The sequence below is a fragment of the Rothia sp. P7208 genome (genome assembly GCF_048512915.1).
In the GTDB taxonomy this organism is placed as follows: domain Bacteria; phylum Actinomycetota; class Actinomycetes; order Actinomycetales; family Micrococcaceae; genus Rothia.
The window spans coordinates 57,672-115,342 of sequence record NZ_JBLXXW010000004.1 but is presented as its reverse complement, the minus strand read 5'-3'; the positions used below and the strand labels follow the sequence as shown (position 1 = coordinate 115,342).

Below are 57,671 nucleotides of genomic sequence, written 5' to 3'. Positions count from 1 at the left end.
CACCTTCACGTTCTAGAAGTTGTTCATCTACACCTAAAAGTTTTGCCTTCAAATCTGTTGCGTATGAGACGATACCGCCACGATACGCCGAAGAAGCTCCCACAACAGAACACAAATGTTGCGAAATCATGCCACCTGTCAAAGACTCGGCAGTAGCAATAAAAACTTTTCGTTGGCGAGCGCAGAACACGACCTGTTCAGCAAGAGTCTGGGAAGACATCACAACCTTCTTCTACGAGCACTACGACGCAACTCTAAAGCATGACGCACGTATTCAACCCCGGTAGTAACCGTCAATATTGTTGCTGCCGCTAGCACCGCATATCCCGGTAGTAAGGCCCAGAAACCTAACAGTCCCAGAGGAAGAAGCATGAGAATCACAGCAACGGTTTGTAATACGGTCTTGAGTTTTCCGCCCTTGCCAGCGGCCATCACGCCATAACGAATCACGAAGAATCTCATCAGCGTAATGCCCCACTCGCGAAGAAGGATAACGCAGGTAACCCACCACCAAAGCTCACCTAAGAGCGAAAACCCAATAAAAGCAGCACCGGTCAATAATTTATCGGCAATAGGGTCTGCAATTTTTCCAAAATTTGTGATGAGGTTTCGCGAACGAGCAATATACCCATCAAGCCAATCGGTCAGCATTGCGATGACGAAAACAGCGACCGCCCACCAACGCGCAGCAGAAGAAGACTGGCCATAAGGGCCTGAAGCCAGTAACAGCACCATAAATAAAGGCACCATTGCAATTCTCAGCATGGTAAGAATATTAGGCACATTCCATAGTTCCTGCTGTTTTTTTCTGACCATAACAGTACCTTCCTCTGTCTGTGTCGACTTTATCGACCAGTTAAACTCCATGCGTCTTCGCTTGAATCATCATCCGATGAGGACTCACCAGCGCTGAGATATTCATCAGTATCGGCGCTGTGCGAACTTACAGATGGTTCTGGTACATCTTCACCGCGTAAGCGCGCAAGCACAGTCGGCAATTCCTCAGGAGGTACAAGAACATCACGTGCTTTAGACCCTTCGGAAGGACCAACAATCTCGCGAGATTCCAGTAAGTCCATTAGACGTCCTGCTTTAGCAAAGCCTACACGCAATTTACGTTGCAGCATTGAGGTAGAACCAAATTGCGTCGTTACGATTAGCTCAGCTGCACGCAGAAGGACGTCAAGATCGTCACCAATATCGTCATCAATATGTTTCTTTGGAGCCGATTGTAGAACATCTTCACGATAGTTCACTGGCATCTGCGTTTTAACATGCTCAACAATCTGGTGAATCTCTGATTCGCTGACCCAAGCACCTTGTACACGCATCGGTTTCGAGGCACCCATCGGCAAGAACAGAGCATCACCTTGACCGATAAGTTTCTCAGCACCCGGCTGATCCAATACCACTCGAGAGTCAGTAACAGAGGAGGTTGAAAAGGCCATACGAGATGGAACGTTTGCTTTAATCAAGCCGGTGACAACGTCAACAGAAGGACGCTGCGTAGCCAAAACAAGATGGATACCAGCGGCTCGTGCAAGCTGAGTGATACGAACGATAGCTTCTTCAACGTCGCGTGGAGCAACCATCATCAAATCCGCAAGCTCGTCAACAATCACCAAAAGATATGGGTATGTTTTGATAGTGCGCTTACTACCTGGATCCGGTTGAATCTTTCCAGCTTCGACCGCTTTGTTAAAGTCATCGATGTGTTTGTAACCGTAATGGGCCAAATCATCATAGCGTGCGTCCATCTCACGAACGACCCATTGCAAAGCTTCGGCAGCTTTCTTAGGGTTCGTAATAATGGGGGTAATCAAATGGGGAATGCCCTCATATGCGGTCAGTTCTACGCGTTTAGGGTCGACCATGACCAAACGTACCTGATCAGGAGTTGCTCTCATCAAAATAGAGGTAATCATCGAGTTCACAAACGATGATTTACCGGCACCAGTAGCACCAGCAACAAGCATATGCGGCATTTTTGCAAGGTTAGCTAGAACGAATCCGCCCTCAACATCTTTACCAACGCCCATAATCATGGGGTGGTCATTATGGTGTGCTTGGCTAGAACGTAGAACGTCACCGAGAGCGACCGTTTCTCGGTCGGTATTGGGAATTTCAATACCAATGGCAGATTTACCGGGGATAGGTGACAGGATACGCACGTCCGCAGAGGCCACAGCATAGGCGATGTTCTTTGATAGTGCGGTTACACGCTCAACTTTGGTGCCAGCACCTAACTCAATTTCGTAGCGAGTTACTGTTGGCCCCCGAGAGAATCCCGTAACTTCAGCATCAACATTGAATTGTTCGAGGACGTTGGTTAAGGATTCTACGACTTGAGCGTTAACTTCAGAGCTTTCTTTTGCAGGAGGTCCGGCAACGAGCATGGACTCTTCAGGTAGAGCGTATGTGCCGTTCGAGAGTGCTACCACTTGTTGAGGACGGGCCTCTTGTACTGCAGGTTTGAGCGTGTTATTTGTTAGCGGTGACTGCACCGTAGATTTTTCGGCTACCACGGGTTTTTCCGCTACGGCGGGTTTTGGTGGTGCGGGTTTTCCGATAGCAGGTGGTGCTACATCTGCTGTTTTAGCAGGAGACGGTTGTTCAACAGTAGCCGTCGGTGTTTCGGTAGAGGGTTCGACGGTAGAGGTTGGAGCCTCTTCAGGTGTTGAGAAGATATTTTCGTGTTGTTGAGGTTCTTCACGCCGTCCGCGGATCATGGCTGCTTGTTGAGCTTGTGCCAGACGTTGAGCAGGAGCGTCTAGGGTGTTTGTTTCTGGTGTCGCCCATTGGTCTTGGTCGAAGAGCTTTGGTGTGGTTTGAGAAACAACACGTGTTTTTCCGTTAAGTTTTTGGGTGGTAGAGAGTGTCTCTAGGTTGTGTGTGTCTGGTTCTGTTCTTGTAGCGCGTCGTTTAGTGCGGCCTTTTCTGGTGTTTTCGGCAGGCTCTGGGGTGAATTGTTCGTGTGGTTCTAGTTCTTCTGTTAGGAGTGCAGTTTCAAAGGCTTCGTCTCCGTCGTAGCGGTCTAAAGAGGTGTCTCGACGGGCGTTTTTGCCGAATCCAAGCCATGCTAAAAAGCCTCGTGAGGAGGATGGTTTTTCAGGTGTGGTTTCGTTCTCGTAGAGGTAGCTACGATCATGGTATACAGGGAGCTTTGATTCAACCTTATCTTCAGGTTCATGGTTTTCTGGCATTTTTGCGGGCGGCTCTCCTAAGAGAATCCCCATAATATGCACCAAACGAGGACCAATGTGACGAAGTGGCGTCTTCGTCGCAATCAATAGACCTACAGCAAAAACAAGCCCGCAAAGAACCCATTCAAGAATATTGATGCCGCCGACAAGACGCACTGCAGGAGCAGAAACAACCAGTCCAACAACCCCACCACCATTCCAGACACCTTCAAAACCTTGAGCAAAGGTTGGAAAATCGTCCAGTTTCGCGGCAACCATCGAAGCGGCAACGAGCATAATGGTTAGCCCAGCAGCAATACGGTTGTTCGAACGAACCTCTAGAGGGTGACGGAAAATACGTACAGCGAAGAACACAGCGAAGAAGGGAATCAATAGAGCGCCTTGTCCCCAGACTCCCCCAATGAATACATGCCACCAACGCAGAGGGCTTTCAACCCATGACGGCAAAGACAGTGTGCTCCAAGCCCACCATTCAACGCCGGCAGTCATAAGGCCCATGAGCAAAACAACTAATGCGCCTCCGTCGCGGCGCTCTTCTGGTGCAATGTCCGTGCGAAGTTCGCCCATACGTCGGATAGCTCCACCAATAAGGTGCGCAAAACCATTCCACGTACCAAGGACGGTACGAGAGAACCAAGAAGGACGCTCAACTCTCGCTGTTGAACGCGCTGATGAGCGTGTTGAGGTACTCTTCTTTCGAGTTTGCGTGCGTGTTGAAGGACGCTTTGTGTTCGTTTTATGAGCTGATGTTGTTCTGCGTGCCATACATCCCGTAAGTTTTCAGTGGACTCAAGCGGGCGAAACCTTCCCAAAGGTCGTTTCACCCGCTTGAATAATAACGAATAAAAACTAATAAGTTAAACCTTATCTTTAACTTATTCAGTAGTTGCAGTCTTTGCCGAAGGAGTGTCCAAAACCGTTGGCAAAATCATGGGCTTCCGTCGCAGACGACGAGCAACCCACGAACCAATAGTACGACGGACAATCTGCTGTAGTTGATGTGTAGTATGAACCTTCTCTGGAGCAAGATGCAAAGCGTCTTCAAGAGCAGCAGTAATCTTTGGTGCAATATCTTCAAAGACAGAATCGTCTTCAGCCACTCCTCGAGCGTGAATATCAGGACCAAAAACCACACGCTTTGTTTCACGGTCAATCACCGCAACCACAGAAACGAAGCCTTCTTCACTCAAGACCAAACGGTCTTTGAGGTCTTCCTCCGTAATCTCACCGACAGAACGACCATCAACATACACATAATCGCAACGAACTTGACCGACAATCTGAGCAACGCCATCTGCCAAGTCAACAACAGTTCCACCTTCACACAATAAGACGTTCTCTTCAGGGACACCCGTCTCAATTGCCAAATTACCATTTGCGATAAGATGTCGAACCTCACCGTGAACAGGCATAACATTCTTTGGTTTGAGAATGTTATAGCAGTACAACAGCTCTCCAGCAGCAGCGTGCCCAGAAACGTGGACTTTTGCGTTACCCTTATGGATCACTTCAGCACCAAGCTTCAACAATGAGTTAATAACGCGATAAACGCTCGTCTCGTTGCCAGGAATCAGAGAAGAAGCAAGAACGATAGTGTCACCTTGTTCAACCTGAATCTTATGATCCCCATTAGCCATACGAGATAAAGCTGCCATCGGCTCTCCCTGAGAACCGGTACACATCATGACGATTTCATCAGGACGGTATTGGTCAATTTTCTTCAAATCAACCAAAGTATTTGGAGGAACTTTCAAGTACCCCAATTTCTCGGCGATGGTCATATTACGTACCATAGAACGCCCCACCAACACTACTTTTCGGCCACGCTCATGGGCGGCTTCGAGAACCTGTTGAACGCGGTGCACGTGAGAGGAGAAAGACGCCACAATAATACGCTGGGTGGCATCTCGAAAGACCTGAGAAAGAACCTTACCAATATTTTTCTCGGTAGGAGTAAAACCAGGAACTTCTGCGTTCGTTGAATCAGGCAAGAAGAGGTCAATGCCTTCTTCTCCTAGACGGGCAAAATGACGGAGATCCGTTAGTCGACCGTCGAGCGGCAACTGATCCATTTTGAAGTCACCGGTATGAAGCACCTTACCGGCAGCTGTACGGATAAATACAGCTAAAGCGTCTGGAATAGAGTGGTTAACAGCCACAAATTCGCATTCAAAAGGACCAATTTTTTCGGTCTGCCCCTCAACAACAGTCAATGTGTAAGGTTTAATGCGGTGTTCAGCAAGCTTCGCTTCAACCAACGCTAAAGTCAGCTGAGAACCAATCAACGGAATATCAGGGCGACGGCGCAATAGATACGGTACCGCACCGATATGGTCTTCGTGTCCGTGAGTGAGGACAACTGCCGCGATGTCGTCAAGACGGTCTTTGATGTAGTTCAAATCGGGCAGAATGAGGTCGACACCAGGCTGAGATTCTTCAGGGAAGAGCACGCCACAGTCCACGATGAGAAGCTGACCGTTAATCTCGTATACGGTCATGTTACGTCCGACTTCGCCTAGTCCTCCAAGAGGAACAACACGTAGAGTGTCTTTCTTCAACTTTTTAGGTTGGCGAAGTTCTGTATCAAATACTGCCAATATTATGTCCTTCAATATATGTCATGGCAAAAGCGAGTCCACAAACTAGAAGAGTTCATGAACCCGCTTCATCCGAGTTTTTAGCGAATAAGAGTGGAAGCTATCGACGATTGCTCTAGATAAGAACGTATGAGAGTCTCCTCTGCTTGCGTCGGCTCCACGTGCGGCAAGCGAACCGTTGGAGAATCCAAAAGTCCTTGCCATGTAAGAATCTTTTTGGCAGCTACACATCCTGGAACACACGACATCGTTGCCGTAACAATAGGAGTGAGCTCTCGATGCAACTGTTGCGCTTGAGATAAGTCTTCAGCGACAACGGCATCAATCAATGTTCGGAATAATTGCGGTGCAATATGAGTTGTCACGCCGATAAGTCCGACAGCTCCCATAGCCAACCATGGCAAGGTGAGTCCGTCGTCGCCAGAATAAAACTGTAAATCGGTTGTTGCCATCACTTCTGTTGCCGCAGAAAAGTCAGCCTTAGCATCTTTGACAGCAACAATATTTTCGTGTTGAGCAAGCTTCTGGTAGGTAGCAGGAGCGATAGGGATACCCGCACGTCCAGGAATGTCGTAAAGCATCACCGGAGTATGTACAGCATCTGCAATAGCGGTAAAATGCCCGAGCAAACCAGACTGAGTCGGTTTATTGTAATACGGTGTCACCACTAAAAGACCGTCAACACCAACTGCTTCAGCACGCTGAGCCAAATGCAAGGTATGGGCAGTATCGTTAGAACCAACACCAGCAATAATCGTGGTACGCTGCCCCACCGCATCTTTGACGATACGGAAAACCCGCTCATTTTCTTCGTCTGTCATGGTGGAGTACTCGCCTGTTGTGCCACAAACAACTAGCCCATCGTGACCATTATCAACAAGGTATTGTGCCAGTTGGGCTGTTTTTTCTTCATCAACAGAGCCGTCAGCAGAAAAAGGAGTCACCATAGCGGTGAGCATTCTGCCAAAAATGGGCTCAACAAACGTACCTTTAGTGTGGTTTAAGGACTCAGACATATTCCTTAGACTACCCTCTTTTGCTCAGTTTTTGTATTTTGCCGACTCATCATCTCCGCTGACACCTCTACACCTCTAACGATGCGGGTGTTTTACCTTCAGATAAGGCGAGCGCTATACGTATAGATTTTCGGGCCCGTTTACGGTCTTTGAGCACCTCGTAGATGCGTCCAAGAACAAACCAGTTCTTCCAGCTGTGAGGTTCTTGTTCGATGAGTTTCTCCATGGTGTTAAAGAGTTCTTGTGCCTGTCCGTCATCTAGCTGTTGGAGCAGTTCACGATACGAGTTGGAGGTGTCCTCGAGGTGGAGTTGTTGTTCAAGTTTTTCGACACGTATACCAAAGAGTATTTCTCGTATCATGGCCCACCCCCCTAGTATTGGTAGACCTATCATGCCAGCGCCCATCAGATAACCGGTGGATGTTCCTGCTTGGAATAAAGCCAGAGCATATCTCATGCTCATCAGTAGGTAAAGAGTGAGCGCGATAATGATAGCCCATGCGAAGGCTTTGGTTCGTCCGGTTACCTCCCAGAAGAGGAATAGAGCACTACAGGCTAAAACCGCGATTAGAGAAAGTTTCGTGTGATTTTCTAAGGGCAGTATGAAGATGGTGAGGACTAAGAGCACGCATGCGCTCGCTGTGAAGTTTCGTAGCGAGTTCATGGTTTTTAGCTCAGTTCGAGGTAATGGTCAAGTCCGTGTGTTAAGCCAGGGTGAGAGCTGACTTTTCGGATGCCCAGTAATATCCCAGGCATGAACGAGGAACGATCAAAGGAGTCGTGGCGAATCGTTAATTGTTGCCCTTCGTCCCCGAGAAGTATCTCTTGGCTTGCAGTGAGCCCTCGCAAGCGTACGGCGTGTACTCTGACGTCGTCGATGAGTGCTCCACGAGAGTTTCCGGTGTCTGTGACGGTAGCGTCAGGAGATACTGGCAGATTTGCTGTTTTGCGTGCTTGAGCTATTTTATGTGCGGTGTGTACGGCCGTACCAGATGGTGCATCAACTTTTTGTGGGTGGTGAAGTTCAATAATTTCTACTGATTCAAAGTATTGGGCTGCCCGTGCTGCAAATTCTGTGGCGAGAATGGCTCCGATGGCGAAGTTCGGGGCAATGAGCACTCCGGTTATTGGATTCTGTGTCAGTTTTTCTGTAAGCCGGTTGAGTTTTTCTTCATCCCATCCGGTGGTTCCAACGACGGCGTGGATTCCGTGTTCAATAGCAAAATGGACGTTTTGTTCGGTGCTATTGGGTACGGTGAGATCTACTAGAATCTGTGCTTGCGCTTCAATCATCTTTTCTAGAGGATCGTGAGAGCCGAGTTGAGCGACGAGTTCCATGTCAGGTGCATTTTCTACGGCTCGGACGGCTTCTTGTCCCATTTTTCCGTAGGCTCCGGCGATAGCGACTTTCCAGGGGGTGCTCATACTCACGTTTTCTCCTTGAGGTGTGTTTCGATGCAGGTAGAGAGTCGTTATTCTCTTCAATGTCTGTATAACACTCTAAATGTAGCGCAGAAAAATTGCGGAGATATCCTCAGCTGTGCCATAAACTTATACAGTTACTTCGTTTCTCGTGAAGTAACTGATTAGGTAATTAGAGGTAACAGTTGAATCAAGAGCATGTCTTTTATTCCAGTGTTGACCCTGCAGAAGGCCAACGGAAGTATCGTCTACCTGGTTTAGACGGTTTACGAGCGTTAGCCGTATTGTGTGTGGTGGTCTATCACTTATGGCCGGGAGTGCTTCCAGGGGGCATGATTGGTGTCGATATTTTTTTCGTCATCTCCGGTTACCTCATTACTGCTTTGCTTTTGCGTGAAGGTGCCTACACCGGCAAGATGAACATCATTGATTTTTGGGTTCGTCGTGCTCGTCGACTCATTCCATCGATTGTTCTGCTCATCATTGTTATTGGTACGCTTACACTCATTATTGGCCATGACGCGCAGGTGAATCTGGGGCGTCAAATTTTTGGTGCGTTCACTTTTTCTTCTAACTGGCTCTATATTTTTTCTGGCAATGATTATTTCACACAGACTTCCCCTGAGTTGCTCACTAATTTCTGGTCTTTAGCAGTTGAAGAGCAGTTCTATATTCTATGGCCGGTAGTACTCGTCATTGTTTTCATGTTTGTTTCGCGGTGGAGTCGTCGTGCGCTTATCCCCGTTATTTTGGGGTTGCTATCGGTTCTATTATGTGTTGTTCTCAACGTTTTCGAGGTTTCTCCAAACCGCATCTACTATGGTACTGATACGCATCTTTTTCCTTTGATGTTGGGTGTTCTTCTAGCGCTAATGATTCCGTGGAGCATGTACCCGCCAGCCGATTCTCGCTTATATCAGCTGGTCGGTTATGGGGAGCGTTGGCAAGGTGCTTTACGTTCAGGTGCTGGTTGGTTAGCCCTTTTTGGGTTAGTACTTTATGCAATGCTTTTAGAACAGACCCAAATATTTTTTATGCCTGGTGGACTATTCTTTGCCGGTTTCTTAGCATTGTCGGTAATTCAGGCTCTCTTACCTGACGTGCATAATCCTGCTTCAGATGTTCTACGTCAGGTTCTTTCGTGGGCTCCTTTAGTGTGGATTGGGCGACGTTCTTACGGTATTTACCTCTGGCATTGGCCGCTCTATGTTCTTGCACACTACACTTTTGGTGTCCATCAGAAACTTTGGGTTGAATTCTTTGTTCTCTTTTTGACTTTAATCATTTCGGGCTTGTCATATATGTATGTTGAGGAGCCTATCCGCCAACGTGGTTTTGTGGCATGTGCATCGTCTGTTTGGAATACCTTCTCTGGCGAACAAAAACTACCCTCTTTTGTGGCCTTAGGTGCGGTTCTTCTATGTACTGCTGCTACCACAGCAGCAGTCATTACCGCACCCAAGACAACTTCTGCAGAAGATATTGTGGCAGCTGGCGAACAAGCGCAAAAGGCGCATGAAGAACATATCGTCGACCAAAAGCCCACGCCTACACCCGATGCTGATTCTGCGGCTGCTACAGAAAGAGAAAACTCCTCTAAACAAGCGACGAAACAGGAAGAGAATCCTTCGGTAACGGTTATTGGGGATTCGGTATCTTTAGCCTCGGCAGAGGCCCTTCACGAGGCGTTACCTGACGCGACAGTTGATGGAGAAGTCTCTCGTACTATCGTCAAGGCTTTCCCCGTGATTTCTCGTCTTAACGAGCATGGACAATTAGGTTCTGTTGTCGTACTTTCGGTAACAACCAATTCCACTTATTCGATAGAAGAGATTGACCAGCTGATTAAAGATATTTCAGATCATGGTCAACGAAAAATTGTTCTTGTCACGGGCGCTGCTCCGGCACATCTGACGTGGGTTCAAGATTCTAATAAGGTCATTAAAGAAGCTGCCGCAAAATACCCGAAGAGTATTGTCATCGCAGATTGGGCTAAGGCAGCGCAGAACCACCCCGAGTATTTTGTCTCGGATGGGGTGCATCCTCAAGCTATCGGTCAAAAGGTTTATGCCCAAACTATTGCTACAGCAGTAGCTCAGGCGGAAAAAGATTTAGACCGACAAGATACGGCGGAGGAAGAGCCGGCAGAACCTGTTCAGCCAGCAACTTCCCCCGCTTGGTAAAGAACCGTTTAGTTTCGTATCAACATTCTAATGTGGGGTGTTCTATCGGACGATTGTTGTTGTCATCTCTTGTTGGGCGAGGAATTGTGCTAGCTCTTGTACTTGCTCTAAAGTGACCTCACCTAGTTTCTGGCTACTTTCTTCTAGAGTTCGATAGATGCCCGAACCTAGCTCAATAACTCCTAGACGAGTCATACGTGATTCAGGACTTTCATAACCAAGCAACATAGAGCCTTGCATCTGCCCAATTACTTTTTTCAGCTCTTCTGGGTGTAGACCGTCTTGAGCTAGCTTATCGAATTCTGTTCGGAGGATTTCTTGTACCTGTTCAGCTTTATCGGGTAAACATCCTGCGTACATACCAAAAATTCCGGCGTCAGAGTATGAATTCGAAAAAGCAGAGGTGGAATATGCTAGTCCACGTTTTTCACGAACTTCTTGGAAAAGACGTGAGGACATCCCTCCCCCAAAAGCTGAGTTTAAAACGTTCAATGCATAGCGTCTATCGTCTTGAGAGATAATGCCGTGAACGCCCAATAAGATGTGTGTTTGTTCGCAACCTTTATCAATAATTTTGTGGTTTATTCCATCAGCGATGTGGCTGATTCCTTTAGCACGTCGTTCAATAGGAGCAGTATTCTCGGGTAGTTCCCACCCGTACCGAGAGAATGCTTCGAGAACCTGTTGGACGACCTCGCGGTGTTCTAACCCACCAGCGGCGGTAATAACTAGCTGTTCAGGGGTGTAGTAGTGGCGGTAGTGTTCCCACACAGATTGGCGCGGTACATCTTCAATTTCTGTTACCGTACCGCCCACGGGTCGCCCTAATGGGTGTGTGCCAAGGAGTTGTTCTGTGAAACTTTCGAATGCTACGTCTACAGGGTCGTCTTGGCCCATAGCGAGTTCTTCAAGAATCACTTGGCGTTCTTTTTCTAAAAGTTCTTCATCCAGTAAAGAGTGCGCCAGCATATCTGCCATGACGTCTATGGCGAGGGGCATATCTTTTGTCAGAACTCGAGCATAGTAGCAGGTCTGTTCTTTTGCGGTGAAGGCGTTGGAATCTCCGCCGACGCTGTCAAAGGCTTCGGCGATATCTAGAGCTGTTCGTTGAGCGGTTCCTTTGAAGAGGAGGTGTTCGAGGAAGTGGGTGGAACCGTACATTCCAGCTTGTTCATCTCGTGAGCCGACACCCACCCAAAAACCTAAAGAGACACTTTGTAATGCTGGCATTTTTTCGGTGATGACTCGAATACCACCAGGTAGAACAGAACGACGGACTTCGTGGCCGCCTTCTCCTTGTTCGATGATTTTTCCGTTTTCGTAGTCTAGTTCATCACGAAGTTCGTTCCATGAGGTTGGAAGCAATATAGCCATTATTCCCCTAAATGTGTGTTTTAAGTGTACTATTCGGCCCGCTCAGCTTTTACCGTTAGATGGGGGGCATGTTTTTGGGCGTTGTTCTAGAAAGGTTAAAAACTCATAAAAGAGTAGCCTGCACAAGTACACAAGACACTTATGCAGGCTACTGAAACAATACGCTACAGATGTAGCGTCTTTTCAGAGACAACCTACGAGATTATTCGTTGTCGTTTTCTTCTTCGTCGGTGTTTTCTTCGCCGGCGACGACAGGAGCAAGAGATAGCTTGCCACGATCATCGATTTTGGCGATTTCAACCTGAATCTTCTGTCCCACTGAGACAACGTCTTCAACGTCATTGACTCGTTTGCCGTCGTTGAGCTTACGAAGTTCAGAAATGTGCAACAGACCGTCTTTGCCGGGAGTCAAAGAGATAAACGCCCCGAAAGTTGTAGTTTTGACGACTGTTCCGAGGTAGCGTTCGCCGACTTCGGGAACCTGTGGGTTCGCGATAGCGTTCACTGCCGCACGAGCAGCTTCTGCTGAAGGCCCGTCCACTGCACCGATGTAGACGGTTCCGTCATCTTCGATGGAGATATCGGTTCCGGTATCTTCTTGAATCTGGTTAATCATCTTGCCCTTAGGACCAATGACTTCACCAATCTTTGAGACAGGAACTTGTACTGAAATCACGCGAGGAGCGTAGTCGCTCATCTCGTCGGGGGCGTCGATAGCTGCGTTGAGAACTTCGAGGATGTGAAGGCGTGCTTCACGAGCTTGAGTTAGTGCTGCGGCAAGAACAGATGCGGGGATGCCGTCGAGTTTGGTGTCGAGCTGAATTGCGGTGACGAACTCGCTGGTTCCGGCAACTTTGAAGTCCATATCGCCTAGAGCATCTTCTGCGCCAAGGATGTCGGTCAATGCTGCGTAGCGGGTCTCGCCGTCAACCTCATCGGAGACAAGTCCCATAGCAATACCTGCAACAGGTGCACGTAGAGGTACGCCAGCGTTGAGTAGCGAAAGGGTTGAAGCACAGACTGAGCCCATGGAGGTGGAGCCGTTGGATCCGAGAGCTTCAGAGACCTGACGAATTGCGTAGGGGAACTCTTCACGAGAAGGCAGCACTGGTGTAAGCGCACGTTCTGCTAGAGCACCGTGTCCGATTTCACGTCGTTTAGGTGAGCCAACACGACCGGTTTCGCCGGTGGAGTATGGAGGGAAGTTGTAGTGGTGGATGTAACGTTTTGCTTTGACGGGGTGTAGGGAGTCAAGCTGCTGTTCCATTTTGAGCATGTTCAACGTGGTGACACCCATAATCTGGGTTTCGCCACGTTCGAAGATTGCTGACCCGTGTACGCGAGGAAGAACTTCAACTTCAGCAGTTAGCTGGCGGATATCGGTGAGACCACGTCCATCAATACGTACCTGTTCGGTGAGGATACGCTGACGCACCGTGTGTTTTGTCAAAGCTGCAAAGGCTGCTTCTACTTCGTCTTCACGGCCTTCGAACTCTTGTCCTTCAGCGGTGAGCTGTTCAAGTAGTGCGCTCTGTAGTTCGGTAGCAGCTTGTTCGCGTTCTTGTTTACCGGCGATAGAGTACACTTCAACGAGTTTGTCCGCTGCAAAGTTTTTGACAGCGTTATCTACGTCTTCGTCGTGTGAACCAAAAGTTGGTAGATCAAGAGGCTCTTTACCTGCTTCATTCTTAAGGGCTAGCTGAGCTTCGCATAGCGCTTTGATGAAGGGTTTTGCGGCTTCGAGGCCTTGTGCAACAACTTCTTCGGTGGGTGCTTGCTGACCGTTATCTTTAATGAGTGTCCAAGAGTTGTCGGTTGCTTCTGCTTCAACCATCATGATGGCAACGTCTTCTGTTCCATCGGCTTTGGTGACGATACGACCAGCAACAGCCATATCGAAAACGGCGTTTTCAAGCTGTGAATGTTTCGGGAAGCATACCCATTGGCCGTCGATGAGGGCGATACGCACGCCACCGATAGGACCGCTAAATGGAGCGCCCGATAGAGTGGTGGAACATGATGCTGCGTTGATTGCTACGGTGTTGTAGATTTCGTCAGGATCAATGGTCAGAACGGTAACGACTACTTGAACTTCGTTGCGGATACCTTTGGTGAAGGCTGGACGAAGTGGGCGGTCAATGAGGCGTGCTGCAAGGATTGCTTCAGTGGTGGGGCGTCCTTCACGGCGGAAGAATGAGCCAGGAATCTTTCCTGCTGCGTACATACGTTCTTCGACGTCCACGGTGAGCGGAAAGAAGTCAAAGCCTTCGCGTGGAGACTTGCTAATAGCTGTAGCGGAAAGCAAGGTGGTGTCTTCGTCGATAGTGACGAGAGCTGAACCTGCTGCTTGTTTTGCGAGACGTCCAGTTTCAAAACGGACGGTACGAGTACCGAATTTTCCGTTGTCGATAATAGCTTCTGCAAATTTAATTTCGGGACCTTCCAAGGTTCCTCCATTTCTTCTCTGCCGATATCTCTCTCAGACAAGATCGATCTTCGATGGAAGTTTTCGGCACACGCACGAGTTGATGTGGTGCTCCGCAAACCGCAACCGAGGACCGGTCAATCCTCTGAGCGAGGTATCGGGTCTTATGGTGGTGTATTAGGTGGTGGCTTTGAGAGAGATGATGAGTCTCTGAAAGCCGAAAGAGGGCGTCACCAATGTTTCATCTCTCATCGCTGAGGCTATGAAAGATGTTGCACCGGTTTCGCCCTCCCAAAGTTTAATGTTTATCGGCGGATACCGAGGCGCTCGATAAGAGCACGGTAACGTTCGATGTCAACACTCTTGAGGTAGCCAAGCATGTTGCGGCGACGACCAACGAGGATCATCAAGCCACGACGAGAGTGGTGATCGTGTTTGTGGAACTTCAAGTGTTCAGTCAAGTCGGTGATACGACGAGTCAAAACTGCAATCTGTACCTCAGGTGAACCGGTGTCACCTTCGTGAGTTGCGTATTCCTTGATAATTTCCTGTTTAACTGCGGGATCTAGCGCCACTGTTATAACTCCTAGAGTTAGTGCCGTGTACGGCCCGAACAACATTTTTGTTGTCGGGGATTCGTTATATTACGCCTCAGATTTAGCAACGCTAAAAGCCGAGAAGCAATAAGAACACTATGAGACAACCACGGACTGCAGTCTCATATCTCTCTTACTCTACCTGAAAGAAAACGCTAGGAGAACTACAGGAGCGAACTTCCTTGATTCTTTTTGACAAAAGTTACATAAAAAGCGCCGAGGAACACACACCAGATAGCACCGACTATCAGCGCTAAACGAGTATCCGCAAAGAACGCAAACTGCAATACGATAAAGGCCATGAAAGCCAATGCCACATAGGAACCGAGAGGAGATGCACTGTGGTTGTTTTTTCGGACGAAGGCAATATGGGATAGAAGAATCATGACCCAGACCATGACCGTTGCAAAAGTTGCAAGAGAAGCAACCACTAAGAACGCATTTTCAAAGAAGACGTTCACGAAAACCCCCACAATCAGGACTAAGCCGGTACAGACAACAGTCATGTAGGGAACTCCATTTTTTGCGGTACGAGTAAATGCATCAGGTGCCATTTTCTGTTGTGCAAGACCATACAGCATACGCCCAGCACCATATACGTCAGCGTTAATAGCCGAAACCGCGGCGGTAAGAACCACAAAGTTCAGGATGTGAGCAGCTGCTGGGATACCTAAAGCGCTAAAGATTTGCACGAAGGGAGAGCTCTGTCCTTGAATCTGGTTCCAAGGGATAAGAGACATAATGACTGTCAACGCTAAAACGTAGAACAGTAGGATACGTACGGGTGTGGTGTTGACGGCTTTAGGAATAGATACTTTAGGATTTTCAGCTTCTCCAGCAGCAATACCGATAGTTTCGATACCGCCAAAAGCAAACATAACGACGGTAAAGCAGGCGATAAAACCAGATATACCGTGAGGGAAGAATCCGCCGTTGCTCCAAAGATTTGTGATGGAGGCGGTGTTTCCAGCAACAGATTGAGTTCCAATCAGCATAAGAATAATGCCGCCGATAATCATGGCAATGATTGCAGCGACTTTAATTGTGGTGAACCAAAATTCACTTTCGCCAAAAGCTTTAATCTGAACAAGATTAATAGCCATAATCAACAGTAAAACTACGCCGATCCAGACCCATGCCGGAGAGGAAGGAAACCAGAACTGCATATACACGGCGAAGGCTGTAACGTCAGCAATGGCAACGAGTGCCATTTCGAAGGCGTATGTCCATCCGGTGGTGAATCCTGCCCATGGTCCGAGGTATCGGGTGGCATATTCAGAAAAGGCACCTGAGACGGGGTGGGCTAGAGCCATTTGCCCCATGGCGCGCATGACCATGAAAACAGCCGCTCCACCGATGATGTATGCCAAGAGCACTGAAGGTCCAGCTAGAGAAATGGCGGATGCGGAACCATAGAAAAGTCCGGTTCCGATGGCTGAACCAAGAGCAATAAAAAGGATATGACGAAGAGATAAACCTCGTCTCAGGGTGGAGGGAGTATCCGAGGTGGAGGGAGAGACGGTAGTGTTCATGAGCTATTCCTGAATCATTGGGGAATCAATCTGACCCCTCATTGTTACATCAGTACACAAAATAACGCGTGCTTATTCCTATAGATGAGATATAAGAAACACTAAAACTCACAAAACTTTGACAACTACCGTCATAAACCCATCAACGGTTAACGAGATTCTCGACCAAACACTATAGAAGCAATAGCCGTAGCACCAGTCACCGCACACACCGAAGGCCACGCCCCAATCTTATGAGCAAGAACATGAGAATAACCAAAGCTCCCAAGATACACACCGGTCAAAGCAAGAGCCGTAGGAGTCCCCGCATTCTTCTTCCACCCCGAATACGCAACAGCGCCACCGGCAGCAAGCAAAACACCGCCAAGAGCACGAACACCAGTAACACGAGCGATCTTATAACCGCCCATCAAACCAGTAGCGCTAGCAATAGTAGGAATCATCACACTCATATTATTCTCCTTAGAAAATTACAATCAGCACAATTTTCTTGCACTAACCTGCAAAAGTAATCTCCTGTAGTCTATGGTTCACGCCTGAGAAACACCAGAGTAAAACCCGAAGAATCTCCCGTACCTCATCCACCACACAGATACTCCCCCTGCCAACACTCCGTTTTATTCTGCCCCAGTAGCTAAAAACATAGAGGTAAGAGAGAATAAGGAATATGGAACATACAACACCTGACCTACCAGAAGCATTCTCGCACGCTGTCATCGTCCAAGTAGCCATGGATGAAGAAGCCGCACCACTTCTCGAGAAGACAATAGAAGCAGCACCCAGCTACACCATCGGAGAAGCAAAATTCTTCCCCCGATACCATATGCACCAAGAAACAGCACATCCCATCTTGCTTGTGCGCTCAAAAATCGGGTTAGTCAATGCCGCCAGCGCGACCAGTTTCGCCCTCTCACAGATTAAACATCCCAGCGCCATCCTATGCGGTGGAACAGCCGGAGGACTCCACCAAAACGTTAACGTTGGGGACATCATCATCGGCACACAATACACCTACACCGATGCAGACGCTACCGCATTCGGATATGAACGCGGACAAGTACCCAGCATGCCAACATACTACGACAGCAACACCGAACTCCTAGAGAATACACGCACTATAGAAACAGAAAGCACCCACCCGGTCAAAATTGGATTAATGTTAGCTGGCGGTTCTTTCGTCACCACACATAACGTCAAAGACACACGAGAAGTCTTCCCCTCTGCTCTTTCTACGGATATGGAAACCACCGCAATCGCCCAAGTATGCTACAGCCATCGCGTACCATTTATCGCAATACGATGTGTCTCAGACCTTTGCGGGCCAGCAGCAGACCAAGATTTTCATCTTTCAATGGATATCGTTGCACCGCGTTCAGCGCAATACATCCTCCATATGATAGAAAAAATAAAGAAATAACTGTCAGGGGAAGGTTAAAATGCAAGACCACATTATGCGTGATGGAAACACCATTCCACCCATCGGCTTAGGCACCTACGGTATGGATGACGTCCAAGCAGAAGTCGCCGTAGCAGAAGCAATCCGACGAGGATACAGGCTCATCGACACCGCACAAAATTACCGCAACGAACACGGTGTAGGACAAGCCATTCAACGATGCGGAGTTGAGCGAGAAGAACTTTTCGTCACCACCAAAATACCAGGTCGTGACCATGGCTTTGACACCACTATCAATTCAGTTTACAAGTCTTTAGAACGTCTCAACGTCGATTATCTTGATTTGTGTCTCATCCACTGGCCTAACCCTTCTCAAAATCTCTACGTACCCACGTGGAAAGCACTGGTCCGTATGCAAGAAGAAGGAAAAATCCGTTCTATCGGAGTCTCAAACTTTCTCCCAGAACATATTGACCGTATCGTTGCAGACAGCGGTGTCACCCCCGCCGTCAACCAAATTGAGTTGAGCCCCTTCTACCGTCAAGAAGAACTCACACAATACAACGCACAAAATGCAATTATTACCCAATGCTGGTCACCATTAGGCCGTATGAAAACCCTCAAAAATGATGCAGTATTTGCCGATATTGCACAGCAACTTGGAGTCACCCCAGCACAGGTTGCGCTCCGTTGGGCAGTACAACAGCAAATGGTTCCCATTCCAAAGAGCGCTAACTTACAACGTATGGAAGAAAATATCGACGTCTTCACGTGGGAACTCAACCCTGAACAGATGAAACGTATTACCGAATACGATAAAGTCGCTCCATGCAAAGGGTACAACCCCCTAGAACACGAAGAAATGTAAAAGACTCTATCCCACAACAAGGTGGGGTGTGAACCGTTAACGGTTCACACCCCACCTTGTTATTTCTACGCCAATTCTAAGATGATACCTCTTCTTCAAATAACACGCGTTGAGCGTCAATAACATCTTGAGAAATCTGCTCAATCAGAGCGTCGACTCCAGTATAGGCAACCATATCCCGAAGATGCTCTGTAAATTCTAGAACAACGTGCTGTCCGTAAAGGTTAAAATCTTCAATAGGTTCTTCGGGGCGGCCCAAAACATGAGCCTCAACTTGACGACGAGTAATACCTTCAAAAGTAGGGTTCGTTCCAACCGACGTTGCCACAGGGTGACGTGTCCCCGCCTCATCGATTAACCATCCTGCATAGACACCATCAGCGGGGATGAAGCCCTCAGCATCAGCAGACATATTTGCGGTTGGAAAACCTAATAAACGGCCACGAGCAGCACCATGAACAATCTCTCCACGCATACGATGTGGACGGCCCAAAAGTTTGGCAGCCTGATGGACCTTACCGTGAGCTAACAGCTCACGAATACGAGTAGAAGAGACCCGCTCCCCATCATCTGTCTTAAGATCTGCGACAGTTACGACCTCAAAACCATAACGTTGCCCAAGCTGGCGCATCGTAGCCAAATCACCACTATTATTCCGGCCAAAACGCACGTCTTCACCGATCACCACATATTTAGCGTTGAGGGAATGAACAAAAGTAGACTCGACAAACTCTTCAGGACTTTGAAGAGAAAAATCATGAGTGTATTCCATCAGAAGATAATGCTCAATACCTACTTCTTCCAAGAAAACCTGGCGATCGTCTTGCCCCATAATCTCTTCCAAAGAAACCTCTGGACGATGAACCCGCGCAGGATGCGGATCAAAAGAAATCGCAACCGACCGTAAACCATGTTGCTGAGCATAATCAACAACAGTTTTCAGTACAGCAATATGACCGGTATGTACACCGTCAAAGTTCCCTAAAGTCACCACAGAGGGTGCCCCTTGTGCAGGCATATCGTTGAGATGACGGTAGACGTCCACAGTTCTCCTTGAGTTTGGTTCTCTTACTTCTATCCTACGCAATGAACCCCGTACCACAAGAACACATCAAGGTTCGGGACACACTCACAGAAAAGTTTCAGAGCTTACGAGCTGGTATAGCATGCACCATTAAGGTGTAGAAAGCTTCCGAGTACGCATCAGCCACCACAGCCCAACAATAGGCAACACCAAAGGAATGTACCCATACCCTTGACCAAAGTGAGACCACACACTCGCTAAAGGAAACAAATCAGGACGCAAATACGACAGCGCACTGACCGATATTACCCCTACTAGTTCAAAACTTACCGCACCAACAGCAAGCTTCCAAGAAGTCGCATCTTTTCGAGCAAGACAAATTGTTGCCACAATATAAACCACCGCAGAGATTGCAGAAAGCGTAATAGACACTGGAGCTTGGTCAAACTTACGAATCAGTTGATACCCAGCTCGAGCAGTCGCAGACAACGAAAACACCCAATAAATAACAATGAGCAGTCTGCCAAAACCACGAGACTTTGTTGCGGTGAGATTAGACATGTTCTCTTTTTCTCTTCTAACGTTTGGAAAATAACCCGCGCACCATGTCCAAGCGCATGATAATGCGGACTCTTATCCGTCCTACATCATAGACCGGAAAAGTTGAGCTCTAATAGTAATACCAGAGCATATTCATCCGATGCACCATCACAATCAAAACAACGCCCGCTAAAGCCAACACTAAGGTAGACCAACGAGTACGTTCTGAAAGCGACCAGAAAAAAGTTCCGGCAGGAATAAGCATCGCAGTGATGAGATAACCATAGTATTCTAACCAGTCTCCGCTAGGACCATCGGTAGTTATCTGCATGATTACCGAACCGATGAGATATATCACCAGCCATAGTTCAAGAATCAGAACAGAACCTTGAGACCAATCATCAGGAACCCTTCCTCGAAGAAACTGCCAACAACAGATAAGAGAAGATACTCCACCTAATAGTGCGGTCCCCCAAAACCATACATCTAAACCAGCGAACATCATGCGTTTTGATCCTCAAATATTTTTCCTGATTCCCACACCAATAATGGAAAGCTCAAGACCTTTCCACGCTTCTTCTGGTTTTTTACCAACGCCACCAATGTACCGTCAGGAGCAAAAACAGCTTCGACACCCTCAACCTGCGGATGATTATTCGGTTCTTCAGGAGCAACGTATAAAGCGACGTCTTCAGAGGCAGCCTTAATAGCACGTCCAAAAGAAATATCCGTCGCTTCCTCTGCCAGAAGAGTACGAGAAGGAAAAATAGCTCGAACAGAGTCTTCTAAAGAAATCAGACGAATCTGCCCGTCCGTCTCTTCTTGCTCGGCTAATTCTTCTAAAGAAACCGAGTGTTCTAAGTTCACAGTACCAATACGTGTACGACGCAGCTGAGTTAAATATCCTCCGGTGCCAAGGCTCTGCCCTAAATCACGGGCTAAAGCACGCACATACGTACCAGAAGAGACAGAAACTTCAACCTGCACATCGATGACTGGAGCCATCGTCTCAGGAGTATATTCTGATACGAGCTCTTCCGATAGCTCACGAGCAAAATCTGCAACTTTTACCATCCGGCGAGACACATCAAGCACCTTAAACTCTGCCACGTGTACGGCACGTCCAGCAAGCTTGACGTCTTCTCCTTGATGAACGCGAGCATAGGAACGCACACCATCGACCTTAATGGCAGAGACCGATGACGGTACTTGAACAATATCTCCGGTTAGTTTCTGCACCTGTTGAATAATATCTTCGTCACGTATTGTTTTCAGATGCTCGGAAGAACATAACCAACGCAGCTGTCCATCAAAATCGTCGCTATGAGTAGTACCGCCCAAACGGATGGTAGCCGTATAGCTCTTTGACTCCCCCGTAATCCACGTCAATAGCTTAGTAGCCTTATTAACGCCTACGATGAGAACGCCTGTTGCCATAGGATCTAAAGTTCCGGCGTGTCCAACCCGTCGAGTATGCGCTAAACGGCGCACTTTCCCCACGACATCATGACTTGTTAGATCTGCAGGTTTATCAATAACAACGATTCCTGAAGGCCCGTTAGGTGCTCGGCGTGCCACCGGTTATGCTTCTTCGTCTTCGGTATCTTCAGCAGGTTTCTTATAAGGGTCAGCTTCACCTGCGTACTGAGCCTGAGCAGATTCTTGCGCTAAAGCCTCATCACGGCTGCGTGCTTGACGTAGAAGCTCTTCAATATGAGAAGCGTTCACCGGTACCTCGTCAGGAACAAAAGTTAATGTTGGGGTCAGACGAGCAGTAATGTTCTTACCCACCTCAGAACGTAAAATTCCGCGGGCTGATTCTAAAGCCGCTTTTGTTGATTCTTGTTCTTCAGGTGTGCCATATACGGTGTAGTACACGGTTGCGTGTTGCAAATCGTTGGTAACGCGAGCGTCTGTTACCGTCACAAATCCTAGACGAGGGTCTTTAATACGACGTTCTAGCGCCTGAGCCACAATCACTTTGATACGGTCTGCCAAGCGTGCGGCGCGAGCTGCATCAGCCATCAGTCTCTCCTTGAAAAATAGTTTTAATATACCGGTTCTTATGTCAGTCTACCGGTTAAAGGTCAATGCACTCAAAAACTTATCAAGGGTGAGAGCGCAGACTCCCCTGCACTCTCACCCTTGATAGATTAGCGGAGTGAATCACCACATCTATCTAGCGTAGTGTTCACCCTAGCGTCATATATTCTTTAGACGCGTGGCTTTTCTCGTAGCTCCCACGTCTCAATGATGTCGCCTTCATGAATGTCGTTGAAGGAGCCAAGTCCGATACCGCACTCGTAGCCTTCACGAACTTCAGTAGCGTCATCCTTGAATCGTCGCAAGGACTCAATGTTGAGGTTATCTGCAACAACGGAGCCGTCACGAACCAGACGAGCCTTAGCGTTACGCTTGATGATTCCGTCTTTGACGATAGAACCAGCAATGTTACCCCACTTGGAAGAACGGAATACTTCGCGAATCTCAGCAGAACCAAGCTCCACTTCTTCGTATTCAGGCTTGAGCATACCCTTGACAGCAAGCTCAATTTCTTCAATGGCACGGTAAATCACGGAGTAGAACTTCATTTCTACGCCTTCGCGTTCTGCCAGTTCTGCCACACGCTCTGCCGGACGAACGTTGAAACCAATAATCACAGCGTTATCAACGGTTGCAAGGTTCACGTCATTTTGAGTGATAGCACCAACGCCACGGTGAATGATACGGAGCTGAACTTCGTCTCCACCAGCTTCAATCTTCATCAAGGACTCTTCAAGAGCTTCAACAGCACCTGAGACGTCACCCTTGATGATGAGGTTCAAGGTGTCCATCTTGCCTTCAGCAACTGCGTCATCGAAGGATTCCAAGGTGACGCGTTTACGACGGCTAGCAAGCTGTGCGTTACGGTCTGCAGCTTCACGCTTTTCGGCAATTTGGCGTGCAGTACGTTCTTCTTCGGTAGAGATAAACGTATCGCCTGCACGAGGAACGGTAGAAAGACCAAGTACCTGAACTGGACGTGAAGGCCCAGCTTCTGTAAGGGCTTGACCGTTCTCATCGAACATTGCACGAACACGACCATAAGCCACACCGGCAACAATCGCGTCACCAATATGCAAAGTACCGGACTGTACCAGTACCGTGGACACGGCGCCACGTCCCTTGTCGAGGTTTGCTTCAATAGCAACGCCACGAGCTTCTTTATGGGGGTTCGCTTTAAGGACCATGGTGTTGTCTGCAGTGAGGCAGACAGCTTCCAAGAGCGCATCAATGTTGAGGTTATCGCGTGCTGAGACATTCACGAACATGGTGTCTCCACCGTATTCTTCAGGGATGAGGTCGTATTCAGTAAGCTGTCCACGAACCTTATCAGGTGAAGCGCCCTCTTTATCGATCTTGTTGACAGCCACAATCATAGGTACCTTAGCGGCCTGTGCGTGACGGATAGCTTCAACAGTCTGAGGCATTACGCCGTCGTCTGCTGCAACCACCAAAATTGCGATGTCAGTGACTTTAGCACCACGGGCACGCATTGCGGTGAACGCTTCGTGACCGGGAGTATCAATAAAGGTGATAGCTCGCTTTTCGCCTTCAACAGTCGTGTGAATCTGGTACGCGCCGATGTGCTGGGTAATGCCGCCGGCTTCTCCCTCAATCACGTTCGTATTACGGATAGCGTCAAGCAAACGGGTTTTACCATGATCGACGTGACCCATAACAGTCACCACTGGAGGACGAACTTCTAGAACATCATCATCTTCTGCAGCGGTTTCTGCTTCAAGGTTGATGTCGAAGGATTCGAAAAGTTCGCGTTCTTCGTCTTCAGGGGAAACGATTTTAACAACGTAACCGAGTTCTGCGCCGAGCAGTTCAAAGGTTTCTTCGTCCAATGACTGAGTTTGCGTTGCCATTTCGCCAAGACGGAATAGCACGGTAATCAACGATGCAGGGTTTGCGTTAATTTTCTCAGCAAAATCGGTAATAGATGCACCACGTCGAAGACGAACGAGAGTGTTTCCGTCACCGCGAGGAATCTGAACACCTGCCAAGTGCGGTAGTAGAACCTCTTCAAGGTCACGATTGATGCGTGCACGCTTCTTGCTCTTGCGCTTAGAACCGGCACCTCCGCGGCCGAAAGCACCCTGCGCATTTCCGCGTCCACCACCGGGTCCGCCACGTCCTGGTCCGCGGTTGAATCCGCCACCGGAGTTGCCGCCACGGCGAGAGTTACCACCGGCACCGCCGCCACGAGGGCTAGCACCAGGTGTCATCTTTGTTGGCATCATATTAGGTGATGGGCGGTTTGCGCCGCTACCTGCATTTGCTGCGGGGCGAGGAGCGTTATTACCCGCTGGGCGAGGAGCGTTATTACCCGCTGGGCGAGGAGTATTTGCGCCACCGGAGCGAGGAGCATTGTTGCCTGCGGGGCGAGGAGCACCATTTCCGGCAGGACGTGGGTTACGTCCACCACCGGGGCGTGCTCCAGCGTTTGCGCCACCGGAGCGAGGGGCATTATGTCCTCCACGCTGGTTACGTCCACCACGAGTAGAAGCATTACCGCCACGTTCAGAACGCCCACCACGTTCAGAGTTCTTGCCCATTCCCTGTTGTGTAGAGAAGGGGTTGTTGCCGGGGCGAGGGCCAGGTTTAGGCCCAGGCTTAGCGGAGACCGCACCGGGTTTAGGCGTATTTGCCGGTGTCGGTGTTGGCTGAGACATTCCCTGTTGTGTAGAGAAGGGGTTGTTGCCGGGGCGAGGGCCAGAGGGCTTGGCAGCGTTCTTAGGCTGAGCAGGTTTCTCTGGCTGCGCTGCAGGCTTAGCAGCAGGTGAAGGCTGAGAAGTTTTAGCTTCCGCAACTGGTGCTTTAGCTGGAGGTTTAGGTCCAGGTTTAACAGCTGAGCTGGTAGAAGGTTTAGGCGCAGGCTTCGCTGCACCTGTTGTTTTAGGTGAAGAACTCTTCTGCGGAGCTTTCTCAGCTTTTTCTGCAGAGTTTTCTTTCTTGGGGAACGCTGCACGTAGTTTTTTCTCTACGGGAGGTTCAACGGTCGAAGACGCACTTTTGACGAATTCGCCGAGTTCTTGAAGCTTTGCGACAGCTTCTTTAGAGGTGATACCGAGGTCTTTCGCGATCTCGTGTACGCGGGGTTTAGCCACTTTTCTCCTGTCCTGGCTCACGCCGAGGACGGCGCGAACCTTCAGTACTTGAGATAAACGGGTGTATTACGGTTGTAACCACCCATCATTTTGCCGGTAACAGAGCACGTAATAGTACTCATTGTGCGGCACTCATAGGGTTTCCATCAGTTTTCTGACTCGCTTTCGAATAAGAAGTCGTCAAACTAGTTGACTTACATTAGTTCGCCACCCGACTCGCCTGGTGACGAGCCGAGGAGAACGTCGTTGACGTTGATGTTTCGACAACGAGTTCTACGGCATTGACCCGTGTGCGAAACGCTCGATTGAAAGCTCCTTTTTTCTGAGCTTTATTCAAACATTCATGGCTATGATGTAGCCATGCTCCGCGTCCGGGTAGTCGTCGTCGCATATCCCATACCACGCGAGGCGGTTGCCCCGCCGTGACGTTTTCTAAAGCAACTCGGACTAATTCTTCTTGTGCTGTTACTTCACGACATCCGATACAAGTTCGTTGGGGTTTCATGAGTATGAGCTCATCCCTTCTTACTATATTCGGATATTTCACGCCGTCTTCTGGGGTCAATGCCCCGCAAGAAACGGCTACACCTATGGTGCGTCGTTTCGTAACACCACTATCAGTCTATCGTTCTTCATCGACAGAACTGAAACTTTGTTAGTTAACTCGCATTCTGCGTGTTATTCTTCGTCTTCTCCGACGGCCTGATTGTAACGAGATTCAGAAAGAATATCGATACGCCAACCAGTAAGTTTCGCCGCAAGACGAGCGTTCTGACCTTCTTTACCAATAGCCAAAGAAAGCTGATCATCTGGCACTACCGCACGAGCAGAGAAAGTTTTAGGGTCAATCACCGTTACATGTTTAACTCTTGCCGGTGAAAGAGCCGCAGAAATAAATTCTGTGGGGTCTTCAGAATAATCAACGATATCAATTTTTTCGTCGTTAAGTTCAGACATCACCGCGCGCACACGAGCGCCCATCTCACCGATACAAGAACCTTTAGGGTTAATGCCAGGTTTGGTAGCACGCACAGCAATCTTGGTGCGATGGCCGGCTTCACGTGCTACTTCCATGATTTCGACGAGGCCTTCTTGAATTTCTGGTACTTCATGTTCAAAAAGTCCACGCACAAAGTTGGGGTGTGTTCGAGAAAGTACGATGGAAGGACCTTTAGGCCCACGGCGGGCTTCAAGGATATATGAGCGGAAACGCAAACCGTGCGGGTAGCGCTCGCCGGGAACCTGCTCGGAAGTGGGAAGGACAGCTTCGACAGCTCCCAAATCAACATGAACCATGCGAGGGTTAGGGCCCTGTTGCACGATACCAGAAACAATCTCTCCTTCGCGGTCACGGAAAACGCCGAGAACTTGAGAGTCTTGAGCGTCACGAAGACGTTGCTGAATAATTTGTCGAGCTGTTGAAGAAGCGATACGTCCAAAGTTATTGGGGGTGTCGTCGAATTCACCAATTTTTTCGTCGTTTTCGTCTAGTTCTGGTGCCCAGATAGTGACGGTTCCTGTGGTGAGGTCAATTTCTGCTCGTGATTCGCGGATAGCTCCAGGCTGTTTGTGGTACGCCAAAAGTAGTGCGTTCTCGATCATCGGTATAACCTCATCGAGGACGATATCCCCTTCTTTTTCAAGCTTTCGCAGGATGCTCAAATCAATATCCATGGCAGGCCTTTCCTTCTACAACAGACCGGGGCACGCGTGTACCCCGGCTCCGCCTTCTCTAACATTCAGGCGGAAGATACCGCATGAACCTTCGTGTTTAACGTTTTCTCTACTTAGTGATTCTAGCGAATTTTCCCACTAGTGATTGAATTCAATTTCTACTTTTGCGGCAGAAATTGCCTCCCACAGAAGTTTTTCGCTCTCTTTGTAGGATTCTTTCTGACCTTTTTTCGTCTGTTTTTTACGACGAATCATGGCGCCGTCTTCTTCGACGTTGTCTAAGCGAGCTAAAAATTGTTCCCCTGATTCAAGAGTGATGTCTAGTAGACGTCCCTGTGCCCGTTTCCAGTGTCGGACTTCGGTGAGTGCACGTGTAGCTCCAGGAGAAGAAACTTCTAAAGCATACGGGACGTTTCCGTCTTCTGCTTCATCAAGTGCGTTAGAAAGAGCTCCAGAAATTTCAGCTAAGGTGTCGAGGGAGAGCAGGTCAGTGCGGTCTTCGGTGTAGTCAACAACAACTTCTAGAGTACGGTGCATGCCAGAACCTTGAGCTTTAAGACTCTCAAGCACACAACCGAATTGTGCAATTACTGATTCAATGCTCTCTCTGACGTCCTCGACGTTGAGGAAGGCGCTGTATTGTTCGGGTGCAGATACTCGAGCTAAAGCACGTTCAGCTGCACGACGCTCTCTAGCATTCATAGTATTCTTTTGAGAAGGTTGTACCATCAGCTACTTTCTTTTCAGATTAAATCGAACTAGCGGTTAAGCCTACCGTCTATGGCACCACTTTTCCTATGAGAACACCCCTAACACGGTGGTGTGTGAGAGCTAACGTAAAAAGAGAAGGTAGATTCGGCAGGTCGTACACTCTCAACACCACTGATGACAAGAAAAGGGTTATACCACGATGAAATCTTCGACTCTAGCAAGCGCGCTCACAGGTAGCTCTCTTGTCATAGTGCTAGCCCTTGGCGCATACTCTCAAGTTCAGGAGCGTCATCAGGCAGAATCTTTAGCACCGTACACTCGCATATCTAGCGCTCTCATTGAGGTACAAGATTCTTTAGCTTCACAGCAAACTCCCGTATCTGATGAGCTAAAATCTTTGGTTCAACAACAACTAGATTCGTTACCTCATTCGGCAAATATTCTAGCGAGCAAGGACCACCCCAAGGATGATTCTCCCTCGTGGGAGAAGACCTTTGATTCTTCTGTACAGAAGCTATATCACGAGGTTTTTATCAATGCAGATCGACAATCCGAAGCTCAAAATTTTGTTCGTTCTGAACCGTTAGAATTTGTTCAGAAGTTACAAGATTTTGCTCAAGAACATCAGATAAAGCTCTCTGAGGTGAAAGCTCCAAAGACAGTTGCTTGCCGTCCTCTTTCAGAGCGTACCCCAGCACCTGAGAGCGTTGCACGTCTTCTTCAAGCAAGCTATGCGTACCATTATGCCAGTGAGGTCATTGGGGCAAGAACCGATGTCGATAGCTTTTCTGCCCAAGAGGTGTCAGATATTGAGCGTTCGCAGCAGCAAGCACAACTCTTTGAACGCCAGCTTGTTCAAGCAGTATCGTGTCAGTATCAGTTACCAAAACAGCAGGTTACTTATCCGGTTGACGTTGCACAAGGGTACACATTTTTAGAAGAACAATCTGATGTTTTACAGAAGAATGCTTTAGCAGTTGTTGCCGACCGCAACGTACCAAGTGATGCGCAAATTTTTGTTCTTTCTACCCGTATCTTTTTAGAAGGCTAGTTCAGTTCTTCTGATACTTCGTGACAAGGTATATAGCTGAGGGTGTTCGTCCGATGAAAACATCGTACGAACACCCTCAGCTTCGTATGGTTTGTTCTTAGGCAGATACTTCTTCAGCCGTTATTTCTTGTTGTACTTGTGCAACGGCCTCATCAAGGTCCACTTCGCGAGATGATCCGGTTCGGCGGTCACGAATTTCAATCTTTCCGTCTGCGTAGCCACGTCCAACAACAATAATTGTTGGCACACCGAGCAGCTCAGAATCTTTAAATTTCACGCCGGGTGATACCTTCGGACGGTCGTCAAAAATCACGTCAATCCCTGCAGCTTCGAGCTCATCAACAAGTTTTTGAGCACCAGCAAGGATTTCTTCACCTTTGCCTGTTGCCACAACATGCACGTCTGCTGGTGCGATGTTTCGGGGCCAGATAAGGCCCTTCTCATCATTATTTTTTTCAGCAATAGCAGCTAGCGCGCGAGTAACACCTACGCCGTAGGAGCCCATCGTAACTGTTTGTAGCTTTCCGTCCTGATCAAGGACTTTGAGCTCAAGTGCTTCAGCGTATTTACGTCCTAGCTGGAAGATATGTCCCATTTCAATACCACGAGCAGTGTACAGTTCGCCAGAGCCATCGGGGGCCATATCGCCTTCACGGACTTCGCAGGCTTCAATAGTAGCGTCTGCCACGAAGTCACGGCCTACAACAGCGTCATACACGTGGTGTTCAGCTTGGTTAGCGCCAGCAATCCAAGCGCTTCCTTCTACGATACGTGGGTCAATATAGAAAGGAATACCTGTAGCAGATTCTTCACCTAAGAGTTGTTGCTCTCGTGATACGCCTGGGCCGATATATCCCTTGACCAGTTGCGGGAAGTCTTTGAGGTCGTTCTCGTTTGCTGGTTCTACCTCAACTTCGCCGCCAACACCTAGTAGCGCACCAATGTTAACCTCCACACGAGAAAGGTCTACGTTACGGTCTCCGGGGATGCCGATAGCAGCCAGACGACGCTCTCCATCAGGCAAAATAACCGCAACAATCAGTGTTTTGAGGGTATCTTTCGCCTCCCATGAGCAGTTCTCACGAGGATAAAGTTCGTTTGATACCTGAACCAAAGATTCGATAGTAGTTGCCTGAGGCGTTTTACGAACATTTGCTGCTGGTGTGTTACTCGCATCTACAGTTTCTAGCGGGTAGGTAGTGACAGCTTCAACGTTCGCAGCATATCCACCAGCAGAGCGCACAAAGGTATCTTCGCCGATAGGCGTTGGGTGCAGGAATTCTTCAGAACGAGAACCACCCATAGCACCAGATTGCGCTTGAACGATCACAATTTCTAGTCCGAGTCGTTCAAAGATACGTTGGTATGCACCTCTGTGTGCGTTATAGGCTTCTTCGAGTCCTTTGTCGTCGAGGTTGAAAGAGTAGGAATCTTTCATGATGAATTCTCGTCCGCGCAAGAGTCCAGCACGTGGGCGTGCTTCATCACGGTATTTTGTTTGGATTTGGTAGAGGTAGACGGGGAGGTCTTTATACGAGGTGTATAGGTCTTTAACGAGGAGCGTGAACATTTCCTCGTGGGTGGGTGCAAGGAGCATATCTGCGCCTTTGCGGTCTTTGAGGCGGAAGAGGTTATCTCCGTATTCATCCCAACGGTTCGTGGCTTCGTAGGGTTCACGTGGGAGCAGTGCGGGAAAGTGTACTTCTTGGGCGCCGATAGCGTTCATCTCTTCGCGGACGATGTTCTGCACTTTGTTGAGCACCGAGAGTCCTAATGGTAACCAAGTGTAGATACCTGGTGCGGCACGGCGAATGTATCCGGCACGAACTAAGAGTTTATGGCTGATAACTTCTGCATCGGAAGGGTCATCGCGCAGGGTGCGCAAAAAGAGTTGTGAAAGGCAAATAGCCACCAAAATCATCCATTCTTATTGTGGGGTGCTCATGAGTGTTTGTGACACTTGTTGAGGAATATTTGTACTTATTTTAGCGTAGATGCTCTGTTGATGATGTTCCTTAACGGGCAAGGCATCGACGATGTTATGGGGAAGAAAAGATAGTTTTTAGAACGTCACCGTTGCAAAAGTACCGTGTTGTTCCATACCGAGACTTTGATATAGCCGGTAGGCGCGTTGGTTATGACTATTGACGTACAAACTAATATGAGGGAATCTTGGGCGAATAAGTTCGATAGCTTGAGCTAGCAGAGGTGCAGATAGCCCTACCCCACGGTAGGCAGGATGCAACCATACCCCCTGTATTTGGCAAAGATCTGAGTATGCTAGCCCAAGGTCTGCTTTGAAGATGACAACACCATCATCGTTGGTGGCAACAAGGGTTCTTCCTGTTCTAATGTATTCTTCAACTCGTTGGATGTATCCGGCGGAGTCTCTAGTCATCGGGTCATAACCCACTTCTTCAATAAACATTGCCACAGAAGCTTTAAGTAGTGAATGGCGGTCGGAGGTACGTGCCCAACGGACGGCGTTCTCTTTAATGGCTGGAACGTCAAGGTTTTTTTGCTGAGGTTGAATTTTTTGTGTGGTAAATGTTTCTAAAGATTTCTGTGGGTCAAGGTATAGTAGCGGCTGATTTTCGCTCACGGAGAGAGGCGTTGCTGCTTTAGGTTGTAGAAGTTCCCATAACCCAAGAACGTCTTCAGCGTCGCCAATGATGGATGATATGTATTTGATAGAGCGGGTAATCATGGTACTGGCATGTTTACGGTATTCTTTGGGAATTACGATAGGGACACAATTTGATCCTAGCCAGAAGGCGCCTACCATCGTGAAGAATGTTGCGGAGTGTTCTTGAGAGTATTTTTTATGAGGCTCAAGAATCTCATTTTGTAGCGGGATAGGTCTCCGTGGTTTTAATGTAATTTTGTCAAAAAGTTTTTCCGTAACTTTTTTGACGGTTTGGCTCATTCGTTCGCTATCGGGCAGATACGGTTTTCGTGTGTTGGCGTTTTTGCGTTCTGTCTCAAAGTTACCGTAGGCGAGTTCTACTCCGTGATGGACTATCGGTGCGTTCTCATAAACAGGTATGAAGATGCCCATGAACCCATAGTTTTGGCGTTGCCCGCTCAGGGCGGAGGGTGTTGGTAGTCCAAAGCGCTCTAGATGTTCTGAAGCGTAGAGGTTCTTGATGGGGTCGGTGGCTATCATCGTTTCAAGTTCGTCCCAATCGTCAATGGTTAGGGGACGAATAAGAACATCCTCTGTGTTGCGTTGAAAAAATGAGAGCACGGTGGCCACAGCTTTCTTCAGGTTAAATGTATGACACTGGCCAGGGGTATGGTGTTTCCCTGGCCAGTACTTACGGGTTATTTGACAATGACTTGCGCACCAGGCCCATCTTCTGGGATGTATTCGCCGTTGGCTTCCATTTCTTCGGCAATACGGGTAGCTTCTTCGATGAGAGTTTCAACAATTTGGTCTTCGGGCACGGTTTTGATGACTTCGCCTTTGACGAAAATTTGTCCTTTGCCGTTACCTGATGCGACGCCGAGGTCTGCTTCGCGAGCTTCACCAGGCCCGTTGACGACACATCCCATAACGGCAACGCGAAGCGGAACTTTCATGCCTTCGAGCCCTTTAGTGACGTTTTCTGCTAGTTCCCAGACGTTGACTTGTGCTCGTCCGCAGGAGGGACAAGATACGATGTCAAGTTTTCGAGGACGAAGGTTCAGCGATTCAAGAATCTGTGAACCTACTTTGACTTCTTCAACAGGAGGAGCAGAAAGCGACACTCGGATAGTGTCACCGATGCCTTGAGACAGGAGCGCCCCGAAAGCCGTTGCGGATTTGATGGTGCCTTGAAAGGCTGGTCCAGCTTCTGTAACGCCTAGGTGCAAAGGCCAGTCTCCGCGTTCTGCTAGGCGTTTATATGCTTCGACCATGACTACGGGGTCATTGTGTTTAACGGAGATTTTGAAGTCGTAGAAGTCGTGTTCTTCAAAAAGTGAGGCTTCCCAGACTGCGGATTCTACGAGCGCGTCGGGTGTTGCTTTGCCGTATTTTTGGAGGAGGCGCTTGTCGAGGGAGCCAGCGTTGACTCCGATACGGATGGAGGTTCCGTGGTCATTCGCCATTTGCGCGATTTCTTTGACTTGGTCATCGAATTGTCGGATGTTTCCGGGGTTAACGCGAACGGCTCCACAGCCTGCTTCAATGGCGGCATATACGTATTTGGGTTTGAAGTGGATATCTGCGATAACGGGTATTTGTGATTGCTTCGCAATGATAGGTAGTGCTTCTGCGTCTTTGTCGGTGGGGCAAGCCACACGTACGATGTCGCAACCGGCAGCGGTAAGTTCAGCAATTTGTTGGAGGGTTGCACCAATATCGTGTGTCTTGGTGGTTGTCATTGACTGCACCGACACTGGAGAGTCTGAGCCAACACCTACGGACCCAACTTTGAATTGTCGGGTTTTGCGACGTGGCGCAAGTGTAAGCGGGGCGGGTGCGGGCATGCCTAAACTGACCGAAGCCAAGATGTTCCTCCAAAGACTTGTCGGTGGTGCGCGCGATGCGCACCGATACCGTTATCTATTGTGCACCAGATACTAGTGTTTTTTCGAATGCAGTGGGCTTCGCGACGAGTTTCTGCTGTAGATATAGCTCTCAGCGCAATGTTAAGAGCGTCGGTGTTTGTTTGTTCTTCCACGATATACCACCTTCATAAGAGTGGTTGTCTGTTTTGTCACAGATAGTTTTTAGAAGAGGTTAATAGGTTTGATGATGTCGGCAAGGATAAGGACCACCGACATAAGGATGAATGCTCCAGCTACGACCCATGTCAGTGGAAGAAGCTTTACGGGGTCAAAGGGCCCAGGATTAGCTTTACCTCGTAGGCGTGCCCAACCTTTTCGGAGGCCCTCCCATAGTGCGCCGGCAACGTGTCCTCCATCAAGCGGTAACAATGGAATGAGGTTGAAGACGAATAGCATGAGGTTCATGGAACCGATTAGGGAGATGAGCGTAGCGCTTTTAGAACGTAAATCGATACGGTCTGTTGCTGCGATTTCACCTGCAGCACGCCCGACTCCAACAACGGAAACGGGTGAGTCCGCGGGGCGTTCGCTTCCAGTAATGAGTGATTCTCCCACTGAGAATACTCTCGCTGGAAGTTTGAGGACTGTTGCGCCAATACGTTCGAGGGTGTTCCCCACTTCGGGGAGAACTTGTCCAATATGTCCTGGTGTTAGTTCGCTAGTGGGGCTAACACCGATGAAACCAACGGTGATGGTTTTGTAGGTTCCGTCGGGGTTCTTTTCGTATTGTCCTGTGAGTTGGTTATAGACCGGTCTCACCGTTTCCAACGGGGTGATGGTCAGTTCTCGTGTTTTTCCATCTTTTTCAACTGTTACTGGAACAGAGTGGTTTGCGTTCCGTTGGATGAGAGAGGTGAGTTGTTCCCACGAGGTGACCTGTTCACCGGCAAAAACAGTAATAGTATCTCCAGCTGTAAGACCTGCCGCGTGTGCTGGAGAGTCGAGATCGGTGTTGGTGCAGCTGGCACGGTTGGCTTGGTCTGCGTTAGTGGCAGTGACGGTATGTACGCATTGTGAAATGGTTTCGATGGTGGTTGTGGGCTGGTATTTTCCAAAACCGAGGATGAGCACTGCCATACAGAGAACCCCAATGAGGAGGTTCATGGTGGGCCCGCCGAGCATGATGATAATGCGTTTGTAGACTGGCAGTTGGTAGAACAATCGCCCTTCGTCCTTTGGCGTGATACGTTCGGCGTCGATGTCGCGTGCGTCTTGGTAAATCTGCGATAGGCGGTTGTGACGAGTGGTTTTTGAGGCGGGTGGGTACATCCCAATCATTGAGATGTATCCGCCAAGAGGGATGGCTTTGATTCCGTATTCGGTTTCGCCAACTTTTCGGGAGAAGATGGTTGAGCCGAACCCAATCATGTATTGAGGCACTCTGACGTTGAAGAGTTTTGCGGGGACGAGGTGCCCTATTTCGTGTAAAGCGATAGAGAGAATGATGGCGAGTGTCATGATGACGACTCCCCCAATAAATAAGGCGGTACCCATGTTTGTTTCCTCTCTGCGCTGTTCGTGGTGAAATTCTTTAAACTTCACCTATCAAACCATGTTTTCGAGTGTTGTGGCAGTGCTACGCACCATGTATTGAGCTAGTACACAGTTTTTTCTGGGATGTTAAGCGTAGTTTTTACAGTATTTTTGGTGGTTATTGTGTGCAGGGTCGAGGCGTGAGCGTTATTTGTGCAGGTTGTTCCCCTCCCTCCATAAAACAACACAAGAAAAGATGAAACCATAAGAACACAATCTCCTTATGGTCACAAAAACCCTCTGCGCAACACCTTGCAGAACTTTAACTATATGTCACCAACACAAAAACTTCACAAAAGAACATAATAGGCGTTACGTACCACATAAATACAAAATAACATTTTCTAATATCAATAAAACTACTAGTCAAAAGACATTTTTAAGCTAATCATAAAAATTCTTTCCATAACAAAACCAGCACACCTTTTAACATTCAACAGCTCAATGGATACGATAAAAACGTCACATAAAAACACCGCTCACATAAACAAAAAGCGGTTACCGCAAACAGGAGTGCAGACATGACCGTTCACACGGAATCGCACACAGCAGAGCACGACATCTTCGCCGTCGCATGGAAAGATTTCACCTCGGGACCATGGCAAGAACATGTAGACCTCAGAGACTTCATCCAACGCAACTACACCCCCTATGAAGGCGACGCCTCCTTCCTCGCCGGCCCCACCGACAAAACACTCAGAGTCTGGGACACCCTCGAAAAGAAATACCTCTCGGTAGAACGCAAACAACGCGTCTATGACGTCGACACTAACACCCCTGCAGAAATCGACGCATTCCCTGCCGGCTACATCAGCGAAGACGATGACGTCTGCGTCGGATTACAAACAGACGTTCCCCTCAAACGCGCCATGATGCCCAACGGCGGCTGGCGTATGGTCGAAACCGCCATCAAAGAAGCCGGCAAAGAACCCAACCCAGACATCAAAAAAATATTTACCGAATACCGCAAAACCCACAACGACGCAGTATTCGACATCTACACCCCACGTATCCGCGCAGCCCGTTCATCACACATCATCACCGGCTTACCCGACGCCTACGGACGTGGACGCATCATCGGCGACTACCGCCGTGTAGCACTCTACGGCGTAGACTTCCTCATCCAAGAAAAAGAAGCCGATAAACACAAAGTCGCTGACCAAGGATTCTCCGAACACTGGGCACGATACCGCGAAGAACACTCAGAACAAATCAAAGCCCTCAAACGCCTCAAAAAGATGGCACAATCCTACGGATTCGACATCTCAGGGCCCGCAAAAAACGCACAAGAAGCCGTCCAATGGACCTACTTCGCATACCTCGCATCCGTCAAATCACAAGACGGTGCAGCCATGTCCATCGGACGACTCTCTGGCTTCCTCGACATCTACTTCGAACGAGACCTAGCCAACGGAACCATCACCGAATCTGATGCACAAGAAATGATCGACGCGCTCGTTATCAAACTACGCATCGTCCGCTTCTTACGCACCATCGACTACGATCAAATCTTCTCAGGAGACCCATACTGGGCAACATGGTCCGACGCAGGATTCGGAGACGACGGACGAACCCTCGTCGTCAAAACATCCTTCCGACTCCTACAGACTCTACGCAACCTCGGACCAGCCCCAGAACCAAATATCACCATCTTCTGGGACGAAAAACTTCCCGCAGGATACAAAGAGTTCTGCTCCGCTATCTCCATCGAAACATCCTCCATCCAATACGAATCTGATCCACAAATCCGAAACACTTGGGGAGACGACGCCGCCATCGCATGCTGCGTATCCCCCATGAAAGTCGGCAAACAAATGCAGTTCTTTGGCGCTCGCGTCAACGCTGCTAAAGCACTGCTTTACGCAATCAACGGTGGACGAGACGAGATGAGCGGAAAGCTCATCGTTGAAGGGTACGAACCCATCACCGGTGACGGGCCTCTCGATTTTGACGAAGTCTGGCAAAAATATGAAGAAATGCTCGATTGGGTGATTGCAACCTACGTTGAAGCACTCAACATCATTCACTACTGCCACGATAAATATGCTTATGAAGCTATTGAGATGGCGCTCCACGATTCCGACGTCATTCGAGCTATGGGATGCGGTATCGCTGGGCTATCCATTGTTGCGGACTCACTGTCAGCTATTAAATATGCGAAAGTCACCCCTGTCCGCGACGAAACAGGACTCATCGTTGATTACATCACCGAAGGAGACTTCCCTGCCTACGGAAACGACGACGACAGAGCAGACGATATCGCCGCAACAATCGTCCATACGGTCATGAGCAAGATTAAAGCTATCCCGCTTTATCGTGATGCTATCCCCACCCAGTCAGTGCTCACAATTACCTCGAATGTTGTCTACGGTAAAGCTACCGGAAACTTCCCTTCCGGACACCGTGCAGGAACACCCTTCTCCCCCGGCGCAAACCCCGAAAACGGTATGGATACACACGGCATGGTGGCATCCATGCTCTCTGTTGGCAAACTTGACTATCAAGATGCCCTCGACGGTATTTCCTTGACCAACACCATCACTCCCACCGCGTTGGGGCGCACCAAAGAAGAACAAGTTCAGAACCTTGTAGGCATCCTTGATGCAGGATTCTTACCAGAAGAAGACTAACCGCATATAACGGTTACCCCATGGGTTACCTCGTGTTGGTATATGCCCTCGTGCTGAGGCATATACCAACACATCACTTGAAAAATCTAAGGAGAAAATTATCATGGCAGTCAAAACCTTTGAAGAACGTCTTGCAGAGATGAAAGCTAACCGAGCTAACGTCCCTGCAGATCAGCATGGCCTATACCATGCAAATATCAACGTCCTCAACCGTGAGACCCTCGAAGACGCAATGGAAAACCCCGATAAATACCCAAACCTCACCGTTCGAGTCTCTGGGTATGCCGTAAACTTTGTGCGTTTGACGCGTGAGCAGCAACTTGACGTTCTCTCACGGACTTTCCACCAGAGTGCTTAACTCTCTTCTGGTCAATAATGTCTACATCAACAGTAGAAACGATGCCGTTGGGGGAACAAGGCTTTGCTCCCCCAGCGTCTCGTCATGCAGGAGCTGGAACGTGGGGTCTTGGTGAACTCACCGATTTAGAACGAAGCGAACAGCTTAAAAGAATGAGAGAGGGAAAATTAGGTTCTGTCCATTCTTGGGAGCTCGTTACTGCGGTAGATGGCCCCGGCACTCGGATGACGGTCTTTATGAATGGTTGTCCGCTGCGGTGCGTGTACTGTCATAATCCAGATACGTTTAACATGCGTGATGGTCAGCCAGTTGAGGCTCAAGAATTAATCAAACGCATCAAACGGTATCGCAAAATTTTTAAATCTACCGGTGGTGGTTTAACAATTTCTGGTGGAGAAGTCCTCATGCAGCGTGCTTTTGCGTGGAATGTTCTCATGGGCGCTAAATCTTTAGGTATTCATACGTGCATTGATACCTCTGGTTATTTAGGTGCAGCAGCTACCGATGATTTTCTTGAGTCAGTAGATTTAGTTCTTCTCGATGTTAAAGCCGGTGATGAGGAAACCTACCATCGTGTGACAGGACGACGTTTACAACCAACTATTGATTTTGGTGACAGACTCAACGCTCTTGGCAAAGATGTGTGGATTCGTTTTGTTTCAGTGCCTGGTTACACCGACTCTTATGAGAATGTTGAGAATGTTGCAGATATTGTATGCCGCTGGCCCCAATCTGTTCGAAGAGTAGAGGTCTTACCTTTTCACCAGATGGGAACAGATAAATGGCATTCTTTGGGTCTTGAATACAAACTTGAAGATGTTCGTCCTCCCAGTAAAGAAGAAACAGAGCGGGTACGCCAACAATTTCGGGACCGCGGGCTCACCGTCTATTAAAGTGCCGTTACTGGAATTCTGAACTTTTTAGTAGTTCACATAAATATGCGCTGTTAAAGACCACGGTGGCAAGTTCTCAAGGAGCTTGCCGCCGTGGTCAACACGTTTTGGTACATCTACTATTGTGCCAGTATTTCGCCGGCACGTATACGTGCCCAGCGCTCTGCTTCTAAAACTGAGTCCAAGGTCAAGTTTTTTTCGGAACAATATGCACTCGACGATTCATGTTCGTCCAGTACTTTTTGAACGGTATCAATCATCGCGGTAAAAGAAATTTTCTTCTCATGGAAGGCTTCTACTGCTTCTTCATTCGCAGCGTTAAATACCGTGGGTAGGGTTCCTCCACGACGTCCAGCGTCTTTGATGATACGGACTGCTGGGAACGCTTCTTCATCAAGAGGCTCAAAAGTCCATTTCTGTGCGATGTTCCAGTTACAGGCGGGTGCAACGCGAGGGATACGATACGGCCATGTCAGACCTAACGCAATGGGTAGGAGCATGGTCGGTGGGCTAGCTTGGGCAATTGTTGTACCGTCAATAAATTGAACCATAGAATGTACCACTGATTGCGGGTGCACTGTGACGTCAATATGGTCAAGGTCTACACCAAAGAGGTAGTGTGCTTCTAATACCTCAAGAGCTTTATTGACCATCGAAGCAGAGTTTGTTGTTACGACTTTACCCATATCCCATGTAGGGTGTGCTAGGGCTTGCTCAGGGGTAACATGTTGTAGTTGTTCTTTGGTCATTCCACGAAATGGCCCGCCCGATGCGGTGAGGATTAATCGTTCAATTTCGCTGTCGTGTCCGGTGTTTAGGGCCTGAGCTAGAGCAGAATGTTCAGAATCAACAGGAATTAGGGGTTGTTCGTGTGGTGATTGATCTACTGCTTGGCGGACTAAAGCCCCACCAGCAATGAGGGACTCTTTATTTGCTAACGCAATGTGTGCGCCAGAGGATAAAGCTGCCAGGGTTGGGCGTAAACCGATGGAACCGGTGATTCCGTTCAGTACTATATCTGCACCGCAGCTCGCAGCTTCAGAAGATGCGTTTTCGCCGCAGATAATCTGTGGGGTGTACCCAGATAATCCATGTGCTGTGCTGTGCTGTTGGATGAGTTCTTGTAAGGTGATACGGTCTTGTTCTGTTCCGCTCGTTGCGATCAGTTCTGCTCGAGTTTCTACAGCTTGTTGCGCTAATAGTTCTAAGGAGTTTCGTCCAGCAGAGAGCGCCCTAACACGGATGGGGGCATCAGCATCGTAGAGGCTAGTATGCGATAGGGAGCATAAGTGCCGTAGCACTTGGAGTGCTTGAGTTCCAATAGAGCCAGTTGACCCAAGAATGCTAAGGGTTCGGCCTACCCCACAATGTTGAAGATATTCATCACTTAGGGACTCTAGAGGATGAGTATTTGTACGAGGTTTAGCTGTGCCACCAAATTTCATAGTATGTAGTTTACCGTCTTTGCTGAAACACTTTGAGGACACCATGATTAGTAGCCGTGTTTTAAAATGACGATGCGAGGGTGCTAGCATCTCGGTTGAGAGCTATCAGCCTCGCATCGCACGGTAGTGATAAGTTTTAGTTTTTTGCGCCTAGTTTGCCCCAGATAAACAGAGCAATAAGAGAACCAATAACAGCAGTGACGATAGTACCGAAGCTGAGCTCGGTAATGCCGTTAGAAAGGCCAGGAATAAAGGTTCCCAACCATCCGCCGATGAACGCACCAACAATACCCAATGCGGTGGTGACAATAAATCCTCCACCTTGTTCACCGGGCATGATGAACTTAGCGAGTGCACCAGCGATGAGGCCTAAAATAATCCAGGTAATAAGACCCATTTTTATCTCCCTATTTTTATGAGAGTTTCCGCTCTCTGAAAGTATGATGACAGAAAATGCTTCAACCATTAGTCATTATACCTAGATAGTCAGCAGGGTGATATTTTCTTAAGACATTATGCTCTCAGCAAGTAATGAAGTTGACATAAAACTATTTCAAATCAAGTATTAGTTCAATACAGCGATCCATAAATGCGTCAACTTGCGTCTCTTCATAACATAAAGAACCTACAGCGCTACGAAAAACTGCCCGACGAACCAGACCCGCAGAAAGTTCTCCCTCACCTCGAAAATGCTGACGCAGTTTCTCGCATAATGCATCCACATCATCCACAAAATATCCTTGAACCCGTGCAGAGCTAGGACGACGGAAACGCTCTCCTGAGGCACGGTTGATACGCCCCATCACTAATTCAGCACTTTCCTCTACCGCTTGACGCCACGTCTGACGTCCATATTTTTCAATATAACGACGACGTTCCAAAGACGCGAAACGGTCTTCAACACGATCTAACGTCGCGTCAACGTCAGCCGGATAGTAACCACCCTGCACCGGTGTAAAACTCATGGTGCGAATAGTCGTTGAGGTCATCATCCCCGGGTAAGTTTGTCCTGCGCGCAAATTTTCAAAATCCTCAACCAGCTGAACAAAAAAAGCGTCTACTTCACGCGCAGAATATCCTTGTTTCTTCGGCTCAACAGCACGGAACTCACGAACACGCTGACGTCTTTCTCCCATATAAACCACCTCAAAATACCCATGAAAATCATACTATTCCTTCATCGTCAAAGACCCTAAACAAGGAATTCAAAACCAGTGAATAGTACGTATCCAACAGCTAAACAAAAAACAATAGAATCTAACCGGTCCATTACTCCACCATGACCAGGAAGAATGTTTGACATATCTTTAATGCCAATTTCACGTTTAATCATAGATTCAGAAAGGTCACCAGCAGTCGCCGTCACAACCAATGCGCACGCCAGAATAACGCCAAACCACCACGGATACCCTAAAAAGAAACACGAAATAACAGCAGTCAATGCAGACCCTATCAAGGAGCCAGCAAACCCTTCCCACGTTTTTTTCGGAGAAATCGTTGGCGCCATAGGGTGCTTACCCCATCGAACACCCGCCAGATACCCCCAAGTGTCATTCGCAACAGCCATCAACAAAATTAAAAATATTTTGCCAGAACCACCGTCAGTTCTAAACAACAACAAGGCTAATGCCACCATAAAAGGAACCCATGAGGTCACAAAGATAGACCCCATCACTGACATAATCATGCCATCTTTAGGCCCCAAAAGACGCCAAATAATTTGCGCTAGAATAGCGCAGACCATCGCAGTAATCATCCATTGCCCACCCCCAATATAAGCGATTAGGGGTAGGAATAATGCGCTTGCTACTGTAGGAAACATGGGTATTCCCATACCACGTTTCTTATTGATACCAGAAGTTACTTCCCACGTACCAACAGCAGCAGCAAGCGCACCAAGAATGACAAGAAGCCAAGGGTAGCAAAACAAACCGACAATAAGAAGAGCACCTAAAAAGGTACCTACGAAGATAGCAGCAGGAAGATTACGTCCCGCTTTAGAATTCTTTGACCCAGTTTGCTGTTTAACCCGAGCACTCATCAAATTTAGACCTCGAGAAGCTCCGCTTCTTTACGCTTGAAAAGCTCATCAATGTGGTCAATATGCTTTTTTGTCAAAGCGTCTAGTTCTTTTTCTCCGCGAGCACCTTCATCTTCGCCAACTTCGCCGTCTTTGACGAGCTTGTCGATAGCGCTCTTTGCAGTGCGACGGATGTTACGCACAGAAACGCGCGCTTCTTCAGCTTTATGACCAACAATTTTGATGTATTCTTTACGGCGTTCTTCTGTCATTTCTGGCATCACAACGCGAATCACATTACCGTCGTTTGCAGGGTTAGCACCAAGATCAGAGTTACGTAGAGCTTTCTCGATATCGCTAAGAGCAGACTTATCGTAAGGGGTAATAAGAATAGTTCGAGCCTCGGGAGTCTGGAAAGACGCCAGCTGCTGCAAGGGAGTAGGAGTTCCGTAGTATTCTACGGTCAGTGAAGAGAACAATGAAGGATTTGCACGGCCAGTACGCACGTTAGCGAATTCATTCTTTGCAGCTTCCACTGCCTTATCCATCTTTGTTGTTGCTTCTGCTAATGATTCCTCGATCAACGGTATCTCCTTTTAATACAGTATTTTTATCAGTCAAAATAACCGACAGGTATGCTCCCTATTAGTCTAGTTGATTTACTCTCTTCTTGCTTAAGACATCTCGAAGAAGCAAGTGTTAATTCCATGAAGAGTGAAGAGCTACCAACGCAAAGGGTTCTTTTGTTCATTAGGTATTTACACCAGATGAACAAAAGAACCCTCAAAAAAACATCGCGCCTAGTTATTCTTAGGCTGTCACCAGAGTTCCCATCTTTTCACCAAGAATAGCTCGAGTTACATTACCGTCACCTTGCATACCAAATACGCGCATCGTGACGTTGTTATCACGGCAGAGAGAGAACGCCGTCTGATCCATCACACGGATGTTCTTACGCATTGCCTCATCATAGGTGAGGCTATAAAGACGCTCAGCATCAGGGTTAGTCTTTGGGTCTGCAGTATAAATACCATCGACACCGTTCTTTGCCACCAAAACTTCATCTGCAGAGATTTCTAGAGCACGCTGCGCAGCAACTGTATCTGTCGAGAAATATGGTAAGCCAGCACCAGCACCAAAAATTACAACACGATCTTTTTGCATATGGCGAATAGCTCGGCGTGGAATATAGGTCTCAGCAACCTGCGGCATGGTGATAGCAGACTGAACACGAGTATCGATACCAGCCTGCTCAAGGAAATCTTGAAGAGCCAAGGAATTCATGACAGTACCTAGCATGCCCATGTAGTCTGCGCGGGAACGATCCATTCCCGCATTTGAAAGCTCTGCGCCACGGAAGAAGTTGCCTCCACCAATCACAATAGCGGTCTCTACTTTGCCGATGGTTGCAGCAATTTGTTCAGCAACTCCACGAACAACGTCGGTTGCAATACCGACTTCTCCACCGCCAAAGACTTCCCCCGATAGTTTGAGAAGAACTCGACGGCGTCCTGTGTCATCGCGATAGGTGGGGGTAGTAGCGGGCTGAGTCATGATGGCGCCTCCAAAAAGTTCTGTATTTATGATGCGTCATAAAACGCGTTCTCGTCTAATAGCATACGACAAGGGGAAGTGCCGTTCTAGGCACTTCCCCTTGTTATGTTCGGCTCAATCTAAAATATTTCTATTTTTTGAGAGCAAAACAGTGAAGTTTTTACTTATGCACCAACGCGGAAACGCTCGAAAGCGGTAGCGGTAGCGCCAGCTTCTTCAAGAACCTTAGCAACAGACTTTGAAGAATCTTTTGCGAAGTCCTGATCAAGAAGAGTGTTTTCCTTGTAGAAAGCTTTGAGCTTACCTTCAACAATTTTTGGAATAATCTGCTCGGGCTTACCTTCAGCAGCAGCGGTTTCTTCAGCAACACGCTTTTCTGCTTCAACGTCAGCAGCGGGGATTGCCTCAGAGTTCAAGTATTTAGGAGACAACGCTGCGATGTGTACAGCAACATCGTGTGCTACGGTATCGGTGTCTTCACCGGTGACAGCCAAAAGAACGCCAACCTGTGCAGGGAGGTCTTTGGAGGTCTTGTGCAAGTACACAGCAATGTTCTCGCCCTCAACGCGTGCTACGCGGCGAACAACAATTTTTTCGCCCAAGAGTGCGCCAGCTTCGGTGGTGAGTTCTTCAACGGTCTTGCCGTCTACGGTAGCTGCCTGAAGTTCTTCCAAGGTGGAAGCGTTAGCTGCAATAGCTGCTTCGAGGACGTTGTTACCGAACTCTACGAAAGGATCAGATTTTGCAACGAAGTCAGTTTCAGAGTTGACTTCTACCATGTAGCCAACGCCGTTTTCAACGCGTGCAGCGATAAGGCCTTCAGCGGTTGCACGGCCTTCGCGCTTGGTAACGCCTTTGAGGCCTTTAACGCGGATGATTTCCATTGCTTTCTGCTGGTCGCCATTAGCCTCATCGAGAGCTTTTTTGACGTCGAGCATGCCTGCTCCGGTCTTTTCGCGCAGTGCTTTAATGTCTGCTGCGGTGTAGTTCGCCATTGTGAACTCCTTGATTGTTTTAGTTCAAAGATTTATAGATACACACTGTAGGGGTGTTACAGTATGGTTTCTGCTAATGGCGCCCACCCAAGAACTTTAGGTGGGCGCCATTAGTTTTATGTGAAATTACTCTGCAGATGCTTCAGTAGTTTCTGCGGTCTTTTCAGCTTTGTGCTGTTCAAGAAGCTCGCGCTCCCATTCAGCCATAGGCTCTTCAGCAGTGTTTCCCTTGCCTGCTTTCTTGTTGTTGCGCTCTAGGAGACCTTCTGCAACTGCATCAGCAATGACGCGGGTGAGGAGGTTGACGGAGCGGATTGCATCGTCGTTACCGGGGATGGGGAAAGCAACTTCGTCAGGGTCACAGTTGGTGTCAAGAATTGCCACAACAGGAATATTGAGCTTCTGAGCTTCGTCAATTGCGAGGTGCTCTTTCTTGGTGTCTACAACCCACAAAAGGCTAGGAGTCTTGGTGAGGTTACGGATACCGCCAAGAGTGCGCTCAAGCTTTTCGTGCTCACGACGAAGCAAGAGGAGTTCTTTCTTGGTGAACTGTGAGCCTGCAACATCGTCAAAGTCGATCTGCTCTAGTTCTTTCATGCGGTCGATACGCTTAGAAACAGTCTCGAAGTTGGTGAGCATACCACCAAGCCAGCGGTGGTTAACATAAGGCATGTTAACGCGGGTAGCCTGCTCAGCAATAGCTTCCTGAGCCTGCTTCTTGGTGCCGACAAAGAGAATGGTGCCGCCGTGAGCAACGGTTGCTTTAACAGCTTCATAAGCCTTGTCGATGAAAGCCAAGGACTGCTGCAAGTCGATGATGTAAATGCCGTTACGCTCGGTGAAGATGAAACGCTTCATCTTGGGGTTCCAGCGACGGGTCTGGTGACCAAAGTGAACACCAGAATCAAGAAGCTGGCGCATAGTTACGACTGGCATGTCGTCTCCTTTTATATAGATGTGCCGTGGCGACCCCTGATTCCAGGCTAACCGTCCACGCGCATAGTAGTTATCGGTTTACATTGGAGTAAAACACTCCCCTGGTAAAACTCATATTGTTCGAGGGAGGATACCCTGAACAATACTCAGACCTTCACCACCTCTTCGGTGGACCGAAAGTTCTCAGTCTTCACGAAAGTTCAAAGATGTTGAGTCATCATGAAGATATTGTTTTACGCGTTGTCAGACCACTTCTATAGTGGCAAGTCACTATGTACGGCAACTTTTCGAAACCCCAACAAAAAACCTTAGTCATACAACAAAAGTTTTTAGGCAGGAAATATCGAACTGCAGTAGCCAACTATACCGCATCTACAGCGTCAAAAACATACGGAATACGGCGAATGTGAGCAAAAAACCAAGGTTTTATGCAGACAACAGGAAACACCACAACATCACACAAACAACCAATACACCACACCGATGTTTTTTAGATATACCCCTCCCACACATTCCTATTCAAGTCATCAAAGGGTAGCCCCCTCGATAACAGAATGAAGCCCGTCTCAATATCTATCACGATCAAGCGCCCTGTTATCCACAGTTTTACCCAATCCGGTAAAGACGCGAACAGCATCAACAAAACTCAAAAAGATAGTATTTTTTCCGTTCTTGCAGAAGAAAGAACATAACAAGATGAAAACCATACGCAATACCACCCAAAGAGTTACCACACTGTTTATCATCGTTATCGCACTCTTTTGCAATACTGCGAGCGCAGCTCCCCCGTCGAAAGAGGGGTATACGCCTGTTGATTCTGTGATGAAACACCGTCAAGAACCTCGCTGGGTCTCCCCTGTTCCTGAACCGGTAGAGGTTTTACGAGCTTTTCAAAAACCTCAGCATCGTTGGTCTAAAGGACATAGAGGGGTAGATATGGCTGCTGATGGCGCAATACGGGCGCCCAGAAGCGGAAAAATCATTTTTTCAGGAAAAGTTGTTGATCGATACGTCATCACTATTGAACATGATGATGGGTATAAATCTAGTTTTGAGCCTGTTACCAACGCAAAAGAAGCAGGTCAAGAAGTCTCCCTAGGAGAAATCATTGCGCAGGTGGATAATACTGTTCACCATTGCACGAAACAGTGTATTCACTGGGGTGTTCGTCAAAAGATTGCAGAGGAATGGGAATATATCAACCCATTAGCACTATTACAGGTAGAGAAGCCAAGTGTTCTTCTCCCCGTTGAAGATGATTTTTTGGCCTAATCTGTCTTCTCATAGCTGTTATTCAGACATAAAAGTATCTATTACTGCATAAAATACTCTATCTTCACTCGCCAAAATAGCTTTGACAAGGCATAATGATAGTTCTGAGGGGTGTCGAAAGACTCATACTAATACAAACATACTTCACTCGCAGATATAAGAGGGGACGGAGCAACAAGCTCCGCCCCTTTTGTTGTCTCCTCTACACCTCTCACAAAATCCCTTCCCCCCTATACAGAGAGAAAAAGTGAAAAGGATATCCCCCATCTTCATCACCGTGGCTCTCATGCTGAGTAACATGACATCAGCACAGGCCACGCCCCCGCAAGAAACACCCGAACAGCAAGCAGACCAACAAACTACCCTCCAAGAGCTAGCCGAACAACGCCCCTACATTGCAGAAGAAACCGATAGGATTATCGTCAGTTTCACAGAAAATACCGATGTAGAAGAAAAAGCTCAAGCGCTCGATAATGCCGAGGATAGAACAGACACCCTTGAACACACACAAATTGTCAAAGAATCTGTGCTTGACGACGAAAACACCACAGTTATTCAGGTAGATTCCCCGCTCGGTCAAGAAGAACAGAACATCGCAATTCAAACGCTTGAAGAAGATCCCAGAATTGTAGAAGCTCGCCCTGACCCTGTTATCCATAATGCTCTTGCCTCACAGAAAAAACATATTGTTCGAGATGCGTCACTTTCGACGTGGACAGCTCAACAAATTAATGCACATAACGTAGAACACCTCGCTACAGGGAAAAACATCGTTATTGGCATCGTTGATTCAGGAGCAACACAACACCCATCACTCCTAGCTAATAGAATCAGAGGGTTAGACCTCATCAGCGACGAATTCTATGGACGTGACGGGGAACCTGGCAGAGACTGGGACGAAACAGATACCGGAACATACTCCAAATTTAGGTATTCTGACTGGCACGGCACACACGTCGAAGGTGACACCAAAATTACAGCACCAGAAGCATCCACCAAGCATTTTAGAGCTATAGGAAACTCCGGCAGCGGATACCTTGCCGATTTTGCAGACGCTGTTTTTGCTGCAGCCGGCGGAAAAGTATCAGGTTTCCCTGAACAACCACCCGTAGACGTTATTAATATGTCATTAGCGTGGAAAGGCAAATGCGATCCGTATCTGCAAAGAGCGGTTAATTACGCTCATGCACGAGGCATTCCTGTCGTCGTTGCAGCAGGAAATTTTAGCGAGAACACAAAAAATTATGCTCCCGCTAACTGCTATCGAGCAATGGTTGTTGGCGCAACCACCTCATGGGGTGCACTGACCGCATACACCAATAAAGGCAGTGAAATAGATGTCATTGCCCCCGGAGGAACAGTAGGAGCACCTGTTATCTCCACCTCAAATACAGGGCTTTATCGGCAAGAGAAACCAGCCTATGCGGCATTGAACGGAACCTCTATGGCAGCACCTCATGTTGCAGGCGTCATTGCCATGATGAAAGAAGTCAATCCCGAGATGAGCGTAGAACAAATACGCCGAGTCCTTAGAGAGACTGGAACATGGACACAAAGCTACCCGCTAGTACACGCACATAAAGCAGTGCTCACCGCAAAATCACTTGCACCGCCCGTCTACCGTCTCAAAGAAAACTCAGGTATTGAAAACACATACCGAGCAACCGGCGGGATACAAACCTACGGGGAACCAACGTCCCATGAGATTCCCCTAGCAGATGGTGCAGTAGTCCAACATTTTGAAAACCAATACTCAATTTATTGGACGTCTCAGCTGGGCGCTCACCCTGTCAAACGTTCGGGCGCTATCGGCGCATACTATACTGAGCATTATCAAAAACTTGGATACCCCGCGATGAGTGAACAAAGACTGCAAGATGGCGGATACTATCAACGGTTCCGCAATAAACAGGGAAAAAGCACCGCAATCTACTGGTCAGCACACACCGGAACCTATACCGTATGGGAACCGGGCGCAATTGGAGTTAAACATACTCACAATGGTGGCATACGCGGCTGGGGCTACCCGACAATGAACGAATCCACGTTTAACCACGGAGCCAAACAAACATTCAAAAATATTGGTACTGGTCGAGAAACCGTTGTGTACTGGTCTGAACAAACCGGCGCACATTCTATGAACGCCCGCGGTGGTATTTTCAATACATGGGCGAAACGAGGAGGAGCCTTAACCTTAGGTTTCCCTGTCACTGATGAGAGCGACCTAAGTTTCGGTGGTGCTCAAGTAACGTATCAAGCAACCGGAAGCCACCATCGAACCGCTATCGTGTGGTATTCCAGTACTGGGGCGAAAGTGCTGAACGCCCGAGGCGCTTTTTATAATACGTGGATTAAAGACATTCGGCGGTACGGTTATCCGGTAACTGACGAGATTGTACGTCATGGGCAAGCACGTATTGAATTCTCTCGCGGATATGTGTTTACGTGGTCAGAATCAGGTGGGCTCAGTATCACTCGATAGGTTAAGAGTTTTTAGACAATACCTCGAAAAGAGCTGTTTCATCGTTAATAAGGGATAGTGTCTCTCACATATCAAAATATGTGAGAGACACTATTTGCAATAGTCGTAAGAGTGTCTCAAACACAAGAACAGCTCCAGACTAAGCAGTAATACTACGTCTCATCGATACCTCTTCAGATATAAATTATATGCCTGAAAAACCATCCATATGTTCTCCTAACAAGACACAACATAATACTCGGAGCACGATAATCTCAAAATCTACGTAATTGCTTTATGCAGAACTCTCTGGCTATGGATAGATATTATTCTCGAAATAGACAACTAGCCTAACTAGTGGGTTTTCAGGGTAATCTAACAAATAGTTACTGAATCTAAGCTCAGTTGAACTTCTCTATACTTAAATATCGCTTAAATTAGCATTTAAGTTTACAAACCCTCCATGTAGCCTTCGTAGCTTTTATATTCCTGTTGTATCTTTAAAGCGAGATGCAACCCACAACTATAGATAGGATAAAACCATGAGTTTTGAAGCTGGAATTAACTCTCTCGTTAAAAAGATGAAGGGGCAGCAAGATATTATTCAGACTGAAGAAGCAACTAAAAATGCTTTCATCATGCCCTTTATCTCTCAGGTACTAGGCTACGATGTTTTCAACCCACTCGAAGTTATGCCAGAATTCACTGCGGACCATGGCACCAAAAAGGGTGAAAAAGTTGATTATGCCATTATGCAAGATGGAGAAGTACGCATTCTCATCGAATGTAAAAAAATTGGGGATGAGCTTAACGTCAAACACGCATCACAACTTTTCCGTTATTTTTCAGTAACAAATGCGCGAATTGCGATTCTAACCAATGGTCGAGTATTTCATTTCTTCACGGATTTAGAATCCCCCAATATCATGGATAAGCGCCCGTTCCTAGTGCTGGATTTGCTTGATGTTGATGAAACGATACTCCCTGAACTCAAGAAAATTACCAAGGAAACCTTCGATTTAGACTCAATTATTTCTTCAGCTGAAGAACTCAAGTATGTAGGTGCTCTCAAACGAGAGCTGACATCAATGTTTAAAGAATTACCTCCCGAATTCGTTAAACTTCTAATGACTAGTGTCTCCGATAAAAGAGCTACTGCTGATAACTTGGCACTTTTTAAAGATTTAGTAGACAAAGCCCTAAAACAGTTCCTCAAAGAGCAGGTAAACGATCGTCTAAAGACCGCGCTGGGAGATACAGATATGAGCTTCCCCGAATCAGCAGTAGAGCCCACCACCAGCACTGCAGAGACAGACTCCACGCCTCAGCCAGACGAAAAAGGTATCATAACAACAGAGGAAGAACTTGCAGGCTATCAGATTGTCAAGGCAATTGCTTGCTCTGAAGTAAAACCTCAACGCATTGTTCACAGAGATGCGAAGTCATACTTTGCTATTCTTCTCGACAACAATAACCGTAAGCAAATTGCTCGTCTTCACTTCAACGCTAAGTCACAGTGGTACGTTGGGACATTTGATGCAGACAAGAAGGAAACTCGCCATCCCATCACTGAGCTAGAAGAAATTTACACTCATGCCGATACAATTAGAGCCACAATACGTAACCTCGAATCATAACAAAAGATAGATAATGCCCCTACTTTTACAACAGAGTTTAGGGGCTTTATCTATTGTTACAGTGAACTTTATGAGGTAAGGGATGGGTTCACAGTAAAAAGCTGCTATCCGCCGCCCGTATTTCGGCCGATGTGCTGGTATGAAAACTAAAATACGCTGACAGGCATCTCATGCTAGAAAGCACTATATACCTCTTTGGAACATAAAAAGACATTGAAGAAAGCTTCCGTGTCTTTTCAGAAAGTCGTAAGAGTCTATCGTTTCTTAAATAGCTCTCTATGCAAAGAATCAACTTCTACATCACGATATTTTTCCTCTATATAATCTGCTTGAATCATGTCTTTAGTTTGCTCATATCTCTCACGAATCTCAGCACGAGACAGACCTGGCTTCCACGGTTTAGACAACAAACCTGCAACCCCAAAAACAATAAAGAACGCAAGCGCGCACACAAGACCAGCTGACAGCTCACGAGAGATGAGAAATGCTCCTAATCCAGCTAAACAAGGGAGCACTAGAAACTCAGGTAAAGCATAACCCCATCCACCTGGGTCACTGTGAGAAGCCTTGATAATAAAGGGGCGTTGAATCAGCACCACAATCAGCTCACCCACAATGACCACAGCAATGATAAAGATAACGAGGTTTTGAATCCCAAAATTGAGGACAGGGAAGAAGTATGAGAGTAACCCGTACATAAGTCCTGCAAGGGGTGCTAGAAGACTACTTGTCATGAGGTGCCCGACATACGCCGTGGATAGAGAAACATATTCTCGGTGGTTCTGGTCGTAAGTATGGTTTGATGTCATACGCAATACTCCTATTGATTTTAAAAAACAAGTGGAGGGGTGTTTGCGATTACCTCCCTCCGCTGTTGAAAACAGTTTAGTTGAAGCAGTTATTGAGGACGTCACCGTACCCCAATATGTCTTCGAAAACGGTTGCTGCTTCACTACCGATTTCAGCTGCGGCCTACATCTGAGATGCAGCAGACGGCTCGGAACTAGGGCAAATTACTCGACTCAGATACCGGCATAGGCTCTTCCTCGCAGCAAGAAATAGAGGTTGAGGTAGCCCTAAATGTTGATTCCACTCTCACCGAGTTATTAGGCAAGGCTCTCACCACTTAGCGTGTCTCTATGACCAACGTTCCAGAGAAGACAAGAGATAAGAAAAAGTCGCCCATACCGGTTTTTATACCGGTAGGGACGACCTATCAAATGATTGCCAGAACCGAAAACGGAACTAGCTCTTGTAGGGCCTGCGGGACTTGAACCCGCGACCAAGGGATTATGAGTCCCCTGCTCTGACCAGCTGAGCTAAGGCCCCAAACCGTCGCTACCAAAAGAGCAACGGTTAATAGCGTACCCGATAAAACCGTAGAGAAAAAATCTACAGCACTATTTTTTTTGAGAAACCACGAAATCGTAGTATATCTGGTTAGAAAGATAGAGAGATTCGAAAGTTTCCCACGTCTTTTGAGCAGAATGGGTTTCAACCATTTGTCTGCTGCATTGCCCCATACGGCGACGTTCCTCTTCCGGCGCAAGAAGTACCTGCGCAAGTTTTTGAGCTAAATCTGCAGCGTTATTCGGTTCAAATAGATAACCGTTCTCTCCCTCCTGCACCAGATGAGGTAGAGCTAGCGCATTAGCCAAAACAACGGGGCGAGAAGCGCTCATCGCTTCAAGGGTCACTAAGGATTGCAATTCTGCTGTTCCCGGTTGGCAGAATACGTCGGCTCGAAGGTATCCTTCTCTTAGCTGTTCATCACTAACGTAGCCAAGGAAACGTACACGATCTGCAACGCCACATTCTTGTGCTTTCTCTTGGAGTTCTGCATGCTTTTCACCTTCACCGGCAAGTTCAAGAACAGTGTGGTTCAGTTCTTGAGGCAACAGTGAGAGAGCTTCAATCAGCACGTCAATATTCTTTTCAACAGCAAGACGACCAGCGAAGAAAATACGAAGCTCCTGCGGGTGAGGGTCGAAATGCTCTCCCTCGCGAAGCTGGTAATCGTCAGAGTTAATGCCGTTAGAGATAGGAATAACTGGTTTTTTAAAATTGCCGGCTTCCTTCATCGCCCGCGCAGCAATCGGGGTAGGTGTCGTAACAACCTGAGCACGCTCGAGAACAAAGCGCATGTCTTTCCAGCTGAGTTTTGCAAACGCATCGTTAAACCAGCGGGGAAAGGGCAAGAATGGGTCGAGGTTCTCTGGCATAAAATGGTTTGTTGCGATAACACGAATGCCACGTTTGCGGGCTTGAAGAAGTAGTACTCGTCCTACGATGTAGTGGCATTGGACATGCACGACATCAGGTTTAACATCGTCGAGAATCTCGCCTACTCGTTTCCAGATACCCCAAGGTGTACAAATACGGATAGTAGGGTGGGTTAGTGCTTTGTGCGAGATGAGACGATGTTCAACGACGCCGTTAACCGTGCGAGTATAGTTTTTACGTTCGTTAGGGTTTGCCGCAACCACATGGACTTGGTGTCCGCGGTGGTGCATTGCTGTTGCCAAACGATAACCGAATTGAGCAGCACCGTTAACATCTGGAGGGTACGTATCAGCACCAATCATGATGGTTAGAGACTGTTGTGTCATATCGTATGGAACACCTATTCGCGTTGTATTTTCCTTGCAGAGTTGTTCTACAAGTGACCGTATCTTGCGTATCAATGAAGAAAGCTTATTGTTATTCCTCTATAATCTCATATTTTTGTCTCAGAGTCGGGGAGCTTTAAAACACAAAAGGCGTCTTATTTCCTATGAAGACTAGGATGAATAAGACGCCTTTTAGTGGGTGGTTCTTAGCACGTACTTAGCTTAGAGAACCTTTGTTAGGAGTTACGGCGTAGAAGTTTTTTCAAGAAAATGAAGAAGACGCCTACAGCTCCGATGAGCAACGCGAAAGAACCGCCACGAGCTTTGAGGACGTCGGGGTCGCTTGCATTCTTTGCTAGACGATTACCTGTTTCAGAGATAGTCGCAGGCAAAGAAACTACGCTACTCTTTGTTTCGTCTAAAAAACCCGTGAATTGCCCCTTAACGTTGCCGCTGTAGGTTTGAATGTCATCACGTAGGCTCTTGAGGTGTTCACGACGCTGTTTGGTGCGTTGTTTGAGTTGCTCTTCATTGGGTGCAGAAGCAAGAACTGCGGTAGTTGAAGGGTCTGCGGCAGCTTTTTCTTTCTCTTCAGCAGCAGCTTTCTTTGCGTCTGCTTTGGCTTTAGCTTTCTCTTCTTGTTCACGTTTCAGACGCGCAGAGTCCATCTGGGAGCCATGTTTGAGAACGCCGAGATCATACATGAGTCCGAAAATTGCGGATTCAGGTTTGAGAGGAAGCTGTTTCTTAATCTTCTTGACACCGATAAGGGCGAAAACAAGTAGAAGAAGCAGGAACACTAATGCTAGTGTCAGCGCAGCGTAGACAGGCTTCATGACGGTACCTAGAGCAAGAATGCCTGCAGTAATCAGTGAAATAATGAGGAATAGTCCAAAGACCACACCAACGACAACAAATGCGGCACCTTTACCGAATGCAACGCCTTTGTTCTTGAGCTCAAGTTTAGCAATTTGAACTTCGTCTTTAATCTGCTTCGGGGTGAGGCGAGTAACTACTTTAGTTGCATCGATAGTGCTGGTGACGTTGGACTTCAAGTTAGAAAATGTAGCTTTAAGGCCAGAAGAAGATTTCTTCTTAGCCCCGTTGCTGATAGGTGTACCGTTATCGGTCATACTCAACCTCTCCAAAAGTAAGTGTGCTTTCCGGTGCAAGTGTACCAGTTTCTCTCATTATTCTACTGTTAGAGACTTTCTTCAATCTATGAGTTTGAGTCGTGTCACATCGTCGACGAAGTATCTAGATAAGCTGCTAGCTCACTCCTGCTAGACGATTTAAGAGTATTGGTACTTGCCAAGTGAGAGAAGTAAGCTTTTGAGAAGTTTTTACGCAAAAAAAGAAACACCTGACAAATATTTTGTCAGGTGTTCTATCTATGCTCCCCCGACTGGACTCGAACCAGTAACCCTTCGATTAACAGTCGAATGCTCTGCCAATTGAGCTACGGGGGAATATTCGTTACGACTTATCACCGCAACGAGTAATAACTATACACAGATTTTTTTCTCTTCACAAATCAAAAGCATGTAATCTATAACACGTTTATAGGGTGTTTTCTATCCCCTGACGAATCTTACGCCGATGAGATTCTAACTCCATCAAACGACGCTGAATCTGCTGAAACTGCTCGTATTCAGTACGTGCATCCAAACGCTGAAGATGCAACAACAGCTCAGACTTCTGACGATTCACATCCTCCTCTAACAAACGCCTCAAAATATCGTGCGCATAACGAGTCAGCTGCTCAGCAGAGGAAGCAGGAAGGGGAGACACACTCAACTCCGCCAAAAACGTATGAGCAGCCTCAGGAATATGCGAACGTACCTGATTCAGCCAAGCATGACCAGCAGCAGGAACAACCTCAGCAGCAGCAGACATCACTCCCTGCGCCAGCACCGTATGTAAACGATATCGATACTGCACCTGAACCAACTGCTGCCAAAAATCTACAGGAACCTCCTGCGGCACCTGAACTAAGACCTCTAAGGCAGTACGCTCCAAACGTGCCAAAGGGTCATGACTATCAGGAACTTCAAACGGCACAGCAGCGGACTGGACAACAACCTCGCCAGAACTATCAGGCCCGCCAGTATGATCTATTTGTTGCAGCGAAGAAGACTCCGCTGAAACCTGTTGAGCAGCTAAAACAACAGCACGTTGAACCTCATCCGCACCTAAACCTAGCCACCCAGAAACCTCACGGATATAAGCTGGCTTCAACGCAGAATCTTTAATACCAGCAAGGATAGGAGCAACAGCACGCATAGCCTGCACACGCCCTTCCAAGGAATCCATATCAAATTTACGGATAGTACTACGAAGAGCAAACTCAAAAAGAGGCTGCTTATGTTCAATCAGAGAACGAACCGCATGATTACCCCGACGGATACGAAGCTCACATGGATCCATATCCTCCTGCGCCACCGCAACAAAAGTTCTCGCCATAAAACGCTGATCCTCTTCAAAAGCAGACAACGCAGCCTTCTGACCAGCAGCATCACCATCAAAGGTAAAGATCACTTCCCCGCCAGAACCGTCATCTCCCAAAATACGACGCAAAATACGAATATGATCAACACCAAAAGCAGTACCACACGTTGCTACCGCCGTATCAACACCAGCAAGATGAGCAGCCATCACATCGGTATAGCCTTCAACCACAACAACCTGACGGCGCTTTGCAATATGACGTTTAGCAAGATCCAAACCATAAAGAACCTGAGACTTCTTATACAGCACCGTCTCAGGCGTATTCAAATATTTTGGGCCTTTATCATCATCAAATAAACGGCGGGCGCCAAAACCAATGGTCTCCCCCGCAATACCTCGAATAGGCCACATAATACGTCCACGGAAACGATCATATAAACCACGCTGCCCACGCGAAAACATGCCGGTGGCTTCAAGCTCTTCATCAGAAAAACCCTGCTTACGCAAAAAGTTCAGTAGATTGTTCCAGCCTTGAGGCGCGAAACCCACACCGAATTGAGCAGTTGATTTTGCGTCAAAACCACGACCGCCCAAAAAACGTTGGGCCTCAACGGCAGAAGGCATATAAAGATTCTTCTGAAAAAACTCTGCCGCAATCTTATGGGCGTCTAAGAGGCGTTGCCGACGCCCCACTTCTTCACGAGATAAACCGCTCCCCTGCTCATAATGCAACTCATAATTGATACGAGCCGCCAACTTCTCAACAGTCTCCGTAAAAGAAGTATGTTCAACCTGCATCAAAAAAGCGATAACATCGCCAGACTCCCCACACCCAAAACAGTGATAGGTGCCCATCTGTGGACGCACATGAAAAGAAGGGGTGCGCTCATCATGAAAAGGACACAGCCCTTTAAACGACCCAATACCGGCGCTCTTGAGGCGTACATAGCCCTCAATAATTTCGCGAATATCAGTACGAGAACGAACCTCATCGATATCTTCACGTCGAATTAAACCAGCCACTTAAAACATCATATCCATCATCAGCACGAGGACAAAGACCTCGAATTCCCTAACTTATAACTTTTCCGAACTCACCACAGAGGCTTGTCGCCATGGTGCCATTGATTACCCGTAATACGCTTATACAACGCCACTGCAGAACGGTCTGTTAGCGAAGCAACCTGATCAATTACTAAACGTAAACGAGCATCATCATCACGTGTACCAAGCTCCTGCATATCAGCGGCAAAAGAAGACGCCAAATACTTTGGTTCGTCTAAGAGAGCTTCTACCAGCACACTCAAAATTTCACGCTGGTTCTCATAATGAGGTTGAGCGTCACGAACACTCATCACGAAAGCTGTAGCAATACCCTTAAGAACAGCAATCTCATGCACCGTAGAATTAGGGATGATGAGCTCCGCAGTATAACGGACAAGAGGTCGATCCTTACCGTACTGTGCACGCGTAGCTTCCATTGCAGAAGCCGCAAAACGACCAATCAGCTTAGAAGTCAACGCTTTAAACGCAGCCATCGACGAACGAGTACCACTCA

The 57,671-nt window shown here is 47.7% G+C and carries 49 protein-coding genes and 2 tRNA genes (2 of these 51 cut by a window edge); 10 read left to right on the top strand and 41 right to left on the bottom strand.

Going from position 1 to position 57,671, the window contains the following annotated elements; translation table 11 throughout:
- The 7 genes from ACN084_RS05740 to dapB all read right to left on the bottom strand — a co-directional run.
- Window positions 1-220: the 5' end (the start) of a CinA family protein gene (locus ACN084_RS05740; protein WP_419106191.1), read on the bottom strand. 254 nt of this gene lie to the left of the window's left edge; only the first 220 of its 474 coding nucleotides appear in the window; its start codon is at window positions 218-220; the stop codon falls past the left edge of the window.
- Window positions 220-816, bottom strand: coding sequence for a CDP-diacylglycerol--glycerol-3-phosphate 3-phosphatidyltransferase (gene pgsA, locus ACN084_RS05735; RefSeq protein ID WP_419102185.1), 597 nt, complete (start codon window positions 814-816; stop codon window positions 220-222). The genes ACN084_RS05740 and pgsA overlap by 1 nt, the downstream gene beginning before the upstream one ends.
- Window positions 817-845: 29 nt before the next feature.
- Complete coding sequence (locus ACN084_RS05730; RefSeq protein ID WP_419106190.1) at window positions 846-3,968, bottom strand: DNA translocase FtsK 4TM domain-containing protein; 3,123 nt, start codon at window positions 3,966-3,968, stop codon at window positions 846-848.
- A 110-nt stretch (window positions 3,969-4,078) separates the two neighbouring features.
- Window positions 4,079-5,800: a ribonuclease J gene (locus tag ACN084_RS05725; RefSeq protein ID WP_419106189.1), complete on the bottom strand. Its 1,722-nt coding sequence runs from the start codon at window positions 5,798-5,800 to the stop codon at window positions 4,079-4,081.
- Window positions 5,801-5,880: 80 nt separating this feature from the next.
- Window positions 5,881-6,816: a 4-hydroxy-tetrahydrodipicolinate synthase gene (dapA, locus tag ACN084_RS05720; protein ID WP_419106188.1), complete on the bottom strand. Its 936-nt coding sequence runs from the start codon at window positions 6,814-6,816 to the stop codon at window positions 5,881-5,883.
- Window positions 6,817-6,883: 67 nt separating this feature from the next.
- Window positions 6,884-7,480 carry a hypothetical protein gene (locus ACN084_RS05715; protein ID WP_419106187.1) on the bottom strand — a complete coding sequence of 199 codons (597 nt, stop codon included), beginning with the start codon at window positions 7,478-7,480 and terminating at the stop codon, window positions 6,884-6,886.
- Between the two features lie 5 nt (window positions 7,481-7,485).
- Entirely contained in the window at window positions 7,486-8,241 is a 756-nt protein-coding gene (dapB, locus tag ACN084_RS05710) for a 4-hydroxy-tetrahydrodipicolinate reductase (RefSeq protein ID WP_419102180.1), read from the bottom strand.
- 182 nt (window positions 8,242-8,423) lie between these two features.
- On the opposite strand from dapB, the gene ACN084_RS05705 reads away from it, so the two are divergent.
- Window positions 8,424-10,421 (top strand): acyltransferase family protein, encoded by a 1,998-nt coding sequence (locus ACN084_RS05705; protein WP_419106186.1) that lies wholly within the window; start codon window positions 8,424-8,426, stop codon window positions 10,419-10,421.
- Window positions 10,422-10,463: 42 nt separating this feature from the next.
- Here ACN084_RS05705 and ACN084_RS05700 read toward each other — a convergent pair whose 3' ends face one another.
- The 5 genes from ACN084_RS05700 to ACN084_RS05680 form a co-directional block, all read right to left on the bottom strand.
- Window positions 10,464-11,795, bottom strand: a complete 1,332-nt coding sequence (locus ACN084_RS05700; RefSeq protein WP_419106185.1) for a M16 family metallopeptidase — start codon at window positions 11,793-11,795, stop codon at window positions 10,464-10,466.
- 202 nt (window positions 11,796-11,997) lie between these two features.
- Window positions 11,998-14,241, bottom strand: coding sequence for a polyribonucleotide nucleotidyltransferase (locus ACN084_RS05695; protein ID WP_419102177.1), 2,244 nt, complete (start codon window positions 14,239-14,241; stop codon window positions 11,998-12,000).
- A 284-nt stretch (window positions 14,242-14,525) separates the two neighbouring features.
- Window positions 14,526-14,795, bottom strand: coding sequence for a 30S ribosomal protein S15 (rpsO, locus tag ACN084_RS05690; RefSeq protein ID WP_419102176.1), 270 nt, complete (start codon window positions 14,793-14,795; stop codon window positions 14,526-14,528).
- Between the two features lie 185 nt (window positions 14,796-14,980).
- Window positions 14,981-16,348, bottom strand: coding sequence for an amino acid permease (locus ACN084_RS05685; RefSeq protein WP_419106184.1), 1,368 nt, complete (start codon window positions 16,346-16,348; stop codon window positions 14,981-14,983).
- Between the two features lie 149 nt (window positions 16,349-16,497).
- Window positions 16,498-16,800 carry a hypothetical protein gene (locus ACN084_RS05680; protein WP_419106183.1) on the bottom strand — a complete coding sequence of 101 codons (303 nt, stop codon included), beginning with the start codon at window positions 16,798-16,800 and terminating at the stop codon, window positions 16,498-16,500.
- A gap of 215 nt (window positions 16,801-17,015) precedes the next feature.
- Between ACN084_RS05680 and ACN084_RS05675 the strand changes: the two genes are divergently transcribed.
- On the top strand, window positions 17,016-17,765 hold the full coding sequence (locus ACN084_RS05675; RefSeq protein ID WP_419102173.1) for a 5'-methylthioadenosine/adenosylhomocysteine nucleosidase: 750 nt from the start codon (window positions 17,016-17,018) through the stop codon (window positions 17,763-17,765).
- A 19-nt stretch (window positions 17,766-17,784) separates the two neighbouring features.
- Window positions 17,785-18,612 carry an aldo/keto reductase gene (locus tag ACN084_RS05670; protein WP_419106182.1) on the top strand — a complete coding sequence of 276 codons (828 nt, stop codon included), beginning with the start codon at window positions 17,785-17,787 and terminating at the stop codon, window positions 18,610-18,612.
- A gap of 76 nt (window positions 18,613-18,688) precedes the next feature.
- On the opposite strand, the gene ACN084_RS05665 is transcribed toward ACN084_RS05670, so the two are convergent.
- From ACN084_RS05665 to rimP, 9 genes are all read right to left on the bottom strand, one after another.
- Window positions 18,689-19,657, bottom strand: a complete 969-nt coding sequence (locus ACN084_RS05665) for a bifunctional riboflavin kinase/FAD synthetase (protein WP_419106181.1) — start codon at window positions 19,655-19,657, stop codon at window positions 18,689-18,691.
- A 129-nt stretch (window positions 19,658-19,786) separates the two neighbouring features.
- Entirely contained in the window at window positions 19,787-20,197 is a 411-nt protein-coding gene (locus ACN084_RS05660; protein WP_419102170.1) for a hypothetical protein, read from the bottom strand.
- Window positions 20,198-20,306: 109 nt separating this feature from the next.
- Window positions 20,307-20,681 (bottom strand): hypothetical protein, encoded by a 375-nt coding sequence (locus ACN084_RS05655; protein WP_419102169.1) that lies wholly within the window; start codon window positions 20,679-20,681, stop codon window positions 20,307-20,309.
- Entirely contained in the window at window positions 20,678-21,754 is a 1,077-nt protein-coding gene (gene truB, locus ACN084_RS05650; protein ID WP_419106180.1) for a tRNA pseudouridine(55) synthase TruB, read from the bottom strand. The genes ACN084_RS05655 and truB overlap by 4 nt, the downstream gene beginning before the upstream one ends.
- A 3-nt stretch (window positions 21,755-21,757) precedes the next feature.
- Entirely contained in the window at window positions 21,758-22,201 is a 444-nt protein-coding gene (gene rbfA / locus ACN084_RS05645; RefSeq protein ID WP_419102167.1) for a 30S ribosome-binding factor RbfA, read from the bottom strand.
- Between the two features lie 188 nt (window positions 22,202-22,389).
- Window positions 22,390-25,332 carry a translation initiation factor IF-2 gene (gene infB / locus ACN084_RS05640; RefSeq protein WP_419106179.1) on the bottom strand — a complete coding sequence of 981 codons (2,943 nt, stop codon included), beginning with the start codon at window positions 25,330-25,332 and terminating at the stop codon, window positions 22,390-22,392.
- A 199-nt stretch (window positions 25,333-25,531) separates the two neighbouring features.
- Complete coding sequence (locus tag ACN084_RS05635; RefSeq protein ID WP_419106178.1) at window positions 25,532-25,837, bottom strand: YlxR family protein; 306 nt, start codon at window positions 25,835-25,837, stop codon at window positions 25,532-25,534.
- A 173-nt stretch (window positions 25,838-26,010) separates the two neighbouring features.
- Window positions 26,011-27,006 carry a transcription termination factor NusA gene (nusA, locus tag ACN084_RS05630; protein WP_419102164.1) on the bottom strand — a complete coding sequence of 332 codons (996 nt, stop codon included), beginning with the start codon at window positions 27,004-27,006 and terminating at the stop codon, window positions 26,011-26,013.
- Between the two features lie 138 nt (window positions 27,007-27,144).
- Window positions 27,145-27,735 carry a ribosome maturation factor RimP gene (rimP, locus tag ACN084_RS05625; RefSeq protein WP_419102163.1) on the bottom strand — a complete coding sequence of 197 codons (591 nt, stop codon included), beginning with the start codon at window positions 27,733-27,735 and terminating at the stop codon, window positions 27,145-27,147.
- A gap of 181 nt (window positions 27,736-27,916) precedes the next feature.
- On the opposite strand from rimP, the gene ACN084_RS05620 reads away from it, so the two are divergent.
- Window positions 27,917-28,768 (top strand): hypothetical protein, encoded by an 852-nt coding sequence (locus ACN084_RS05620; RefSeq protein WP_419106177.1) that lies wholly within the window; start codon window positions 27,917-27,919, stop codon window positions 28,766-28,768.
- 97 nt (window positions 28,769-28,865) lie between these two features.
- Here ACN084_RS05620 and ACN084_RS05615 read toward each other — a convergent pair whose 3' ends face one another.
- The 5 genes from ACN084_RS05615 to ACN084_RS05595 all read right to left on the bottom strand — a co-directional run bounded on the left by ACN084_RS05615 (window position 28,866) and on the right by ACN084_RS05595 (window position 34,816).
- Window positions 28,866-30,680, bottom strand: a complete 1,815-nt coding sequence (locus ACN084_RS05615) for a proline--tRNA ligase (protein WP_419106176.1) — start codon at window positions 30,678-30,680, stop codon at window positions 28,866-28,868.
- Window positions 30,681-30,830: 150 nt separating this feature from the next.
- Window positions 30,831-32,015, bottom strand: coding sequence for a GNAT family N-acetyltransferase (locus ACN084_RS05610; protein WP_419106175.1), 1,185 nt, complete (start codon window positions 32,013-32,015; stop codon window positions 30,831-30,833).
- A 77-nt stretch (window positions 32,016-32,092) separates the two neighbouring features.
- Complete coding sequence (gene ispG, locus ACN084_RS05605) at window positions 32,093-33,262, bottom strand: flavodoxin-dependent (E)-4-hydroxy-3-methylbut-2-enyl-diphosphate synthase (protein ID WP_419102159.1); 1,170 nt, start codon at window positions 33,260-33,262, stop codon at window positions 32,093-32,095.
- Window positions 33,244-33,435: a hypothetical protein gene (locus tag ACN084_RS05600; protein WP_419106174.1), complete on the bottom strand. Its 192-nt coding sequence runs from the start codon at window positions 33,433-33,435 to the stop codon at window positions 33,244-33,246. Before ACN084_RS05600 ends, ispG begins: the two co-directional genes overlap by 19 nt.
- 49 nt (window positions 33,436-33,484) lie before the next feature.
- The gene (locus ACN084_RS05595; RefSeq protein ID WP_419106173.1) at window positions 33,485-34,816 is read right to left on the bottom strand and encodes a M50 family metallopeptidase; all 1,332 of its coding nucleotides are present in this window, start codon (window positions 34,814-34,816) and stop codon (window positions 33,485-33,487) included.
- A gap of 560 nt (window positions 34,817-35,376) precedes the next feature.
- Between ACN084_RS05595 and pflB the strand changes: the two genes are divergently transcribed.
- The 3 genes from pflB to pflA all read left to right on the top strand — a co-directional run bounded on the left by pflB (window position 35,377) and on the right by pflA (window position 38,736).
- Complete coding sequence (gene pflB, locus ACN084_RS05590; RefSeq protein ID WP_419106172.1) at window positions 35,377-37,485, top strand: formate C-acetyltransferase; 2,109 nt, start codon at window positions 35,377-35,379, stop codon at window positions 37,483-37,485.
- 103 nt (window positions 37,486-37,588) lie between these two features.
- On the top strand, window positions 37,589-37,843 hold the full coding sequence (gene grcA2, locus ACN084_RS05585; RefSeq protein WP_419102155.1) for an autonomous glycyl radical cofactor GrcA2: 255 nt from the start codon (window positions 37,589-37,591) through the stop codon (window positions 37,841-37,843).
- A gap of 17 nt (window positions 37,844-37,860) precedes the next feature.
- Window positions 37,861-38,736 (top strand): pyruvate formate-lyase-activating protein, encoded by an 876-nt coding sequence (pflA, locus tag ACN084_RS05580; protein WP_419102154.1) that lies wholly within the window; start codon window positions 37,861-37,863, stop codon window positions 38,734-38,736.
- A 119-nt stretch (window positions 38,737-38,855) separates the two neighbouring features.
- Here pflA and dxr read toward each other — a convergent pair whose 3' ends face one another.
- From dxr to rpsB, 8 genes are all read right to left on the bottom strand, one after another.
- Entirely contained in the window at window positions 38,856-40,181 is a 1,326-nt protein-coding gene (gene dxr, locus ACN084_RS05575; RefSeq protein ID WP_419106171.1) for a 1-deoxy-D-xylulose-5-phosphate reductoisomerase, read from the bottom strand.
- A gap of 136 nt (window positions 40,182-40,317) precedes the next feature.
- Window positions 40,318-40,578, bottom strand: coding sequence for a GlsB/YeaQ/YmgE family stress response membrane protein (locus tag ACN084_RS05570; RefSeq protein ID WP_419102152.1), 261 nt, complete (start codon window positions 40,576-40,578; stop codon window positions 40,318-40,320).
- 151 nt (window positions 40,579-40,729) lie between these two features.
- Window positions 40,730-41,317, bottom strand: a complete 588-nt coding sequence (locus ACN084_RS05565) for a cell division protein DivIVA (RefSeq protein WP_419102151.1) — start codon at window positions 41,315-41,317, stop codon at window positions 40,730-40,732.
- Window positions 41,318-41,373: 56 nt separating this feature from the next.
- Window positions 41,374-42,222: a phosphatidate cytidylyltransferase gene (locus tag ACN084_RS05560; protein WP_419106170.1), complete on the bottom strand. Its 849-nt coding sequence runs from the start codon at window positions 42,220-42,222 to the stop codon at window positions 41,374-41,376.
- Window positions 42,223-42,227: 5 nt separating this feature from the next.
- Window positions 42,228-42,785, bottom strand: a complete 558-nt coding sequence (frr, locus tag ACN084_RS05555; RefSeq protein WP_419102149.1) for a ribosome recycling factor — start codon at window positions 42,783-42,785, stop codon at window positions 42,228-42,230.
- A gap of 226 nt (window positions 42,786-43,011) precedes the next feature.
- Window positions 43,012-43,755, bottom strand: a complete 744-nt coding sequence (gene pyrH, locus ACN084_RS05550) for a UMP kinase (RefSeq protein WP_419102148.1) — start codon at window positions 43,753-43,755, stop codon at window positions 43,012-43,014.
- A gap of 164 nt (window positions 43,756-43,919) precedes the next feature.
- The gene (gene tsf, locus ACN084_RS05545; protein WP_419106169.1) at window positions 43,920-44,750 is read right to left on the bottom strand and encodes a translation elongation factor Ts; all 831 of its coding nucleotides are present in this window, start codon (window positions 44,748-44,750) and stop codon (window positions 43,920-43,922) included.
- A gap of 126 nt (window positions 44,751-44,876) precedes the next feature.
- Entirely contained in the window at window positions 44,877-45,686 is an 810-nt protein-coding gene (rpsB, locus tag ACN084_RS05540; RefSeq protein WP_419102146.1) for a 30S ribosomal protein S2, read from the bottom strand.
- 696 nt (window positions 45,687-46,382) lie between these two features.
- Here rpsB and ACN084_RS05535 point away from each other — a divergent pair.
- The 3 genes from ACN084_RS05535 (at window position 46,383) to ACN084_RS05525 (ending at window position 51,056) form a co-directional block, all read left to right on the top strand.
- Window positions 46,383-46,958 (top strand): M23 family metallopeptidase, encoded by a 576-nt coding sequence (locus ACN084_RS05535; RefSeq protein WP_419106168.1) that lies wholly within the window; start codon window positions 46,383-46,385, stop codon window positions 46,956-46,958.
- Window positions 46,959-47,256: 298 nt separating this feature from the next.
- Window positions 47,257-49,440, top strand: coding sequence for a S8 family serine peptidase (locus ACN084_RS05530; protein ID WP_419106167.1), 2,184 nt, complete (start codon window positions 47,257-47,259; stop codon window positions 49,438-49,440).
- A gap of 521 nt (window positions 49,441-49,961) precedes the next feature.
- Window positions 49,962-51,056 carry a type I restriction endonuclease gene (locus tag ACN084_RS05525; protein ID WP_419106166.1) on the top strand — a complete coding sequence of 365 codons (1,095 nt, stop codon included), beginning with the start codon at window positions 49,962-49,964 and terminating at the stop codon, window positions 51,054-51,056.
- Between the two features lie 254 nt (window positions 51,057-51,310).
- Here the strand turns inward: ACN084_RS05525 and ACN084_RS05520 are convergent, their stop codons facing one another.
- The 7 genes from ACN084_RS05520 to ACN084_RS05490 all read right to left on the bottom strand — a co-directional run.
- The gene (locus tag ACN084_RS05520) at window positions 51,311-51,865 is read right to left on the bottom strand and encodes a hypothetical protein (protein ID WP_419106165.1); all 555 of its coding nucleotides are present in this window, start codon (window positions 51,863-51,865) and stop codon (window positions 51,311-51,313) included.
- Between the two features lie 446 nt (window positions 51,866-52,311).
- A tRNA-Ile gene (locus tag ACN084_RS05515) sits at window positions 52,312-52,385 on the bottom strand.
- 71 nt (window positions 52,386-52,456) lie between these two features.
- On the bottom strand, window positions 52,457-53,665 hold the full coding sequence (locus tag ACN084_RS05510) for a glycosyltransferase (protein ID WP_419106164.1): 1,209 nt from the start codon (window positions 53,663-53,665) through the stop codon (window positions 52,457-52,459).
- A 236-nt stretch (window positions 53,666-53,901) separates the two neighbouring features.
- Window positions 53,902-54,798 (bottom strand): phage holin family protein, encoded by an 897-nt coding sequence (locus ACN084_RS05505; protein WP_419102141.1) that lies wholly within the window; start codon window positions 54,796-54,798, stop codon window positions 53,902-53,904.
- Between the two features lie 263 nt (window positions 54,799-55,061).
- Window positions 55,062-55,134 (bottom strand) — tRNA-Asn (locus tag ACN084_RS05500).
- 91 nt (window positions 55,135-55,225) lie between these two features.
- Entirely contained in the window at window positions 55,226-57,136 is a 1,911-nt protein-coding gene (gene dnaG, locus ACN084_RS05495; protein WP_419106163.1) for a DNA primase, read from the bottom strand.
- 71 nt (window positions 57,137-57,207) lie between these two features.
- Window positions 57,208-57,671, bottom strand: the final stretch of a protein-coding gene (locus tag ACN084_RS05490) for a deoxyguanosinetriphosphate triphosphohydrolase (protein ID WP_419103297.1). It continues 889 nt past the right edge of the window; the window shows 464 of its 1,353 coding nt (coding positions 890-1,353); its start codon lies off the right edge, out of view — the gene reads right to left on this strand; it ends in the stop codon at window positions 57,208-57,210.

Bases quoted from the DNA above. Each gene is read 5' to 3' on its own strand.
- pgsA (WP_419102185.1), bottom strand. From the start codon at position 816: ATGGTCAGAAAAAAACAGCAGGAACTATGGAATGTGCCTAATATTCTT.
- ACN084_RS05730 (WP_419106190.1), bottom strand. From the start codon at position 3,968: ATGGCACGCAGAACAACATCAGCTCATAAAACGAACACAAAGCGTCCT.
- dapA (WP_419106188.1), bottom strand. From the start codon at position 6,816: ATGTCTGAGTCCTTAAACCACACTAAAGGTACGTTTGTTGAGCCCATT.
- ACN084_RS05715 (WP_419106187.1), bottom strand. From the start codon at position 7,480: ATGAACTCGCTACGAAACTTCACAGCGAGCGCATGCGTGCTCTTAGTC.
- dapB (WP_419102180.1), bottom strand. From the start codon at position 8,241: ATGAGCACCCCCTGGAAAGTCGCTATCGCCGGAGCCTACGGAAAAATG.
- ACN084_RS05700 (WP_419106185.1), bottom strand. From the start codon at position 11,795: ATGGCTATATTGCTTCCAACCTCATGGAACGAACTTCGTGATGAACTA.
- ACN084_RS05685 (WP_419106184.1), bottom strand. From the start codon at position 16,348: ATGAACACTACCGTCTCTCCCTCCACCTCGGATACTCCCTCCACCCTG.
- ACN084_RS05680 (WP_419106183.1), bottom strand. From the start codon at position 16,800: ATGAGTGTGATGATTCCTACTATTGCTAGCGCTACTGGTTTGATGGGC.
- ACN084_RS05675 (WP_419102173.1), top strand. From the start codon at position 17,016: ATGGAACATACAACACCTGACCTACCAGAAGCATTCTCGCACGCTGTC.
- ACN084_RS05670 (WP_419106182.1), top strand. From the start codon at position 17,785: ATGCAAGACCACATTATGCGTGATGGAAACACCATTCCACCCATCGGC.
- ACN084_RS05660 (WP_419102170.1), bottom strand. From the start codon at position 20,197: ATGTCTAATCTCACCGCAACAAAGTCTCGTGGTTTTGGCAGACTGCTC.
- ACN084_RS05655 (WP_419102169.1), bottom strand. From the start codon at position 20,681: ATGATGTTCGCTGGTTTAGATGTATGGTTTTGGGGGACCGCACTATTA.
- rbfA (WP_419102167.1), bottom strand. From the start codon at position 22,201: ATGGCTGATGCAGCTCGCGCCGCACGCTTGGCAGACCGTATCAAAGTG.
- ACN084_RS05635 (WP_419106178.1), bottom strand. From the start codon at position 25,837: ATGAAACCCCAACGAACTTGTATCGGATGTCGTGAAGTAACAGCACAA.
- nusA (WP_419102164.1), bottom strand. From the start codon at position 27,006: ATGGATATTGATTTGAGCATCCTGCGAAAGCTTGAAAAAGAAGGGGAT.
- rimP (WP_419102163.1), bottom strand. From the start codon at position 27,735: ATGGTACAACCTTCTCAAAAGAATACTATGAATGCTAGAGAGCGTCGT.
- ACN084_RS05620 (WP_419106177.1), top strand. From the start codon at position 27,917: ATGAAATCTTCGACTCTAGCAAGCGCGCTCACAGGTAGCTCTCTTGTC.
- ACN084_RS05595 (WP_419106173.1), bottom strand. From the start codon at position 34,816: ATGGGTACCGCCTTATTTATTGGGGGAGTCGTCATCATGACACTCGCC.
- pflB (WP_419106172.1), top strand. From the start codon at position 35,377: ATGACCGTTCACACGGAATCGCACACAGCAGAGCACGACATCTTCGCC.
- grcA2 (WP_419102155.1), top strand. From the start codon at position 37,589: ATGGCAGTCAAAACCTTTGAAGAACGTCTTGCAGAGATGAAAGCTAAC.
- pflA (WP_419102154.1), top strand. From the start codon at position 37,861: ATGTCTACATCAACAGTAGAAACGATGCCGTTGGGGGAACAAGGCTTT.
- dxr (WP_419106171.1), bottom strand. From the start codon at position 40,181: ATGAAATTTGGTGGCACAGCTAAACCTCGTACAAATACTCATCCTCTA.
- ACN084_RS05570 (WP_419102152.1), bottom strand. From the start codon at position 40,578: ATGGGTCTTATTACCTGGATTATTTTAGGCCTCATCGCTGGTGCACTC.
- ACN084_RS05565 (WP_419102151.1), bottom strand. From the start codon at position 41,317: ATGGGAGAAAGACGTCAGCGTGTTCGTGAGTTCCGTGCTGTTGAGCCG.
- ACN084_RS05560 (WP_419106170.1), bottom strand. From the start codon at position 42,222: ATGAGTGCTCGGGTTAAACAGCAAACTGGGTCAAAGAATTCTAAAGCG.
- pyrH (WP_419102148.1), bottom strand. From the start codon at position 43,755: ATGACTCAGCCCGCTACTACCCCCACCTATCGCGATGACACAGGACGC.
- tsf (WP_419106169.1), bottom strand. From the start codon at position 44,750: ATGGCGAACTACACCGCAGCAGACATTAAAGCACTGCGCGAAAAGACC.
- rpsB (WP_419102146.1), bottom strand. From the start codon at position 45,686: ATGCCAGTCGTAACTATGCGCCAGCTTCTTGATTCTGGTGTTCACTTT.
- ACN084_RS05535 (WP_419106168.1), top strand. From the start codon at position 46,383: ATGAAAACCATACGCAATACCACCCAAAGAGTTACCACACTGTTTATC.
- ACN084_RS05530 (WP_419106167.1), top strand. From the start codon at position 47,257: ATGACATCAGCACAGGCCACGCCCCCGCAAGAAACACCCGAACAGCAA.
- ACN084_RS05525 (WP_419106166.1), top strand. From the start codon at position 49,962: ATGAGTTTTGAAGCTGGAATTAACTCTCTCGTTAAAAAGATGAAGGGG.
- ACN084_RS05520 (WP_419106165.1), bottom strand. From the start codon at position 51,865: ATGACATCAAACCATACTTACGACCAGAACCACCGAGAATATGTTTCT.
- ACN084_RS05510 (WP_419106164.1), bottom strand. From the start codon at position 53,665: ATGACACAACAGTCTCTAACCATCATGATTGGTGCTGATACGTACCCT.
- ACN084_RS05505 (WP_419102141.1), bottom strand. From the start codon at position 54,798: ATGACCGATAACGGTACACCTATCAGCAACGGGGCTAAGAAGAAATCT.